The organism is Streptomyces sp. NPDC004266 (assembly GCF_042874095.1).
In the GTDB taxonomy this organism is placed as follows: Bacteria; Actinomycetota; Actinomycetes; order Streptomycetales; family Streptomycetaceae; genus Streptomyces.
On the sequence record NZ_JBIAMM010000001.1, the window covers coordinates 978,062 to 1,020,762 of the forward strand.

The window sequence follows — 42,701 nt, forward strand, 5'->3', positions numbered from 1 at the left end:
ACCCCCCGCCGCCCCCGCCCCCCCCCCGCGCCCCCCCACCCCCCCCCCCCCGGGGGGGGGGGCCCCCCCCGGGGGGGCCCCCCCCCCCGGCCGAGGTGAGGGGAGCGTCAGGCGACGATCAGGTAGATGCCGTACGCGACGGCCGCCAGGCACAGGGCGAAGCAGGCGTAGGCGCCGGTGCGGGCCAGGGCGGCGGAGCCTCCCTGGGCCGCGGCCCGCTCCTGCTTGGAGAGGCCGACGACACCGAGGGTGAAGAGGCCCACGAGGGCGACGGTCGCCGCGAGGCTGACTCCGAAGACGGAGCCGAGGGCTGCCCAGTCGATCTTCATGCTTGGTTCCAGTTCCTTAGACCGCGGCGGGGGCCGGGGGAGCGGCCGGGTCCGTGGGGGCCGGCGCGGGGATGGTGGTCTTCAGGTCCTCGTCCGCGACGGCGGCGACGGAGCCGGCCGGCGGCGGGGTGACGACCGCGATCGCGGTGGTCACGACACCGGCGGGCTCGGCGTCGGTCTCGACGTCGTTGACGTTGGTGTGGTCGACCACCTGGCGGCGGGAGACGAGCCAGATGCCGAGGCAGGAGGCGACCAGGAAGGCGGCGACGACGTAGACGCCCCAGTCGCCCTGGCGGGCGACGTACTCGGCGCCCGCGCCGACCAGGCCGGCGGCCGGCAGGGTCAGGCCCCAGGCGACGAACATGCGGGTGGCGGTCGACCAGCGGACGACACCGCCCTTGCGGCCGAGACCCGCGCCCATGACGCCGCCGGAGACGACGTGGGTGGTGGAGAGCGAGAAGCCGAGGTGGGAGGAGGCCAGGATGGTCGTGGCCGCGCTGGTCTGGGCGGCGAAGCCCTGCTGCGGCTGGAGGTCCGTGAGGCCCTTGCCCATGGTGCGGATGATGCGCCAGCCGCCGAGGTAGGTGCCGAGCGCGATCGCCAGACCGGCGGAGACGATGACCCAGACGGGCGGGTTGGAGCCGGGGGCCAGGGTGCCGCCGGCGACCAGGGCGAGGGTGATGATGCCCATCGTCTTCTGGGCGTCGTTGGTGCCGTGGGCGAGGGAGACGAGACCGGCGGAGGCGATCTGGCCGGCCCGGTAGCCCTTGGCCGTGTCCTTCTCGTCGGTCCTGGCGCCGATCCTGTACGTCAGCTTCGTGGCCAGCATCGAGGCGATGCCCGCGACGATCGGCGCGGCGACGGCCGGGATGAGGACCTTGGTGACGACGACCTCGCCGTTGACACCGCTGACGCCGATCGAGGCGACGGTCGCGCCGATGAGGCCGCCCATCAGGGCGTGGGAGGAGCTGGAGGGCAGACCGACCAGCCAGGTCACCAGGTTCCAGAGGATCGCGCCGACGAGCGCCGCGAGGATCACTTCGGGCTGGATGCCCTCTTCGTTGACCAGTCCCTTGGAGATCGTCTTGGCGACCTCCACGGACAGGAACGCGCCGACGAGGTTCAGCACGGCGGACATGGCCACCGCCGTCTTGGGCTTGAGCGCACCGGTCGAGATGGTCGTGGCCATCGCGTTGGCGGTGTCGTGGAAACCGTTCGTGAAATCGAACACGAGAGCTGTCACGACCACAATGGCGAGCAGCAGCGTGATGTGTTCCATTTACCCAGGCAATCGTTTGACGTCAGTGGCTCGTCGAACGTAAGCAACCTGGGTGAACGGAAGATGAACTGGGGCGGGCGGCGTGGTGTCCCTATCCGGTGTCAAGTGGTTCCGCTTCTCGCCCCGGAGGGCGCGGCGTCCACGATGCGGTCACCGCACGACCCCGGGTAATCCCGTCCTTCACGGGGCACGTACGACCTGCCCCGCTTCCTCCCCTCGCACCCGGTTCCACCCCCTGGACAGGACCGTCCGGCCGGGGGACCCCCCGGAGGAGACCCATGTCACTCCCCCGGGCGACCCCGCCGGTCCACCGCGATCCACCCCGGGCGACCCCGCCGGCCCCGTCGCGATCCACCTCGGGCGCCCCCCGGCCCCGCCGCGGTCCACCCCGGCCGGGTCCGTCCGGTGGCAGTCGCACCCCGCCCTGCCGAGACTGGGAGCGTGCGCCCGGCTACAGCGACGGCAGCGGCCGTCACCACCCTGATCGGTGTCGGCGCGGCCGTGATCGCGGCCGGCCGGTACGCCAGCGACGTCGCCCTCAAGGCGCCGTCCGGACGACCACTGCCCGGAGATCCCGGACTCACCGTGCACGCCACGGGGCCCGAACGGATCACCCTCACCCGCAGCCTCGCCTCGCTGCGCCCCGGCACGTACGGCATGGACGCCCCCGACCTGCACGCCGTCCTCGGTCCCGTGCTCGACCGGGTCCCGCACACCGCCGACACCGTCGTCCGCCGCCTGGAGCGGGTCGAGCTCGGCGTCCTCGGGCCCGGCGCCCGCGTCCGGCTCACCCCCCAGCTCCACCGCGGCACCCCCACCAGTGCCCTCGGCCTCGTCCACGAGGACGTCGAGATCCCCGGCGAGCTCGGCCCCCTGCCCGCCTGGCTCGTGCCCGGCCACCGCGCCACCTGGGTGATCGCCCTGCACGGCCTCGGCACCACCCGCGAACACCCGCTGAACCTCGTCCCCTTCTACGACCGCCGCAAGATCCCCGTCCTCGTCCCCGCCTACCGGGGCGACGAAGGGGCGCCCGCCTCCCCGGACGGCCTGGCCCACCTCGGCGACTCCGAGTGGCGGGACGTCGACGCCGCCATCCGCTACGCCGTCCGCCGAGGGGCCCGGAAGGTCGTCCTGCACGGCTGGGGGACCGGCGCCACGATGGCCCTGCGCGCCGCCGTCGAATCGGGTGTCCGCGACAGGATCAGCGGCCTCGTCCTCGACTCCCCGGTCCTCGACTGGGAGGCCACCCTCCGCAACCTCGCGACGGCCCGCCACGTCCCGGGCCTCCTGCTCCCGCTCGCCGTCCGCGCCGCCCAGGGCAGGACCGGCGCGCACGGCGACCTCCTCCGGACCGTCTCCGAGCCGGGCGCCCTGCGCGCCCCGGCCCTCCTCTTCCACGGTCCCGACGACACCCTCGCCCCCTGGGAGCCCTCCGTCGAACTCGCCGCCCGCCTGCCCGGCCTGGTCGGCCTGCGGACCGTGAAGCAGGCCCCGCACGCCGCGATGTGGAACGCCGACCCGAACCGCTACGAGGAGTCCGTGCGCCGCTTCCTCACCCCGCTGCTCTGACGGCACTTCTGATTCCGATTGGGCTTTCGGGCCGTCAGCGGGAAGACTGCCCCCGTGACGTCTCGAAAGCCCGATGAACCATTGGCGCGCAACTCCAGACTCCGACTCGTCCGCCCGCGGGCGCTGGCCACCGCCCGACGGGCGGTGACGACCCGGCGCACCCGGCCGGCGCCGCGGCCGCCCGAGGGCACTCCGCCCCGCGCGGAGCTCGCCCGCCAGGCCCGGCACGTCCTCGCCGACGCCGTACGGATCGCCCGCTGGGCCGCCGTCGAGCAGGGGGCCGACACGGCACCCCGCACCGGCCCCGCCCAGGAACGGGCCGCGGCCGCACTGGACCTGACGCCCGGGCAGATCCGGGCCGGCTGGGACCGCGCCCGGCTCGCCGGGCTCGTCGAGCTGCACGGCGACACCGCCCGCCCCGGCTGGCGGCTGCACGCCTGGGACCGCGACGACTCCGCCGTCCTGCGCGGCTGGGTCGCCCTCTTCGACGCCTGGTCGCTCGTGCACCCCGCCCCCGAGGGGGTCGCCCCGAGCGCCGTCGCCGAGGTGGTCGAGGCCGTCCCGCAGGTGCTCTCGCTGCTCCAGCTCTCCCAGGGCCCGGTCCTCGTCCCCGCCCTCCTCGACCTCCTCGGCCAGCGCGTCGAGGAGCTCCGCGAGGAGCGCTGCGAGGTCCCCGAGGCCGAGCCGGCGCCCGAGACGGCGGACGCCCCCGCCGCCCCCGCCGGCGACGGGCTGCCCGCCCTCCTCGACTGGGCCCTGGAGGGCCTGGCCGCCGTGGGCGCGCTCACCCTGGAGCCCGGCACCGGCGAGCGCCACGCCACCCTGACCCCGCTCGGCAACTGGGCGGTCTGGGTCAAGCTGGAGCAGATCTGCGTCGCCGCGCAGAGCCCCGCGGGCAACATCGAGCAGTCCGCCGAGGACATGCTCCGCGGCTGCGCCCGGCTCACCCCGGGCCCGGCCCGCGACGAGTACCGCGCCTGGCTCGCGGCCCGCACCCTGTCCAGCGCCGTGGGCGAGCTCCTCGCCGTCGCCCGCGGCGAGGACGCCCTCCTGCGCGGTCTCGCCTTCGAGGCGCTCCGCGTCGTCGGGGCGCCCGCCGAGGCCGAGGTGCGGGCCACCGTCGCCGAGCCCTCGCTCCGCCCGTACGCGCTGCTCTGGCTGGCCGAGTACGAGGGGGCCGACCCCGACGAGGCCCAGGAGGTGCTGACCCGCGAGGAGTCGACCTGGCTCTGGGTCGACACCGCGGCGGCCGTCGCCGACCACGGCGAGAGCGAACTGCTCGTCCGCCACCTCGACTCCGCCGTGCAGGGCACCGTCCCGGCGCTGCTCGACGAGGTCCGTGCCGTCGGTCACCCCCGCACGGTCCAGGTCCTGGTCGCCCTGGCGGCCGCCCACCCGGACCCGGCCCTGGCCAAGGCGGTCCGCCGGGCCGCCTTCCAGGTCCACACCGGCGGGGCCTGACCTCAGGGGACGCTCACCCCGCCGCGCCGGGGGCGTACGTACCGAAGCTCCATACGTTGCCCTCGGCGTCCCGGGCCGTGTAGTCCCGCGCGCCGTACTCCTGGTCCGTCGGCGGCAGCACGATCTCGACGCCCCGCGCCACCGCCCGGGCGTGGTGCTCGTCGACGTCGTCCACGCGCACGTACACCGCGGTGGGCCCGCCGTCGCCCATCAGCTTGTCGAACCCGGTGCCGCTGCCCTTGCTGCCCAGCATCACCATGCCGTTCCCGCAGGAGAGCTCGGCGTGCATCACACGGCCGTCCTCGCCCTCGTACACGGCGTGCTCGGTGAAGCCGAAGCCCTCCGTGAGCTGTTTGATCGCCGCCTTCGCGTCCTCGTACCGCAGCGCCGGACAGATGTCGGGGGTCCCAGCCATCCCGATCACTCCCTCTCGATGTGACCCGGATCTCAGTCTGGCAGCCGCCGCCGACAACTCAGCGGAAGGTGTCGCACCGGGCCATGTCGCCGGTCCGGTAGCCCTCGTGGAACCACCGCTGCCGCTGCGCCGCCGAGCCGTGCGTCCAGCTCTCCGGCGTCACCCGCCCCTGGAACCTCTCCTGGATCCGGTCGTCGCCCACGGCCGCCGCCGCGTCCAGGCCGTCCCGGATGTCCTCGTCGGTGATCCGGGTGAGCAGCGGCCGGCCCGTCTTCTCGTCGGGGGCGGTCGTCGCGTGCCGCGCCCAGACCCCGGCGTAGCAGTCGGCCTGGAGCTCGACCCGCACGGCGTCGGAGTCCGCGCCGGTCCGCCCGTCCTGGGCGCGGGCGAGGGTCCCCATCATGTTCTGGACGTGGTGGCCGTACTCGTGCGCCACGACGTACGCCTGGGCGAAGGGCCCGCCGGTCGCGCCGAACCGGGTCCGCAGCTCCTCGAAGAAGCCCAGGTCCAGATAGACCCGCCGGTCGCCGGGGCAGTAGAAGGGCCCCACCGCCGAGGTCGCCGAGCCGCAGGCGGTGCCGACCCGCTCGGTGAACATCACGGTGGTGGCGGTCCCGTAGGTGCCGCCCCGGCGCCGGTACTCGCTCCGCCAGTAGTCCTGCACGCTGTTGACGACGGCGACGATCCGGCAGTCCTGGCGCGCGTTGGCGTCCGAGCCCTTCCTGCAGCTCTGGTTCACCTGGGCCGCGGACGAAGAGCTCGCGGCCGGCGCGTCACCGCCGGAGGAGAGCCCCAGCTGGTCCGGCCCCACCCCGAAGAGCACGCCCAGGACCAGGGCGATGAGGCCGATGACGCCGCCGCCGACGGTCGCCCTGCCGCCCGGGATGCGGCTGCCGCGGACGTCCCGGACCTCCGAGGTGTCCAGGTCGGCGTCGTCGTCGAACTGCACGGTCCACCACCCTCCGCGTCGCTGTCGCGGCGGTGGCCGCCGCCCTGCGCCGAGTATCGGATGATCTCGACCCGCTCGCCCCTTTTCATGCGCATAGGCGGGAATGTGAGAAAGATTCGATGCCGCCTGCCGCACCCTTATGGCCGAAAACCAGTTGCAGGCGCCCGTTAGACTGGCCGCATGGCCGTTCTCCTCTGGGTGCATTAGCGGCGTCGAAGCCCGCCACCAGCCGTCCTTCCGCCCTTCCCACCGCCCTGGAGTCTGTCCGTGATCACCGCTTCCGGCATCGAGCTGCGCGCCGGCGCCCGAGTCCTCATCGAGTCCGCTTCCTTCCGCGTCGCCAAGGGCGACCGCATCGGCCTCGTCGGCCGCAACGGAGCGGGCAAGACCACCCTCACCAAGTGCCTCGCCGGCGAGGGCCAGCCGGCCGCCGGCAGCATCGCCCGCTCCGGCGAGGTCGGCTACCTCCCGCAGGACCCGCGCACCGGCGACCTCGACGTCCTGGCCCGCGACCGCATCCTCTCCGCCCGCGGCCTGGACACCCTCCTCAAGAAGATGCGGGCGAACGAGGAGCGCATCGCCACCGGCAGCGGCGCCACCCGCGACAAGGCCCTGCGCCAGTACGAGCGCCAGGAGACCGAGTTCCTCACCAAGGGCGGCTACGCGGCCGAGGCCGAGGCCTCCACCATCGCCGCCGCCCTCGGCCTGCCCGACCGGGTCATGGGCCAGCCGCTGCACACCCTCTCCGGCGGTCAGCGCCGCCGCGTCGAGCTCGCCCGGATCCTCTTCTCCGACGCCGACACCCTGCTGCTCGACGAGCCCACGAACCACCTCGACGCCGACTCCATCATCTGGCTGCGGGACTACCTGAAGACCTACCGCGGCGGCTTCATCGTCATCTCCCACGACGTCGACCTCGTCGAGACGGTGGTGAACAAGGTCTTCTACCTGGACGCCAACCGCTCCACGATCGACGTCTACAACATGGGCTGGAAGCTCTACCAGCAGCAGCGCGAGGCCGACGAGAAGCGCCGCAAGCGCGAGCGCCAGAACGCCGAGAAGAAGGCCGCCGCGCTCAACTCGCAGGCCGACAAGATGCGCGCCAAGGCCACCAAGACCGTCGCCGCGCAGAACATGGCCAAGCGCGCCGAGCGGCTGCTCTCGGGCCTGGAGGCGGTGCGGGTCTCCGACAAGGTCGCCAAGCTCCGCTTCCCCGAGCCGGCGCCCTGCGGCAAGACCCCGCTGACGGCCGAGGGGCTCTCCAAGTCCTACGGCTCGCTGGAGATCTTCACCGATGTGAGCCTCGCGATCGACAAGGGCTCGCGCGTCGTCATCCTCGGCCTCAACGGCGCGGGCAAGACGACCCTGCTGCGCCTCCTCGGCGGCGTCGAGAAGCCCGACACCGGCGAGGTCACCCCGGGCCACGGCCTGAAGCTCGGCTACTACGCCCAGGAGCACGAGACGCTCGACCCCGAGCGGACCGTCCTGGAGAACATGCGCTCGGCCGCGCCCGACCTCGACCTCGTCGACGTGCGGAAGACGCTCGGCTCCTTCCTCTTCTCCGGCGACGACGTCGACAAGCCGGCCGGAGTCCTCTCCGGCGGCGAGAAGACCCGGCTCGCGCTCGCGACCCTCGTCGTCTCCTCGGCGAACGTGCTGCTCCTCGACGAGCCCACCAACAACCTGGACCCGGCCAGCCGCGAGGAGATCCTGGGCGCGCTGCGCACGTACAAGGGCGCCGTCGTCCTCGTCACCCACGACGAGGGCGCCGTGGAGGCGCTCGACCCGGAGCGGATCATCCTGCTCCCGGACGGCGTCGAGGACCTGTGGGGCGCGGACTACGCGGACCTGGTGGCCCTCGCCTGACCCTCCGAGGGGCGTCCCGGAGTCTCGTCCGGCCCCGGATGATCATCCCGGGCTGGATCATTCGGCTCATGGGTGATCCGTCATCTGAGTGAGGATCTCTCGTACCTCCCGGCGCGGTGCTCTGCCGAATCCTTCCGGCAGACCCGCGCCGTACGTGTGCTCCCTTTGTGGCGCTGACCTGGCACTTCCCGTACCGAACGGTTCGAAGGCGCGTTTCCCGCTCTGCGGAATACGGGCTTCCGTTCGTGATGACGGCGTACTCGTCCACAAACCCGGCGGCACGGACCTTGTCGAATGGGTGGCCAGGACGGACGGGAGGGGTGATCATGAGAAGTCCAGAGCGCACTTCCCATGAGGAGGCACGGGTGGCCGAGACTCTGAAGAAGGGCAGCCGGGTGACCGGCGCCGCGCGCGACAAGCTCGCGGCAGACCTGAAGAAGAAGTACGACTCCGGTGCGAGCATCCGGGCGCTGGCCGAGGAAACCGGCCGCTCCTACGGGTTCGTCCACCGGATGCTGAGCGAGTCCGGAGTCACGCTGCGCGGACGCGGCGGGGCGACACGGGGCAAGAAGGCGGCCTCGGCCTGACATCGGGGCGGCTCGACCGGTCCACCGGGACCTCCCGGTGGGCACCCGGTCGACCCTGCGGTCGGCCAGGTGGTTACTGTGCAGTCACTTAGCATGTCGCATGCAGTGCTGCACCGGAACCGGAGGCGCCCCATGACTACGCTCGACGACTCTGAGCTCGTGTTCGACAAGGACGGTGTACGGCTCACCGTCGAGGACGCCGTTGCCACGGTGACCCTGACCAATCCGGCGAAGCGCAACGCCCAGTCTCCCGCTCTGTGGCGGGCGTTGACGGAAGCCGGCCGGTCGTTGCCCGGCAGCGTGCGGGTCGTCCTCCTGCGCGGCGAGGGCAAGTCCTTCTCCGCCGGACTCGACCGGCAGGCGTTCACGCCCGAGGGCTTCGACGGCGAGCCGTCCTTCCTCGACCTCGCGCGCGGTTCCGACGAGGACCTCGACGCGGTCATCGCCGAGTACCAGGAGGCGTTCACCTGGTGGCGCCGCAGCGACCTCGTGTCGATCGCGGCCGTCCAGGGCCACGCCATCGGTGCGGGCTTCCAGCTCGCCCTCGCCTGCGACCTGCGGGTCGTCGCCGAGGACGTGCAGTTCGCCATGCGCGAGACCAGCCTGGGCCTCGTCCCGGACCTGACCGGGACGCATCCGCTCGTCTCGCTCGTGGGCTACGCCCGTGCGCTGGAGATCTGCGCCACCGGCCGCTTCGTGCACGCGGAGGAGGCCGAGCGCATCGGTCTCGCCAACCTGTCCGTGCCCGCCGAGGAGCTCGACGCGGCGGTACGGGACCTCAGCGCCGCCCTGCTCGCGGCGCCCCGCGACGCGGTCAACGAGACCAAGGCCCTGCTCCAGGGCGTCTCCGGCCGCTCCTACGAGGAGCAGCGCACCGCCGAGCGCGCCGCCCAGGCCCGCCGCCTGCGCGACCTGGCGGGCCTCGGCGACTGACGCACGCGCGCGAAGGGCGCCGGACGCGCACGCGTCCGACGCGGTGCCCACGCGTCCGACGCGGTGCTCGCGCGCGCTTCGGGCGCTTCGGGCGCAGGACCCCCGCACGCGCGCGTTCAGCGCAGTTCCGACACCAGTACCGTGACCGCGGCCGCCCCGTCGGCGGCCGCTGCCGCGGCGTTCCGGGCGGCGCCGGCCACGTCCAGCGGGCGGTGACCGGCCGTCACGGCCAGCTCCACCCGCACCCCCTCCGGCCCCCGGTGCACCGGCGGCCCCCAGCTGTCCGTCACGCCCGCCACGCCCTCGACCCGCAGGACCGCCAGGGCCACCGGATCGTCCGTCGCCGGGGCCGGCCGCCCCGGCGGGGGAGCGTCCGGGGCCCCCGCGGGCTCCGTGTCGAGCAGCTCCGTCACCCGCAGGTCCACCGCCGTCACGAGCAGCCCGATCCCCTCCCGCGCCGCCCCGAGCAGGGCCGCCCGCAGCTCCTCGGCCAGCTCCGGCAGCGGACGGCCCGCGACCGCCCCGAAGTCCGCGGTGATCCGCAGCACCCCCGGCCCGAGCGCCCCCGGCGGCACCGGGAACGGCTCGGCCCCCGCCGCCCCTTCGTTCTCGGCCTCCAGGTCGGGCCCGACCCGGATCCCGCCCGGCACCACCCCCCGTACAGCCGCGGCGGCCGGGGCGAGGACACCCCGCACCGCCCGCTCGGTGATCCACGCGCCGTCACCGGCGGTCCCGAGCGGCAGCAGCCTGCCCGGCGCGAGCCGCTCCCGTACCGCCGCCGTCCATCCTTCAGCCGTCGTCATTCCCCCAGCCTGCCGCATCCCTCGGGCGAATCGGGGCAAACGCCCTTAATGTGGGCGAGGAACCCCGAAAAATGACAGAAGGGGCTAGATCTGATGACGGACACCACTCACTCCGGAGAGCTCGCGACGGACGAGTCACGCCGCGCCTCCATGACCAAGCGCGGGGGCGGCCTGGCGGGGACCCGGGGCCGGACGACCATCGCCGACGGGGTCGTGGAGAAGATCGCCGGTCTCGCCGCACGCGACGTCGACGGCGTCCACGCCATGGGCAGCGGCCTCTCCCGCACCTTCGGCGCCGTCCGCGACCGGGTCCCCGGCACCGGCGGCGGCAAGTCGAGCGTCACCCGGGGCGTCAAGGCCGAGGTCGGCGAGGTGCAGACCGCCCTCGACCTGGAGATCGTCGTCGACTACGGCGTCTCCATCGCCGACGTCGCCGGAGACGTCAGGGAGAACGTCATCGCCGCCGTGGAGCGGATGACGGGTCTCGAAGTCGTCGAGGTCAACATCGCGGTCAGCGACGTGAAGCTGCCCGAGGACGAGGAAGAGGAGCCGGAGCCCCGGCTCCAGTAGTCGTCGGAACCCCGGCGACAGGGGCCAGGAAGGGACTCGGAATGAGCATGGCGGTGGCCGGCCTGTTGGCCGGCATGGCTCTCGGATTCGCCGGATACTTCGGCGGCTTCGGAGCGTTCGTACTGGTCGCGGCCCTCGGCGCGATCGGCTTCGTGGCCGGGCGGTTCCTCGACGGGGACCTCGAACCCGGAGACTTCTTCCGGGGACGTGAACGCGGCGACCGGCGGCGGTGACCCGAGGTGGTGACGGACCTGGCAGACGATCCGGCACGGGTAAGGGACGGAGTGCGGGACCGGGGGGCGACCACCATCGCCGACCGCGTCGTCGCCAAGATCGCCGCCCAGGCGGCGAGGGAGGCCCTCGACGCCGTACCCGAAGGGGGATCGAAACCGCACGCCTCGGTCGTCGTCCACCGGGACACCGCCCGCGTCTCGGTGAGCCTCGACCTCGACTACCCCTCCGACGTGGGCCGCCAGTGCGGCGCCGTCCGGAGCAGGGTACGCACCCGCGTGGAGGAGCTCGCCGGTCTGGAGGTCCACGAGGTGGCCGTCCACGTCGAGCACCTCCACTCCGCGCACACCCGCCACACCTCGTCGAGGGGCCGCCTCGCATGACCACCACCCCGGACACGGACCCCACGACGAGCGCGGGCCTTCCGGCCGCCCCCGCCGACGGGGCGACGACCGCCCAGGCCGGCGCTCCGGCCCCCCGCGCCCGCCGCTTCTGGTCCGTCCGCCGCATCCCCGCAGCCCTCCTCGCGGCCGTCGTCCTCGGCGCCGCCGGGCTGCTCCTCTACGACGTCGCGGCCGTACGGGCCGACCGCCCCGCGATGTCCTGGCGGCGCCGACTGGCCCACGCCCTCGCGACCAGACCCCTCGACGACGTGGTGATCGTCGCCGGCGCGTCCGTCGCCGTCCTCCTCGGCCTGTGGCTCCTCGTCCTGGCCCTCACCCCCGGGCTGCGAGACGTCCTTCCCATGCGCCGCGAGCACACCGACGTACGGGCGGGACTCGACCGCGAGGCCGCCGCCCTCATCCTGCGGGACCGCGTGATGGAGGTCTCCGGGGTCCAGTCCGTCCGGGTGCGCGCAGGCCGGACCAAGGTCGGCGTCCGGGCGGTCTCCCACTTCCGGGCCCTCGACGAGGTCCGCGCCGACGTGGAGACGGTGCTCGCCGCCGGCGTGGACGAGCTCGGCCTCGCCCGCCCGCCCGCGCCGGCGGTACGGGTGGCCCGGCCGTCGCGGAAGGAAGGGAAGGCCAAGTGACCCGCGTCCTCCGGCGCGTCAACCGCGTCCTGCTCGGTCTCGCCGGGCTGATCCTCGTGGTCCTCGGCGGCGCCGTCCTCGCCGCCGCCGTCGACCTGTCCGTACCGTCCTGGTGGCCCTGGTCGGGCCCCTCCGACGTGCTGCTCTCCACCGCCGACCGGCAGCGCTGGCGGGACGAGAGCTGGTGGTGGCCCGCGGTCATCGCCGCCCTCGGGATCATCGTCCTGCTGGCCCTCTGGTGGCTGATCGTCCAGTTCCGGCGGGCCCGGCTCCGCGAGGTCCTCGTCGACACGCGCGACGGCGAGGCGGCGGTCCTGCGCGGCCGGTCCCTGGAGAGCGTCCTGGAGGCGGACGCCGCCTCGCAGGACGGCGTCGCCCGGGCCAAGATCGCCCTCACCGGCCGCCGAACCGCCCCCCGGTCCCGGATCGCCCTCCTCCTGGAGCCGCACGCCTCCCCGGGCGACGTCCTGTCCGCCCTCAGCGCCCGCACCCTCGCCCACGCCCGTACGTCGACGGGGCTGTCCGCCCTGCCCACGGAAGCGCGCCTGCGCGCGGTGAAGCACCGCGCCCGCCGGGTCGCCTGAGGGCCCCGCCCCGGGGGCCGGGCGCCGCTGCCTGACGGCAGGGCGTCGCCCGGCCCCCGAACGCCGTCCTTCCGACGGCCGGAACGCCGCCCGGGTCTCGCACGCCGCCCTCCGGGGCCCGTGCCCCGCCCCCGGGGTCAGAATCCGGCGCGCGCCCCGCCGTCCACCGGGAGCATCAGCCCCGTCAGGTACGACGCGGCCGGCGAGAGCAGGAAGGCCGCCGTGCGGCCGAACTCCTCCGGGGTGCCGTAGCGCCGCAGCGGGATCGTGAGCTCGTTCGCCGCGCGGGCCGCGTCCGCGTCGCCGGAGAGCGCGTCCAGGGAGCGGACCCGGTCCGTGTCGATCCGGCTCGGCAGCAGACCGATCACCCGGATCCCGCGCGGGCCCAGGTCGTTGGCGAGGGACTTGGCGAAGCCGGCCAGCCCCGGGCGCAGCCCGTTGGAGATGGTCAGGCCGGGGATCGGCTCGTGGACGGAGCCGGACAGGACGAAGCCGATGACCCCGCCCTCGGCGAGCGTCTCGGCGGCCGCGCGGGCCAGCCGCACCGCCCCCAGGAAGACCGTGTCGAAGGCGGCCGCCCACTCCTCGTCGGTGTTGTCCGCCGCGAAGCCCGGCGCCGGGCCGCCGACGCTGATCAGGATGCCGTCGAAGCCGCCGAAGCGGGCCCGCGCCTCGGCGATCAGCCGGGCCGGGGTCCCAGGGTCGGCGTTGTCGGCGGCGATCCCGGCCGCGCCCTCGCCCAGCTCGGCCACCGCGTCGGCGACCGCCTTCTCCTCGCGCCCGGTGACCAGCACCTTCGCGCCCTCGGCGAGCAGCGCCTCGGCGGAGGCCCGGCCGAGCCCCCGCGTCGCCCCGGTCACCACGTACACACGGTCCTTCAGTCCAAGATCCATGCCCCTATCCTGCCGCGTCCTCGGCGGCCAGGGCGAGAGCCGTCCCCACCAGTCCGATGTGGCTGAAGGCCTGCGGGAAGTTCCCCAGCTGGCGTCCCGTCGCCGGGTCGTACTCCTCCGCGAGGAGCCCCACGTCGTTGGTCAGGGTGAGGAGCCGCTCGAAGAGCGCGCGGGCCTCCTCGACGCGCCCGGTCATCCGCAGCGCGTCCGCCAGCCAGAACGAGCAGACCAGGAAGGTCCCCTCCTGCCCCGGGAGGCCGTCCAGGGACGTCGAGTCGGGGCTGTACCGGCGCAGGAAGCCGCCGTGCATCAGCTCCTCGCGCACGGCGTCCACGGTCCCCACCACCCGGGGGTCGTCCGGCGGCAGGAAGCCGACCTGGGGGATGAGGAGGGTGGCGGCGTCCAGCTCGGACGAGCCGTACGCCTGGGTGAAGGTGTTCCGCACGGGGTCGTACGCCCGCGCGCACACCTGGGCGTGGATCTCGTCCCGCAGCGCCCGCCACCGCCCCACGTCCCCCGGCAGCGTGGGGTCGGCCTCCAGGGTGCGGACCGCGCGGTCGGCGGCGACCCAGGCCATCACCTTCGAGTGGGTGAAGTGGCGGCGCGGCCCGCGGACCTCCCACAGGCCCTCGTCGGGCTCCCGCCAGGTGGACTCCAGGAAGCCGAGCAGGCTCAGCTGGAGGTTCCAGGCGTGCCGCTCCGCCGGGATCCCGGCCTCACGCGCGCGGTGGAGGGAGTCCATGACCTCGCCGTACACGTCCAGCTGGAACTGGTCCACCGCCGCGTTCCCGGTCCGGACCGGCGCCGAGTCGGCGTAGCCCCGCAGCCACGGCAGGCTGGTCTCCGGAAGCCGGCGCTCCCCGGCGGGCCCGTACATGATCTGCAGGTCGGCGGGGTCGCCCGCGACCGAGCGGAGCAGCCAGTCCCGCCAGGCGGCGGCCTCCTCCTCGTACCCGGCGGCGAGCAGCGCGCCGAGGGTGAGGGAGGAGTCGCGCAGCCAGCAGGCGCGGTAGTCCCAGTTCCGCACGCCGCCGAGGTCCTCCGGCAGGGAGGTGGTGGGGGCGGCCATGATGCCGCCGGTGGGGGCGTACGTGAGCGCCTTGAGGGTGATCAGGGAGCGCAGCACCGACGACCGGTACGGACCCTCGTAGGTGCAGCGGGCCGTCCACTTCCGCCAGTCCGCGAGGCACTGCTCCAGGGCCTCGAAGGGGTCGACGAGGGCCGGGCGCGGCTCGTGCGAGGGGTGCCAGGTCAGGACGAAGGCCACCTTCTCGCCTGCGGCGACCGTGAAGGAGGACTGGGTGGAGAACTGCTGGCCCCAGGTCTTCACGTGCGGCTCGCTGCGCAGCCAGACCGAGTCCGGCCCGGCGATCGCGACCCGGTGGCCGTCGGCCCTGCGCACCCAGGGCACGATCGAGCCGTAGTCGAAGCGGAGCCGCAGCACGGAGGCCATCTCGACGCTGCCGCTGACGCCCTCCACGATCCGCATCAGGTCGGGGGACGTGTCCCGCTGCGGCATGAAGTCCACGACCTTGACGGTGCCCGTACGGGTCTCCCAGTAGGTCTCCAGGACGAGGGTGTCCTCGGCGTAGCGGCGGGTGGTGCAGCTCGTGGCGCCCTTGGGCGCGAGGGTCCAGTGGCCGTTGTTCTCGTCGCCGAGGATGGCGGCGAAGCAGGCGGCGGAGTCGAAGCGGGGCAGACACAGCCAGTCGACCGACCCGTCACGGCCGACGAGCGCGGCGGTCTGGAGGTCCCCGATGAGGGCGTAGTCGTCGATACGTTGCGTCACGCTTTGGGCTGTTCCCGGAAGCGACGACGGTCAATCAGCGGGACGGAGTGGCCTGCGCCTCCGTCGCGTCCCGCTCGGGGGATCCGGGGACGTCGGCGGCGTCCCCGGTCTGCCGGTCGCGCTTCTCCCGGCGCACCAGGACCACCCAGCCGACGGGCACCCCGGCGGCGAAGAGCCACCACTGCACGGCGTACGCCATGTGGGGACCGATCGACTCGTGGTCCGGCTCGGCGATCGTCTCGGGGGTGTCGCCGGCCGGCTCGGGCGAGGTCAGCTCCAGATAGCCGCCGAGGACCTCGCGTCCCATGAGCTCGGCCTGCTGCCGGCTGCTGATGAGCATGACCTGGCGGTCCGGCAGGCCCTTCAGGTCCTTGATGCCGCTGGCGCCCGTCGTCTCGTCCGCCTTGAGCCGGCCCGTGACGGTGACCTCGCCCTTGGGGGCGGGCGGCACCGGCGGGTAGGCGTGCTGGTCGGCGGCGGCCGGGACCCAGCCGCGGTTGACCAGGACGACCCGGCCGTCGCGGAGGACCAGCGGGGTCAGGACGTGCACGCCCACCTGGTCGTCGGAGGAGGTGCGGCGGCGGACGACCACCTCGTGGGCGGTGTCGAAGGTGCCGGTGGCGGTGACCCGCCGCCAGTAGTCGGCGCGGGGAACGGTGTGACCGGGGGAGGTGAGCTCCTCGACCGGGAGCGGCTCCGCCTTGAGGTTGTCCGCGATCAGGGCGTTCTGGGCGACCCGGTGCTCGTGCCGGTGGAACTGCCAGAATCCCAGCTGGATCATCGTGGGGATGAGGGCGAGGGCGCCGAGGGTGAGGATCACCCACTGCCGGGACAACAGGAAGCGGTACACCCCACGACCGTACAGCGGGGGCCGAGGGGTGCACGCACGGGGGGTTCGGGTCGGGGCGCCCGACCGTCCGGGATCGTTTCCTCACACCCTGTCGACGATGCCCACCTTTCCCTCCGCGCGGGCGCAGTGGCCGCCGCAGTACCAGCTGCCCTCGACCTCGACGCCCTGTCCGATGATCTGGACCCGGCAGTGCTCGCAGATGGGCGCCATGCGGTGGATGGCGCAGGCGAAGCAGTCGAAGACGTGCACCGCGCCCTGCGCGTGCACCTCGAAGGACATGCCGTAATCGTTTCCGCAGACCTCACAACGTGCCATGCGCCACAGGGTGGAGCGCCCGGCGGGCGCGCGCAGCACGGCGCGCCCGCAGGACCGGGGGTGTCACCCGTCTGCCGGGGTCACGTCCCGCAGCAGCTGGGTGTAGGCGGCCTCGTCGACGACCGGGGTGCCGAACGAGCGGGCCTTGAGGGTCTTGGAGGTGGCGGAGTCCGGATCGTTGGTGACCAGGAGGCTGGTCAGCCGGGAGACGCTGGTGGCGACGTGGAGGCCGGCCTCGACGGTGCGGTCCTCCAGGAGCTCGCGGTCGACGGAGGTGTCACCGGAGAACGCCACCCGCATGCCCTGCTTGAGCGGTTTGTCCGACTCGTAACGTCCGGGGTTGGGGTACGGGCACGCCGGGCGCTTCCGCGAGGGCCGCCAGCCGCCCGCCCGGTAGGAGGACGGGTGGCCCGCCCGGGGCTGCGTCGGCGTCGAGGCCCACTCGGTGAGCGGCCGGCACTCGAGCAGCGGCAGGCGGACGTTCCGCTCGGCCGCCGCGTGCAGGCTCGGCCGGAACGCCTCGGCGAGCACCCGCGCGTCGTCGAGCGCGTTGTGCGCGCGCTGCTGCACGACGCCGAAGTGCGCGGCGAGCGACTCCAGCTTGTGGTTGGGCAGCGGCAGCGACAGCTCCTTGGCGAGCGCGATCGTGCACAGCCGCTGGCGCACCGGCGCGGCGGACTTCGCGCGCGCGTACTCCCGGGCGATCATCTGCCAGTCGAACATCGCGTTGTGCGCGACGAGCACCCGCCCGTCGAGCCGCGCGGCGAACTCCGCCGCGATCTCCGGGAAGAGCGGCGCGCCCTCCAGGACGTCGCTGGTCAGCCCGTGGATCCAGACGGGGCCGGGGTCCCGCTCGGGGTTGACCAGGGTGTACCAGTGGTCCTCGACGTTCCCCTGGGCGTCCAGCCGGTAGACGGCAGCCGACACTATCCGGTCGTCGCGGGCGAGGCCGGTGGTCTCCACGTCGACGACCGCGTACCCCTGCGGGTAGGCGGTCGGCCACATCGCTGCTGTCGTACGGTCGTCAAGCACGGTCATTGAGAATACGGGCCTCCACCGACACCCGGGCCCCCGGTTCCGGATTCCGTGGCGGTGATCCGCCACCGTCCTGGCCCGGATCCACCGCCCTCCCCCTCGTGCGCGGGGCACGGACGGCACGCGGGGCGCGCCCTTTCCGGCGGTCCGGCGCGGGGGATCCGGCCGGTGCCGGCCGCTCAGCCGAGCGCGGCGACCAGGTCGCCGGCCGCCGCCGCGTCGAGACCGCAGCCGTCCACGGGACCCGGCAGCAGCCGGTAGACCGTGCCCGTGGCCCCCGCCGGGGCCACGTCGCCGTCGAGCAGCGCGAGGAGGACGTGCCGGCCCGTCGCGGCCTCGGCGGCGGCCGCCGGCCCGTCCTCCGCCGTGCGGCGCCCGTCCGGCGCCCCGCCCGTCCGGATCCGGTCCGCGAAGCGGGGGACGGGCTCGCCGGCGCCGCGCCGGTACGCCCACACCTCGTCCGCCGTCCCCCGGCCGCGCCGGAGCACGGTCACCGTGTCGGTGCGGGCCGCCGCGTGCCAGACCGCCAGGTCCCACAGGGTGGTGCGGCCGGCCGTGAAGTAGCCGTACAGGTCGCGGCCGACCCGCCCCAGGGTGTCGCCGTGCGCGGCGACGCTCTGGAAGCCCTCGGCCGGGGGCAGGTGCAGGTCCGTCCAGAGGAAGGTGCGGTGCTCCAGGTCCACGAGCAGGGGCACGTGGACGCGGGCGTCGCCGACGAGGTCGTAGCGCTGGCGCACCGTCCGGGGGTCGTAGGACGCGTCCCGTCCCGTCCGGGAGGGCAGCGCCATGAAGCCCGCGAAGGCGTCGAGCAGCTCCTCGAAGGGCACGTTGTTGTAGCTGAGGACGATCGGCATCGCGAAGCGGACGCCCGCGTCGGACAGGGCGGTGAGGTCCAGGTCGGCGTACTCGGTCGCGCCCTGCGGCGCGGGCGCCGAGGTGAGGTCGCCGGAGTGGACCACGGCGCGCCGCCCGAAGACCAGGTGGGTGTAGTCGCACAGCCCGGCGAAGGACCAGTCCTCGTGGAAGAGGGCCACGGACAGGTCCAGGTCGACCCGCGTCCGGTCGGGCTGGGTCCAGTGCAGGAACATCCGCAGCACCTCGCCGCGCGGCAGCGGCTGCGTCGAACCGCGCGCCACCGTGACGAGCGCCTTCGCCGCCGAGCCCTCCGCCGAGGGCACCGCCAGCCCCGCGAGGTCCGCGTCGAGCACGGCCGCGTCGAAACGGGGCGCGGCCGCGAGCCGGCGCAGCACCTCCGCCTCCAGGAGCGCGCCCACCTCGGCGGTGAGCGTGGCCGGCAGGGGAGCCCGGGTGTCGTCCAGGGTGTACGCGTGGGTGACCCGGCCGCGCGGGAAGAACACCCGCCGGTCGCCCGGCAGGTGGCGGACGCCCAGCCGGCCCAGCGCGGCCAGCAGCGGACCCGGACCCGCGCCGGCCAGGGACCCGCCGAGCACCTCCGCGAGCCGGGGCGACGCCCGCGCGGCGGGCCGGAGCCGGAGCAGGTGGTCGAGGCGGCGCAGCAGTTCGCCGGGCCGCCGGGCGAGCAGTTCGAGGGCGGCGTCGGCGTCGCGCGCGGCGAGCGCCGCCTCCACCCGGCCGGTCCAGGTGTGCGGCTTGATCCGGTCGCCGTCGATCCGTACGGCGGTGTCGTGGGCGGCGGCGGTGCGGGCGAGGGTCTCGCCCAGGGGGCCGGCGACGGCGTCGAGGGACGTGCCGCGCAGCACCGCGAAGGCGAGCGCGGCCCTGGGGTGCCGCGCGTGCGTCTCGTACGGGTGGAGCACCTCGGCGGCCTTCTTCCACGGGCCGGGCTTGCGCAGCACGTCCTCGACGAGGGAGGTGACGTCGAAGCCGTCGAGGAGGTCGAGCAGCCGGCGGCGCAGGGCGCGCGGCAGGGAGCGGAAGCGGCGGGGTTCGAGGAGGTCGGCCTCGCCGCCGGACCAGACGGCGAGCAGGCGCAGCACGTCGGTGGCGGTGGTGAGCCGGTGGCCGAGCTCGGCCGTCGCGGCGGCCCGGGTGGCCCGCTCGCGCAGCAGGGTGCCGAGCAGCAGCGCCTTCGTCTCGCGCACGGGAACGTCGGCGGGCAGCCAGTCCAGGGTGCGGGGCGCGTGGGCGAGGAGCAGCTTGAGGTCGTCCCGGTCGTCGGGGGAGAGCGGGGTGCGGCGGGCGAGGAGGGTGCGGAGCGCGGTGACCGCGTCGGCGGGCAGGTCACGGCCGAGCGTGAGCAGCCGCAGCGGCCCGGCGGACCCCGCAGCCCCGCCGTCCCCGCCGTCCGTGTCCTTCGTGTCCTCCGTGTCGGTCCGGGGTGCCGCGGGCCTCAGGAAGGGGTCGGCCGGGTCGACGCGCCGGTGGCAGAGCGGGCAGCCGGAGTAGTCGGCGCCGTCCCAGCAGCCGCGGCAGACCAGATGGGCGCAGGGCGCGACCGGGTGGACGCCGCCGGCCGTGCCGCAGAGCACGCACGGCTGCTCGGGGGACTGGAGGAGCAGGGCGAGGACCCGGTCCACGTAGAGGCCGAAGGTGTCGTCGGGCACGGAGGTCGGGAAGGAGCGGAAGAGCGGCATGTGGGGCCGGTCCGCGCCCAGTTCGCGGTCGAGGGCGCCGAGCAGCCGGCGGCCGGCGTCGCCCAGACCGGCCGGCCCCAGCCAGGCGAGCGCGGCGCGCAGTCCGGGGTCGGGGGCGAAGCCGCGGTCGAGGAGCTCGGCCTCCAGGGCGACGAGGCCCTCCGCCGTGGACGGGTCGCCGGGGCGGGGCCCGGCCTGGTCGACGTAGACGGTGCGGAGACGGCGCAGAAGGACGGACGACACGGACGACACCACGGACAAAAAGGGAACTCCTCGCGGAGGGGAAGAGGGAGGGCGGGGGCGGAGAGTGAGCGCGCTACGGGTGTCGGAGAAAAGAGAGAAGGAAGCACGCTTGCGGAGCCGCCCCCGCGCGAGCCCACCGTAGACCGTCGCCCCGCGCGCGTGCCACCGAATTGAAGGCCGGGGCGCGGAGGTTCGGCAGGGACGCCGGGACGCCGGGGCGCGGAGGTCCGGTCCTCTCAGCGCAGCAGCCCCGTCACCAGCGCGCGCACCGTCACCAGGAACACGGCCTCCGTGTCGATCGGGGCGGCGAGGGCGAGGGCGAGTTCCGGGTCGGGGAGGGCGAGCCCGGCCTGCTCCGTGGCCCAGAGGTCCGTCTCGGCCGGCGGCTGGGCGGGGGCGCGTTCGCGGTTGCGCTCGACGAGGACGTGACCGACGACCTGGAACTGGACCGCGTGGACCAGGGCGGCCGCGCGGGAGCCGCGCAGCCCCGCCGCGTGGGCCTCGCGGACCAGGGCGCGCTGGGCCGGCAGGAACATGCGTTCCGTCAGGCCGCGTTCGTGCACCATCGCCACCAGGTGCGGGCGCTCGCGCAGGGCGCGGCGCAGCGCGCGGGCGACCGAGACGATCCGCTCGGCCGGGGTCGTGCCCCGGGGGCGGATCGTGCCGAGGTCGGCGACGGTGCGGGCGACGAGGGCGTCGAGGAGCGATTCGCGGTTGCCGACGTGCCAGTAGATGGAGGTGACCGCGGTGCCGAGCTCGGCGGCGAGCCGACGCATCGTCAGCGCGTCCGGGCCGTGCTCCCTCACCAGGGCGGCCGCCGTGTCCAGGACCTCGTCGCGGGTCAGCGCGGAGCGTGCCATCGATTCCCCCAACTCCTCTGCGTGCGGCCCTCTTTACCCTGCGGGGCGGTCGGTGTAACTGTGTTACAGGCCGATACGTTCCCGAAGGGTGGTACGTCATGGCACGAGTACGGTACGGGGCCCGCGGCGACGCGGAGGCGGCGGCGGCCCGCGAGCGCTCCGCCAGGCTCCCCGACATCTGGTCCACCGGCGTGGTCGCCGTCTGGGAGACCGATCCCGACGTCGTGGCGGCGGTCCTGCCGCCCCCGCTGAAACCCACCGCGCGCCCCCTCGTGCGCGTCAACATCAGCAAGGTCGACCTGCCCGGCTACCCGCTCGGCGCCGGCTCGGTGGCCGTCGCCGCCGCCCACGGCGACCGGGAGGGCTGGTATCCGCTGGTCATGCCGATGACCCACGAGCGGGCCCTGATCGGCGGGCGCGAGGTGTTCGGCGAGCCGAAGAAGCTGGGCGAGGTCACCGTCGAGCGCGACGGGCTCGTCGTGCGCGCCGCCCTCGCCCGGCACGGCATCGCCTTCGTGGAGGTGCGCGGCGCGGTCTCCGGCCCGCTGCCGCTGCCGGAGCCCGTCGAGAAGACCGACTTCTACTTCAAGTTCCTGCCGGGCGTGGAGGGGACCGGCTTCGACGCCGACCCCGTCCTCGTCCACTGCGTCCGCAACGAGAAGGTGCGGAAGCTGGAGCGGATCACGGGCGACGTGGTCCTGCGCGAGTCCATGTACGACCCGGTCGCCGACCTCCCCGTGCGCCGGCTCGTCGAGATCACGATCGGCGAGAAGACCACCGACCAGAAGGGCACGGTCGCCGAGCGCGTCTCCGCCCGGGACCTGCTGCCCTTCGTCCACCAGCGGTACGACGACCCGCTCCAGATCCTCGACGGACCCCCGGAAGGAAGTGCCTGATGGAGCTGCGCGAGGGGCAGGTCGCCGTCGTCACGGGCGCGGCGAGCGGCATCGGGCTCGCGATGGCCCGCCGCTTCGCCGCCGAGGGCCTCGCCGTCGTCCTCGGGGACGTCGAGCGCGGCGCCCTGGAGGAGGCCGCCGACGAGCTGATGGCGAGCGGGGCGCAGGTCCTCGCCCGGACGGTCGACGTCTCGGACGCCGACGAGGTGCGGGCGTTCGCGGACGCCGCGTACGACACCTTCGGAGCCGTCCACGTCCTCTGCAACAACGCGGGCGTGGGCTCCGGCGCCGAGGGCCGCATGTGGGAGCACGAGCCCAACGACTGGAAGTGGGCCTTCTCCGTCAACGTCTGGGGCGTCTTCCACGGCATCCAGGCCTTCGTCCCGCGCATGCTCGCGGGCGGCGAACCCGGCCACGTGGTGAACACCTCCTCGGGCGACGGCGGCATCGCCCCGCTGCCCACCGCCTCCGTGTACGCGGTCACCAAGGCGGCCGTCGTCACCATGACCGAGGCGCTCTACGCCCATCTGCGCGCCGAGCACGCGCGCGTGGGCGCCTCCGTGCTCTTCCCGGGCCCCCACATGCTCCGCACCGGACTGTGGGAGTCGCACCGCAACCGGCCCGAGCGCTACGCCAAGCAGCGGCCGCGCCGGACCCCGTACCGCAGCCTCGACCAGTACGAGGCCGCCATGAAGGAGGCCGGGCACGAGGTGACCTTCACCCCGGTGGAGGACGTCGCCGAGCACGTCGTCGACGGCATCCGCGCCGACCGCTTCTGGATGCTGCCGGCCGGCGAGCACAGCGACCGCCAGATCAAGGCGCGCTCGCGGTCCATGCTCGACCGCGCCAACCCGTCGTACCTGGAGAGCTTCATCCTCGACTGAGGGGCTTCGCCATGAGCAACGAGCGCCATGAGGACCCGTATCTGATCATCTCCTCCGACTGTCACGCCGGGCTGCCCACCGAGGAGTACCGGCCCTATCTCGACCCCCGCTTCCACCGGGACTTCGACGACTTCCTCGCGGGGCGCGAGGCCCGCCGCGAGGCCATGACCCGGCTCGGGGTGCGCAACGAGGCCTTCGCGGACAAGTGGTTCCACGACAACGAGGAGGGCCTGCGCGGCGGCTGGGACCCCGCGCAGCGCATCAAGGAGCTCGACGGCGACGGGGTGGCCGCCGAGGTCGTCTTCCCCGACGCGGACGCCGTCGACAGCCGGACCGCCGCGCCCTTCGGCGTCGGCCTCGGGCTCTCCGGCGACCAGGACCCCGAGCTCGGCATGGCGGGCGCGAAGGCGCACAACCGCTGGCTCGCCGACTTCGTGGGCGGGAACGCCGAAAACGCGGCCCGGCACTGCGGGGTCGCCCTCCTCCCCGTCACCGCCGACGTCCGCGAGGTCGTCGCCGAGATCCACCGCGCCAAGGAGTCCGGCCTCGGCGCGCTCATGATCCCCTCCATGTGGGTGGACAAGGCCCCCTACCACGACCGGCGTTACGACCCGGTGTGGGCGGCGGCCGCCGAGACCGGGATGCCGGTCGTCACCCACTCCGGGGCGGCGCCGCGCGAGGAGTACGGGGACCACCTCGGCATCTACGTCTCCGAGGTCACCTGGTGGCCGGCCAGGCCGCTGTGGTTCCTGCTCTGGTCGGGCGCCTTCGAGCGCCACCCCGGCCTGCGGTTCGGGGTCGCCGAGTCCGGCTGCTGGTGGCTGCCGAACCTGCTCTGGTTCATGGACCGTCTCTACCTGGGTGCGCACGGCGGCAAGAAGCTGTCCCCGTTCGCCGAGCTGAAGCGGCCGCCGAGCGAGTACCTGGACCGGCAGGTCTTCGTCTGCGCCACCAACACCAAGCGCCGCGAGCTCGCGCAGCGTTACGAGATCGGCGTCGACAACATCCTGTGGGGCTCGGACTTCCCGCACCCGGAGGGCACGTGGCCCGACACGCGCGCGTGGCTGCGGAAGACGTTCCACGACATCCCGGTCGAGGAGACGCGGCGGATGCTGGGCCTCGCCGCCGCCGAGGTCTTCGGTTTCGACGTCGGCGCGCTGGACCCGATCGCCCGCCGGATCGGCCCCACCCCCGCCGACCTCGGCCAGCCCGCCGACCAGGCCGCCGTCGAGGCCTCCTGGGCCCGCTCCCGCGAGGTCGGCCGGCACTGGCTCACCGAGCACGACTTCCCGGTCCTGGGGGTGAACCCGTGACCGACCGCTACACCGTGATCTCCGCCGACTGCCACGCCGGCGCCGACCTGCTCGACTACAAGCCGTACCTGGAGAAGAAGCACCACGACGACTTCGACGCCTGGGCGGCCGGCTACGTCAACCCGTACGAGGACCTCCTCGCCGACACCGCCGACCGCAACTGGAACTCGCGGCGCAGGCTGCGCGAGCTGGAGGCGGACGGCATCGTCGCCGAGGTCGTCTTCCCCAACACCATCCCGCCGTTCTTCCCCAAGGCCTCCCTGATGGCCCAGCCGCCCACCCGCGCCGAGTACGAGCAGCGCTGGGCCGGGCTCCAGGCGCACAACCGCTGGCTGGCCGACTTCTGCGCCGACGCCCCGGGGCGCAGGGCGGGGGTGGCGCAGATCCTCCTCAACGACGTGGACGCGGCGGTCGAGGAGATCCGCCGCGCCCGCGAGGCCGGGCTGACCGGCGGCATCCTGCTGCCGGGGGTCCCGCCGGGCTCGCCCGTCCCGGAGCTGCACTCGGCGGCGTACGACCCGATCTGGGCGGTCTGCGCCGAGCTCGACGTCCCGGTCAACCACCACGGCGGCTCCGCCTCGCCACCGCTGGGCGACGAACCGGCCGCCCGCGCGGTGTTCATGGTGGAGACCACCTGGTTCTCCCACCGGGCCCTGTGGCACCTGGTCTTCGGCGGCGCGTTCCGGCGCCATCCGGGGCTCAAGCTGGTCCTGACCGAGCAGGGCTCGGGCTGGATCCCCGGCGTGCTCGACATGCTGGACTACTACCACCGGCGCCTGGTGTCGGCCGCGACGAAGGCCGCCACCGCCGAGTCCAAGTTCGGCGCCGGCCTCGCGGAGTCCATGGGGAAGGGCCCGCGCGAGGTCTGGCGGGACAACTGCTTCGTCGGCGCGAGCTTCATGCGCCCCCACGAGGTGCCGCTGCGCGACCGGATCGGCCTCGACAAGATCATGTGGGGCAGCGACTACCCGCACGACGAGGGCACCACCCCGTACTCCCGCGAAGGCCTCCGCATCGCCTACGCGGGACTGCCCCGGGAGGAGGTCGCCGCCATGGTCGGCGGGAACGCGGCCCGCGTCTACGGCTTCGACCTCGCCCTCCTCGACCGCCTCGCCGCCGTCCACGGCCCGACCGTCGAGGAGATCGCCCGGCCCCTGGAGGAGGTCCCCGCGGGCGCCACCAGCCCGGCCTTCGCCCCGGGCGGGTCGGTCCGCGTGTGGTGAGGCGGCGGATGCGACCCTCCTGGAGTGACTGAAGCCCCCGTACACGAGGACGAGGCCCACGGCGGCGGCCTCGGCACCCGTCTCAACTGGCTCCGGGCGGCCGTGCTCGGAGCCAACGACGGCGTCGTCTCCACCGCCGGCCTCGTCGTCGGCGTCGCCGGCGCCACCGAGTCCCGGGCCGCGCTGCTCACGGCCGGCCTCTCGGGGCTGCTCGCCGGTTCCATGTCGATGGCGGCGGGGGAGTACGTCTCGGTCTCCAGCCAGCGCGACTCCGAGCGGGCCGCGCTCGCCCAGGAGAGGCGCGAACTGCGCGAGCAGCCGGAGGCCGAACTCGCCGAACTGACCGACATGCTCGCCGCCCGGGGCCTCTCCCCGGAGGTGGCCCGCGAGGCCGCCGAACAGCTCACCGCCCGCGACGCCCTGCGCGCCCACGCGCGCGTGGAGCTCGGCATCGACCCCGACGACCTCACCAACCCCTGGCACGCGGCCGGCGCCAGCTTCCTCGCCTTCACCGTCGGCGCCCTGCTCCCGCTCCTCGCGATCGTCCTCCCGCCGGCCTCCGCCCGCCTCTGGATCACGGTCCTCTCCGTCCTCGCCGCCCTCGTCCTCACCGGCTGGTGGAGCGCCCGCCTCGGCGACGCCCCCACGGGGCCCGCGATCCTGCGCAACGTGGGGGGCGGCGCCCTCGCGATGGCGGTCACCTACGCCGCCGGGTCCCTGCTGGGGGCGGCAGGGGTCTGAGGCGCTTGTCGGAAGGTGCCAAAGCTTGCTGACAAGTCGTCTCGCATACTTGTCGGTAACGACGTCTAGCCGCCCCCGGCCGCCGCCCCTACCGTCGACGCCATGCCGAACCTGCCCGACGTCGTGCTCTGGTCCATACCGGCCTTCGTCCTGCTCACCGTCCTGGAGATGGTCAGCCACCGGATCCACCCCGACGAGGACGCCGCCGGCTACGAGGCCAAGGACGCCGCCACCAGCATCGGCATGGGCCTGGGAAGCCTCTTCTTCGACGCCCTGTGGAAGATCCCCGTCGTCGCGGTCTACACCGCCGTGTACGAGCTGACCCCGCTCCGCGTCCCCGTCCTCTGGTGGACGATCCCGCTCATGCTGCTCGCGCAGGACTTCCTCTACTACTGGCAGCACCGCGGACACCACGTCGTCCGCATCCTCTGGGCCTGCCACGTCGTCCACCACAGCAGCCGGAGGTTCAACCTCTCCACCGCCCTGCGCCAGCCCTGGACCGGCGTCACCGGCTGGCCGTTCTACCTGCCGATGATCGCCCTCGGCGTCCACCCGGCGGCCGTCGCCTTCTGCTACTCGGTCAACCTCGTCTACCAGTTCTGGATCCACACCGAGCGCATCGACAAGCTCCCCCGCCCCTTCGAGTACGTCCTCAACACCCCCTCGCACCACCGCGTCCACCACGCCTCCCAGGGCGGCTACCTGGACCGGAACTTCGGCGGCGTCCTCATCCTCTGGGACCGGGCGTTCGGTTCCTGGGCCGGCGAGACCGAGCGGCCCGTCTACGGCCTCACCAAGAACATCGAGACCTACAACCCGCTGCGCGTCGCCACCCACGAGTACGCCGCCATCGCCCGCGACCTGCGCGCCGCGCACGACTGGCGCGAGCGCGCCGGACGGGTCTTCCGGGGGCCGGGCTGGCAGCCGGCCCCGGCCGCCGGGACGAACGCCGGCGCCCCGACGGATCCCGCGCCCGCCCCGCGGACCGGTGCCGCGCCCGGGGCCGCCGCGTGAGCGCCGCCCCCGCGGCCGCCCGCGCCGTCCCGACCGCCGCCTCCCGCGCGCTCCTCGCCGCCTTCGGGCTCGCGACCGCCGTCGACCTGGCCTCCCTGCTCGCCGGCGCCGACCTCGGCCACCAGATCGCCAAACCGCTCCTGATGCCCCTGCTCGCCGCGTACGCCGTCACCCTCGGCGCCCCGAAGCCGCTCACCGCCGCGCTCCTCCTCGGCTGGGGCGGCGACGTCCTCCTGCTCTCCGACGCCGACCGGTCCTTCCTCGTCGGCATGGGCTCCTTCGCCGCCGGACACGTCTGCTACCTGGTCCTCTTCGGACGGAGACGCACGTCCCCGGCGCTCGGCGCCCTGTACGCGGCCGCGCTCGCCGGCACCGTCCTGCTCCTCTGGCCCGACCTCCCCGCCGACCTGAGGATCCCCGTCGCCGGCTACTCGCTGCTCCTCACCGCGACGGCCTACCGCTCCAGCGCCCTCGGGCTCCTCGCCGGCCTCGGCGGCGCCCTGTTCCTGCTGTCCGACACCCTCATCGCCACCGGCGTCGCCGAGTGGCCCCAGCTGCCGGCGCCCGACTTCTGGGTCATGCTGACCTATGTCGCGGCGCAGTACCTGCTGACGGCGGGAGCGCTCCGCGCGATGTACGGTGAACGTCGTACAACCGTCTGACAGCAAGGACCACCCCCCATGCGCGCCACCACCATCCACGCCCCCTTCGACATGCGCGTGGAGGACGTGCCCGACCCGGTGGTCCAGGAGCCCACGGACGTCGTCCTGCGGGTCCTGCGCGCCTGCATCTGCGGCAGCGACCTGTGGGCCTACCGCGGCGAGTCCGCCCGGCAGCCCGGCCAGCGCATCGGCCACGAGTTCCTCGGCATCGTCGAGGCGGCCGGCTCCGAGGTCACCGGCTTCGCCGCCGGCGACCTCGTCGTCGCCCCCTTCGTCTGGTCCGACGGCACCTGCGAGTACTGCGCCGAGGGCCTCCAGACCTCCTGCCCGCGCGGCGGATTCTGGGGCTCGGTCGGCTCCGACGGCGGCCAGGGCGAGGCCGTCCGCGTCCCCTTCGCCGACGGCACCCTCGTCAAGCTCCCCGCCGAAGCCGCCTCCGACGACCGGCTCCTGACCGCGCTGCTCGCCCTCTCCGACGTCCTGGGCACGGGCCACCACGCGGCCCTCGGAGCGGGGGTCACGAAGGGCTCCACGGTCGCCGTCGTCGGCGACGGGGCCGTCGGCCTCTGCGGCGTCCTCGCCGCCAAGCGGCTCGGCGCCGAGCGGATCATCGCGCTCGGCCGGCACACCGCCCGCACCGACATCGCCCGCGCCTTCGGCGCCACCGACGTCGTCGCCGAGCGCGGCGAGGCCGCCGAGGCCGCCGTCCGCGAGCTCACCGGCGGCCAGGGCGCCCACGGCGTCATCGAGGCCGTGGGCACCGAGCAGTCCATGCGCACGGCCGTCGCGATCGCCCGCGACGGCGGCTCCATCGGCTACGTCGGCGTCCCGCACGGCAGCGGCACCGGCCTCGACCTGTCCGTCATGTTCGACCGCAACATCGCGCTGCGCGGCGGCGTCGCCCCGGTCCGCGCGTACATCCCGGAGCTCCTCCCGGACGTCCTGGCCGGCACGATCGACCCGTCCCCGGTCTTCGACCTCACGGTCGGCCTGGACGGCGTCCCGGCCGGCTACAAGGCGATGGACGACCGCACGGCCCTGAAGGTCCTGGTCAAGCCGTAGCGACCGGACCGGAGGGGAGCGGGCACCCGCCGTCGCCGGGTGCCCGCTCCCCCCGTACGTCCTTCCCTCAGCCCCCGAGCCACTCCGCCGCGTCCGCCCCCGCGACCCCCGGCGCCCGGCTCCATCCCGCCGGCCCGCCCTCGTACGACACCGGCGACAGCGCGTACCGCAGCCGTCCCAGCGCCCCCTCCGACTCCGCGAGGTACCGCTCCGGCGAGTACCGCGGCAGCGATCCCGTCAGCCAGTGCCCCGTCTGCGCGAGGGCCAGGCGGACGAGAAGGCTCCCGCCCTCCGCCCGCTGCTCGGTCAGCGAGCGCAGCACCGCCGCCGCGAGCAGATACCCCGTGCCGTGGTCCAGCGCCTGCGCCGGCAGCGCGCCCGGCTCCTCCGCCGAGCCCTCCACGACGGCGATCCCCGTCGCCACCTGCACCAGGGAGTCGAAGCCGCGCCGTCCGCCCCACGGCCCGTAGTCGCCCCAGGCGGAGAGGCGGGCGGTCACCAGGCCCGGCCGCTCCAGGTCGAACCGGTCGAGCGCGCCCGGCCGGTAGCCGGTCACCAGGACGTCGGCCGCGTCGAGGAGTCCGTCGAAGGTGCGCCGGTCCGACGGCCGGTCCAGGTCGAGCGCGGCCGTCCGCTTGCCGACGCCCGTGTCCGCGTGCTGGTCCGGCAGCTCGGGGTTGCCCGGCGGATCGATCCGCAGCACGTCCGCGCCGAGCAGGGCCAGCGTCCGGGTCGCGACGGGCCCGGCGATCACCCGGGTGAGGTCGAGGACCCGCAGCGGGCCGGAGCGCCGCCGGGGCGCGGCCCCGTCGAGCCGCTCCCGGGTCAGCAGCGGCCGCGCCGCCACCTCCCGGCCCTGCTCGCTCGCCGCCCACTCCTCGGGCGTGCGCAGGGCGACGGCCAGGCCCCCGGCCGCGTACACCGCCGCCTCAACCTCGACGGCCCTCCGCTCGCCGATCGCCGCGGCGACGGCCTCGACGGAGTCCGGGACACCCAGGGCCGCGAGCAGAGCCGCCTTGTGGTGCGGGTAGTTGGCGTGCGTGCGGACCCAGCCGTCGGCCGCCCGCCAGAACCGCGACAGCGGCGCGAAGTTCACCGGAGCCCGTCCGTCGACCCGCAGGTGACGTTCGCTCACGAAGGCGGTGGCGACGGCCCCGTCGTCGACCCGCACCGGCCCCGGGAGTCCCGCGTGCTCCACCGCGGCGAGCGAGCAGGCCGCGACCGCCGCGCGCGCCAGGTCCATCACCGGCAGCCGCGCGGGCAACAGTCCGGAGACCCCGCCGTACTCCACGCGGTCGACGAGGGCGGGATCGCCGCCCAGGGCCGACCACAACAACTCCGTACCCGTACGCACCGTGTCGTCCATGATCGTAGTGTGGCACTCAGTGCCACCCCGCGGACACGGAGAGGGCCCCGGTGTGGCGCACCACACCGGGGCCCTTCCGCACGGGGTACCGCTTACTTCACGGCGTCCAGCGCGTCGATCAGACCGGCTCCGTAGAAGCCGTTCTTGTTCACGCCGCCCTCGCAGACGGCGTCGATCTTGCCGTCGCCCTCGATGTCGTACGGGTTGGTGCAGGCGCGGTCGTCGGCCTGCGCGTACAGCAGGGCCTTCAGCGCCGCCGGGCTCGCGTGGGGGTGCGTCGACTTGAGGAGCGCCAGGACGCCGGCCGCGTGCGGCGAGGCCATCGACGTACCGGCCTTGTAGTTGTAGCCGCCGTTGACCGTGGTCGACAGGATGCGGCCGTTGACCGCCGGGGCGTCCGGCGTCTGGTACTCGGTGCGGTCACCGCCGGGGGCGGCGACGTCGATCACGCCGAGACCGTAGTTGGAGTAGGACGCCTTGAGGTCCTTGGCGCCGGTCGCGGAGACCGTCACGACGCCCGGCAGCATGGCCGGGTAGTCGAAGCACTCCTTGGGGTCGATGTCACGCGTGACAGCCGTGGTGTCGTTCGGGCTGCTCGTGTCGGTGATCGTGTCGGCCGCCAGGTCGAACTTGGAGTTGCCGGCGGCGGCGACGTTGACCGTGCCCTTCTTCTCCGCGTACCGGGTGGCGCGGGTGACCGCCTCGATGAGGGCCTTCTGGTCCTCGTCGTTCTTGCAGGCGAACATCCACGGGTCGGTGTAGTAGCTGTTGTTCGTGACGTCGACGCCGTGCTCGGCCGCCCACACGAAGCCACAGACCACGGCCTCGGTGTAGAAGAAGCCGTCCGGGGTGGACACCTTGATGCCGGCGAGCTTGACGCCCGGCGCGACACCGGTGATGCCGATGCCGTTCTTGGCGGCGCCGATGGTGCCCGCGACGTGCGTGCCGTGGTCGCTCTCGCCCGCCATCGGACGCCACGAGCCGGCGGTGGTGTCCGGCTTGCCGGACACGCAGTTGGCGGACGCGGCGGCGTCGAAGTTCGGCGCCAGGTCCGGGTGGGTGTCGTCGACGCCCGTGTCGATGATGCCGACGGTGACCCGGCTGCTGCCGAGGGTCTTCTTGTGCGCCTTGTCGGCCTTGATCGCCGGGAGGTCCCACTGCAGGGGCTCCATCGGGTCCTGACCGTCCGTCGCGGCGGCCGCGGCGGCCTTGATCTCGGCCGGGGTCAGCGCCTGCGCGCCCTCGTCGACGGAGTCGTCGGACTGGACGGAGAGCGGAGCGGTGCGGGTCGCGCCGGCCGACACGACGCCGCGCGCCTGGCGGATCGTCTTCGCGAACTCGGGGTTCTGCGAGTGGACGACGATGACGCCTATCTGGTCGTACGAGATGACCACCTCGCCGCCCGCGGCGGCGATCGCCTTCTTCACCGAGGCGCCGGTCCAGCGACCGCCCTCGATGTTGACGACGTACGAGAGCTTCGGGCCGTTCGTGGCCACGGTGGCCGGAGCGTCGCTCAGTTCCGCGGCGGAGGCGGCGCCGGGGGCGAGGAAGCCGAGCGAGGCCGTGAGCGCGAGACCAACCGGCAGAGCAAGAGCTCGGCCGCGCCTCGATCCCAGATGAGCCATGGGTTCTCCACATCATCCGTATGTACTGTCCGCGCGCGGGTTTACGCGTGGACAGGTGCATGACGAGTGAAGCTATCGCTGATCTTCCCGAAGCTTCAATGAGTTGAGAAGACTTCATGAAGATCTGTTCAAGAAAATCCCGCGGGTGAACCGCTTCGCTTCCGGCTCCGTGCCGTTGGTCAGGGGAGGGGCTCCGCGCGGAGCCCCGCTTTCCGCACCCCCGGCGAGGCCCCCTTGACCGCGCCGCCCGCCCCCGCGTCACGAGGAGATTCCGTGGCTACCGAAGCATCGCCGCCCAGAAGCGGCACGGAGACCCACCACGCACCCGCGTCGCCCACGACGGAGCAGTTCGTCGAGGTGCAGGAAGGCGCGGAGTTCGGCGAACTGCGCCGGACGTACCGCTCCTTCGCCTTCCCCCTCACCCTGGCCTTCATCGCCTGGTACCTGCTGTACGTGCTGCTCTCCAACTACGCGGGCGACTTCATGGGAACCAAGCTGTTCGGCAACGTCAACGTGGCGCTCGTCCTCGGTCTCGGCCAGTTCGCCACCACGTTCCTCATCGCCTGGCTCTACTCCCGGCACGCGGCGAACCGCCTCGACCCCCGGGCCGAGGCCATCAAGCACCGCATGGAGGCCGACGCATGAGCACCCCCGTCCTGCTCGCGGCGGGCAACGCCACCACCGAGCACCGGCCCCTGATCATCGCCCTGTTCGGCGCCTTCGTCGTCGCCACCCTCGTCATCACCGTCTGGGCCGGCCGCCAGACCCGCAGCGCCGCCGACTTCTACGCCGGCGGGCGCCAGTTCACCGGCTTCCAGAACGGCCTCGCGATCTCCGGCGACTACATGTCCGCCGCGTCCTTCCTCGGCATCGCCGGAGCCATCGCCCTCTTCGGATACGACGGCTTCCTCTACTCGATCGGCTTCCTCGTCGCCTGGCTGGTCGCCCTGCTCCTGGTCGCCGAACCGCTGCGCAACTCCGGCCGGTACACCATGGGGGACGTCCTCGCCTACCGGATGCGCCAGCGGCCCGTCCGCACCGCCGCCGGCACCTCGACCATCGTCGTCTCGATCTTCTACCTGCTCGCCCAGATGGCGGGCGCGGGCGTCCTCGTCTCGCTCCTGCTCGGCATCACCAGCGACGGCGGCAAGATCGCGATCGTCGCCCTGGTCGGCCTCCTGATGATCGTGTACGTGACGATCGGCGGCATGAAGGGCACCACCTGGGTGCAGATGGTCAAGGCGGTCCTGCTCATCGCAGGCACCCTGCTGATCACCTTCCTCATCCTCCTCAAGTTCCACTTCAACATCTCGGAGCTGCTCGGCGCCGCCGCCACCAACAGCGGCAAGGGCGAGGCCTTCCTGGAGCCCGGCCTCAAGTACGGCGCCACCGCCACCTCCAAGCTGGACTTCCTCTCGCTCGGCATCGCGCTCGTCCTGGGCACGGCCGGCCTGCCCCACATCCTGATCCGCTTCTACACGGTGCCGACCGCCAAGGCCGCCCGTAAGTCCGTCAACTGGGCCATCGGCATCATCGGCGCCTTCTACCTGATGACGATCGTCCTCGGCTTCGGCGCCGCCGCCCTCCTCAAGAACAGCGACATCGTCGCCTCCAACAAGGCCGGCAACACCGCGGCCCCGCTCGCCGCCCTGGAGATCGGCGGCGGAGCCGACTCCACCGGCGGCGCGATCCTCCTCGCCGTCATCTCCGCCGTCGCCTTCGCGACCATCCTCGCCGTCGTCGCCGGCCTGACCCTGGCCTCCTCCTCGTCCTTCGCGCACGACATCTACGCCAACGTCATCCGGCGCGGGAAGGCCACCGAGCAGGAGGAGGTGCGGGCCGCCCGCTGGGCGACCGTCCTCATCGGCGTCGTCTCCATCGCGCTCGGCGCCCTCGCCCGCGACCTCAACGTCGCCGGCCTGGTCGCCCTCGCCTTCGCGGTCGCCGCCTCGGCCAACCTGCCGACGATCCTCTACTCGCTCTTCTGGAAGCGGTTCACCACCCAGGGGGCCCTGTGGTCGATCTACGGCGGCCTGGTCTCCGCCGTCGTCCTCGTGATCTTCTCGCCGGTCGTCTCCGGCAAGCCCACGTCGATGTTCAAGACGGTGGACTTCTACTGGTTCCCGCTGGAGAACCCCGGCCTCGTCTCCATCCCGCTCGGCTTCCTGCTCGGCTGGCTCGGCTCGATCCTCTCCAAGGAGGAGCCGGACAAGGGCAAGTACGCGGAACTGGAGGTCAAGTCCCTCACCGGAGTCGGAGCGCACTGAACCGCCTACGTTCCGCGACCGCACGACGGCCGCGTCGTAGAGTTCTACGACGCGGCCGCGCCGGTCCTCGTGACAATCTGCCCTGCTCGTTGTCCGTGCGCTCGCGTAGGCTCGAAGAACACGCATCCGGAATCCGGGGAGGGGGCCACAGTGCTCATCGACACCTACGGCCGTGTGGCCACTGACCTGCGCGTCTCACTCACGGACCGGTGCAATCTGCGCTGCACGTACTGCATGCCGGAAGAGGGCCTCCAATGGCTCGCCAAGCCGGACCTCCTCACCGACGACGAGATCGTCCGGCTGATCCGCATCGCGGTCACCGACCTCGGCGTCACCGAGGTCCGCTTCACCGGCGGCGAGCCGCTGCTCCGCCCCGGCCTCGTCGGGATCGTCGAGCGCTGCGCCGCCCTGGAGCCCCGCCCCCGGATGTCCCTGACCACCAACGGCATCGGACTCAAGCGCACCGCAGCCGCCCTCAAGACGGCCGGCCTCGACCGGGTCAACGTCTCCCTCGACACCCTGCGCCCCGACGTCTTCAAGACCCTCACCCGGCGCGACCGCCACCAGGACGTCCTCGACGGCATGGCCGCCGCCCGCGAGGCCGGCCTCACCCCGGTCAAGGTCAACGCCGTCCTGATGCCCGGGCTCAACGCCGACGAGGCCCCCGACCTGCTGGCCTGGGCGATCCAGGAGGGGTACGAGCTCCGCTTCATCGAGCAGATGCCCCTGGACGCCCAGCACGGCTGGAAGCGCGACGGCATGATCACCGCCGGGGACATCCTGGAGTCGCTGCGCACCCGCTTCACCCTCACGCCCGAGGGCTCCGAGGAGCGCGGCTCGGCCCCCGCCGAGCGCTGGGTGGTCGACGGCGGACCGCACACGGTCGGCGTCATCGCCTCCGTCACCCGCCCGTTCTGCCGGGCCTGCGACCGCACCCGCCTCACCGCCGACGGTCAGGTGCGCACCTGTCTCTTCGCGACCGAGGAGACGGACCTGCGGGCCGCGCTCCGCTCGGACGCCCCGGACGAGACGGTCGCGGAGATCTGGAAGAAGGCCATGTGGGGCAAGAAGGCGGGCTCGGGCCTCGACGACCCGAGCTTCCTCCAGCCCGAGCGCCCGATGTCGGCGATCGGCGGCTGACGCCCCGGCCCTAGGGGGTCTCGGACTCGTCGGACTCCCACTCGCCCAGCGGCACGACGTCCTTGAGGAAGCCCCGTACGCCCAGGAACTGGGAGAGGTGCTCGCGGTGCTCCTCGCACGCGAGCCAGGTCTTGCGGCGCTCGGGCGTGTGCAGCTTGGGGTTGTTCCACGCGAGGACCCAGACGGCGTCGGCGCGGCACCCCTTGGCGGAACAGATCGGCTTGTCTTCGCTCACTGGACCATTGATCACCCGATCATTGTCCAGCAACGGCGATGCCGGGCAGCCACGGGGGGAGCTGCCCGGCATCGGTCCGTCGCTCCGACGGGGGATGCGGAGCGCGTAGGCAGTATGTCACGGCACATGGGGTGCGGTGCACCGGATCGTCATGATTGATCTGAGGTTTTCTTGAGGTTCGGGGCGTCGAGTGCGGGCCGCACCGGCGGGGGGACGAAGGTGGAGGGAAGGGACGGAGCCCTCTCGCGTCCCGCGTTGGCGATCACCACGGCGATGTAGGGGAGCAGGAGGCCCAGGCCCAGCGCCACGAAGGCCACGTGCCGCTCGACGTTCCACAGCACCGTCGCGGCGATCACGGAGAGCGTCCGCACCGTCATCGAGATGACGTAGCGCCGCTGTCGCCCCCGCACGTCGTCGGCGAGCCCCTGCCGGGCCCCCGTGATCCGGAAGACCTCGGTCCCGCCATGCTTCGGCATAGCCGCTCACCACCCACCGGTCGTGCCGGACCCTCCCCGGTCCGGTTCTCTCTCCACCGTACGCCCGCCCCCCGGAACCGACGAGGTCGGGGCACGTACGGCGGTGTCCGACATGCGCCGTATGGTCGATGGGCCGAGACTGGGCCCACATGCGCACTAGGAGGCGATGATGAGTTGGTTGTGGGCGATCATCGTGGGATTCGTCCTCGGTCTGATCGCGAAGGCGATCCTGCCCGGGAAGCAGCAGATCCCGCTGTGGCTGACGACCGTGTTCGGCATTCTCGGCAGCGTGCTCGGAAACGCGGTCGCGACCTGGATCGGAGTCAATGACACCAAGGGCATCGACTGGACCCGGCACCTGCTCCAGCTGATCGGCGCCGTCGCCGTGGTCGGTGTGGGCGACATGCTGTGGGCCTCGATCAGGGGCAACAGGCAGCGCGCCTGACGGCGGCGAGAGGCCCGGTACGGCGCACCGCGCGCGTACCGGGCCTCTCCCGTGTCCCCGCTAGCCGGCGAACTCGATCGCCGCCAGGTTCTTCTTGCCGCGCCGCAGCACCAGCCACCGGCCGTGCAGCAGCTCCTCCGCCGACACCTCGGCGTCCTCGGCGGTCACCTTCACGTTGTTCACGTAGGCCCCGCCCTCCTTCACCGTGCGCCGCGCCGCCGACTTGCTCGCCACGAGGCCGACCTCGGCGAACAGGTCCACGACCTGGCCGAGCCCGGTCACGCGCGCGTGCGGCAGCTCGGACAGCGCGGCGGCCAGCGTCGGCTCGTCCAGCTCGGCCAGGTCGCCCTGCCCGAACAGCGCCTTGGAGGCGTTGATGACGGCCGCGCACTGCTCGGCGCCGTGCACCAGGGTGGTGAGCTCCTCGGCGAGCGCCCGCTGGGCGGCGCGCGCCTGCGGCCGCTCGGCGGTCTGCGCCTCCAGCTCCTCCAGCTCCTCGCGGGACTTGAAGGACAGGATCCGCATGTACGTCGAGATGTCCCGGTCGTCCACGTTCAGCCAGAACTGGTAGAACGCGTACGGCGTCGTCATCTCCGGGTCCAGCCAGACGGCCCCGCCCTCGGTCTTGCCGAACTTGGTGCCGTCCGCCTTCACCATCAGCGGGGTCGCGAGCGCGTGCACCTCGGCGCCCGGCTCCAGGCGGTGGATCAGGTCGAGGCCGGCCACCAGGTTGCCCCACTGGTCCGAGCCGCCCTGCTGGAGCGTGCAGCCGTAGCGGCGGTACAGCTCCAGGAAGTCCATGCCCTGGAGCAGCTGGTAGCTGAACTCGGTGTAGCTGATGCCCTGCTCGGACTCCAGACGCCGGGCGACGGAGTCCTTGGTCAGCATCTTGTTGACCCGGAAGTGCTTGCCGATGTCCCGCAGGAACTCGATCGCCGACATCTCGGCGGTCCAGTCCAGGTTGTTCACCATGATCGCCGCGTTCTCCCCCTCGAAGGAGAGGAAGGGCTCGATCTGCGAGCGCAGCCGGGTCACCCAGTTCGCGACCGTCTCGGGGTCGTTCAGGGTGCGCTCGGCCGTCGGACGCGGGTCGCCGATCTGCCCGGTGGCCCCGCCGACCAGCGCCAGCGGCCGGTGCCCCGCCTGCTGGAGCCGGCGGACGGTGAGGACCTGGACCAGGTGGCCGACGTGGAGACTGGCCGCGGTCGGGTCGAAACCGCAATAGAACGTGACGGGACCGTCCGCGAGAGCCTTGCGCAGTGCGTCCTCATCGGTGGACTGGGCGAACAGCCCGCGCCACTTCAGCTCGTCGACGATGTCCGTCACGATCGTCCGTCTCCTCAGAAAGTCGTCAGTGCTACGTCGGCCCAGTCTAGGCGGGTCAGACCCCCTTGCTGACCGAGCTCATGTTGAAGTCCGGCACCCGCAGGGCGGGCATCGCCGCCCGGGTGAACCAGTCGCTCCACTCGCGCGGCAGCGTCTTCTCCGTACGGCCCGCCTCCGTGGCCCGCGACAGCAGGTCCACCGGCGACTCGTTGAACCGGAAGTTGTTCACCTCGCCGACCACCTCGCCGTTCTCCACGAGGTAGACGCCGTCCCGGGTCAGCCCGGTCAGCAGCAGCGTCGCCGGGTCGACCTCGCGGATGTACCAGAGGCAGGTCAGCAGCAGGCCCCGCTCCGTGGCGGCCACCATCTCCTCCAGGGAGCGCTCGCCGCCGCCGTCCAGGATCAGGTTCCCCGCTCCCGGCGCCACGGGCAAGCGAGTAAGCGCCGCCGTGTGCCGGGTGGTGATCAGATGCGCCAGGGCGCCGGCCTTCACCCAGTCGACCGGCCCGACCGGCAGACCGTTGTCGAAGACGGAGGAGTCGTCGCCGGAGGAGTGCGCGATCACGAACGGCGAGGACTCCAGACCCGGCTCGTTCGGGTCGCTGCGCAGCGTCAGCGGCAGCGGGGAGAGCGTCTCGCCGAGCCGGGTGCCGCCGCCGGGCTTGGAGAAGACCGTACGGCCCTCCACCGCGTCCCGGGCCGCCGAGGACCACAGCTGGTAGATCATCAGGTCGGCCACGGCGGTCGGCGGCAGCAGCGTCTCGTACCGGCCGGCGGGCAGCTCGATCCTCCGCTCCGCCCAGCCGAGGCGGGTGGCCAGCTCGGCGTCCAGCGCGGCCGGGTCGACGTCCTTGAAGTCCCGGGTCGAGCGCCCGGCCCAGGCGGAGCGCGAGCGGTCGGGGGACTTGGCGTTGAGCTCCAGGGTCCCGTTGGGCTGGTCGTGCCGCAGCCGCAGCCCCGTGGACGTGCCCAGGTAGGTCGAGGTCAGCTCGTGGTTGGCGAAGCCGTAGAGCTCGCGTCCGCCGGCACGCGCGCGTGCGAAGGCCTCGCCGAGCGCCGGGGCGAAGTCGGTGAAGACGGCGGAGGAGGTCTCCGCCGGGGCGTCCGTGAAGTCGGGCGAGGCGGGCACGCCCTCCACCAGCGGCTGGGCGTCCTCGGCGGGCCCGGCGGCGCGCGCGGCGGCCTCGGCGGCCCGGACCAGGGGCTCCAGGTCGTCGACGGTCACGGCGGACCGCGAGACGACGCCGGAGGCGGTGCCCTGGGCGCCGTCGACGGTCGCGATCACGGTGAGCGTCCGGCCCCGGGTCACCCCGTTCGTGGTGAGCGCGTTCCCGGCCCAGCGCAGATTGGCCGAGGACTCCTCGTCGGCGATGACGACACACCCGTCCGCGCGGGACAGCTCCAGGGCCCGCTCGACGATCTCGTACGGCTTGCTGACGCGGCTCATCGACCGGCCTCCTGCGTGGTGTTGAGGATGTTCACACCCCGGAAGAGGGCGGAGGGGCAGCCGTGCGAGACGGCGGCGACCTGGCCCGGCTGGGCCTTGCCGCAGTTGAAGGCGCCACCGAGGACGTACGTCTGCGGGCCGCCGACCTGCTCCATCGAGCCCCAGAAGTCGGTCGTCGTCGCCTGGTACGCCACGTCCCGCAGCTGCCCGGCGAGGCGGCCGTTCTCGATGCGGAAGAAGCGCTGGCCGGTGAACTGGAAGTTGTAGCGCTGCATGTCGATCGACCAGGACCGGTCGCCGACCACGTAGATGCCGCGCTCCACGCCCCCGATCAGGTCCTCGGTCGACAGGCCGCCCGGGTCCGGCTGGAGCGAGACGTTCGCCATCCGCTGCACCGGGACGTGCGCGGGGGAGTCGGCGAAGGCGCAGCCGTTCGACCGGCCGAGGCCCGTCAGCTTCGCGATCCGCCGGTCCAGCTGGTAGCCGACGAGCGTGCCGTCCTTCACCAGGTCCCAGCTCTGCGCCTCGACGCCCTCGTCGTCGAAGCCGACCGTGGCGAGACCGTGCTCGGCGGTCCGGTCACCCGTCACGTTCATGATCGAGGAGCCGTACGCCAGCTTGCCCAGCTGGTCGAAGGTGGCGAACGAGGTGCCCGCGTACGCCGCCTCGTAGCCCAGCGCCCGGTCCAGCTCGGTGGCGTGCCCGATGGACTCGTGGATCGTCAGCCACAGGTTCGACGGGTCGACGACCAGGTCGTACCGGCCCGCCTCCACGCTCGGCGCCCGCATCTTCTCGGCGAGCAGCCCCGGGATCTCGTCGAGCTCCTTGTCCCAGTCCCAGCCGGTCCCCGTCAGGTACTCCCAGCCCCGTCCGACCGGCGGCGCGATCGTCCGCATCGAGTCGAACTCGCCGGTCGTCTCGTCCACGGCGACCGCCGTGAGCTGCGGGTGCAGCCGGACGCGCTGCTGGGTGGTCACGGTGCCGGCCGTGTCCGCGTAGAACTTGTTCTCGTGGACGGTCAGCAGCGAGGCGTCCACGTGCGCCACGCCCTCCGCCCGGAGCAGCCGCGCGCTCCAGTCGGCGAGCAGCGCGCCCTTCTCCTCGGCGGGGACGGAGAAGGGGTCGATCTCGTACGAGGAGACCCACGTCCGCTCCGCGTGCACCGGCTCCTCGGCCAGCTCCACGCGCTCGTCGGAGCCCGCCGCCGCGATCACCTTCGCCGACAGCTTGGCCATGGCGACCGCCTGCGAGGCGACCCGCGCGGCCCCGTCCATCGTCAGGTCGACGCCCGACGCGAAGCCCCAGGCCCCGCCGTGCACCACCCGCACCGCGTAACCGAGGTCCGTGGTGTCCGAGGACCCCGACGGTTTGGCGTCGCGCAGCCGCCACGAGGCGCTGCGCACCCGCTCCAGGCGGAAGTCCGCGTGCTCGGCACCCAGCGCGCGCGCTCGGGCGAGCGCCGCGTCGGCGAGCGCCCGCAACGGCAGCGCGACGAACGAAGGGTCGATCTGATGGACCACGAGCGGCCTCGCTCTCGGCGATCGGAAGACGGCGGTTGAACTGTCCGGGAAGTCAATCACGGGACGGGCGGCCGAGTCCGCGCATTGGATCGGAGTCCGCCCCCGGGGCGCTCGCGGGCCGCTCCGCACCGGCCCCGAGCTGTAGGGACCCGACAGTGACGCCCGTACGCCACTGTGGGAGGTCGATTCCTCATGTCGGGGGCGATACCGATAGGTTTTCGGCTACCAGACCGCTATCGAAAGGGTGATCCGTTGAGCCGCTCGGTTCTCGTCACCGGAGGAAACCGGGGCATCGGCCTCGCCATCGCCCGCGCGTTCGCCGAGGCCGGCGACAAGGTCGCGATCACGTACCGCTCCGGCGAGCCCCCGGCCGCCCTGGTCGAGCTCGGCTGCCTCCCCGTCAAGTGCGACATCACCGACGCGGAGCAGGTGGAGACGGCCTACAAGGAGATCGAGGAGAAGCACGGCCCGGTGGAGGTCCTCGTGGCCAACGCCGGCGTGACGAAGGACCAGCTCCTCATGCGCATGACCGAGGAGGACTTCACGTCCGTCCTCGACACCAACCTCACCGGCACCTTCCGGGTCGTCAAGCGCGCCAACCGCGGGATGCTGCGGGCCAAGAAGGGCCGTGTCGTCCTGATCTCCTCGGTGGTCGGTCTGCTGGGCTCCGCGGGCCAGGCCAACTACGCCGCCTCCAAGGCCGGCCTGGTCGGTTTCGCCCGTTCCCTCGCGCGTGAGCTCGGCTCGCGCAACATCACCTTCAACGTCGTCGCCCCCGGCTTCGTCGACACCGACATGACCGCGGTGCTCACCGACGAGCAGCGCGCGGGCATCGTGTCCCAGGTGCCGCTGGGCCGTTACGCGCAGCCGGAGGAGATCGCCGCCGCGGTGAAGTTCCTCGCCTCCGACGACGCCTCGTACATCACTGGAGCCGTCATCCCGGTTGACGGCGGATTGGGCATGGGTCACTGATCACCATGAGCGGAATTCTCGAGGGCAAGCGCATCCTCATCACCGGTGTGCTGATGGAGTCCTCCATCGCCTTCCACGCCGCGAAGCTGGCCCAGGAGCAGGGTGCGGAGATCATCCTCACCGCCTGGCCGCGGCCGACGCTGACCGAGCGCATCGCCAAGAAGCTCCCCAAGCCCGAGAACGTCAAGGTCCTGGAGCTCGACGTCTCGAACGACGAGCACCTCGCCCGCCTGGAGGGCCAGGTCCGCGAGCACCTGGGCGACCGGCTCGACGGCATCGTGCACTCCATCGGCTTCGCGCCGCAGGACGCGCTCGGCGGCAACTTCCTGAACACGCCGTTCGAGTCCGTGGCCACCGCCATGCACGTCTCCGCCTTCTCCCTGAAGTCGCTGACCATGGCGCTGCTGCCGCTGATGTCCGAGGGCGGTTCGGTCGTCGGCCTCACCTTCGACGCCAAGTTCGCCTGGCCGCAGTACGACTGGATGGGCCCGGCCAAGGCCGCCCTGGAGGCCACCAGCCGCTACATGGCGCGCGACCTCGGCAAGCAGAACATCCGCTGCAACCTGATCTCGGCGGGCCCGCTCGGCTCCATGGCCGCGAAGTCCATCCCGGGCTTCGGCGAGCTGGCCTCCGTGTGGGACAGCCGTTCCCCGCTGGAGTGGGAGCTCTCGGACCCGGAGCCGGCCGGCCGCGGCATCGTCGCGCTGCTCTCGGACTGGTTCCCGAAGACCACGGGCGAGATCATCCACGTGGACGGCGGTCTGCACGCCATCGGCGCGTAACCGCTCCGTACGGCGCGTACGGCTCCGTACGAGCAGAGAGGGCCGTGGGGGGGGCGCGGGGGGGGCCCCCCCCCCCCCCCCCGCCCCCCCCACCCCACCGGGGGGGCACCCCCCCCCCCCCCCCCCCCGACCCGGCAGGCCGGGGGGGGGGGGGGC

43 protein-coding genes are annotated in these 42,701 nt (G+C 73.3%); 24 read left to right on the forward strand and 19 right to left on the reverse strand.

The window, feature by feature from the left end:
- Positions 1-107: 107 nt before the first annotated feature.
- Both ACFYUZ_RS04360 and ACFYUZ_RS04365 read right to left on the reverse strand, forming a co-directional pair.
- Positions 108-329 (reverse strand): hypothetical protein, encoded by a 222-nt coding sequence (locus ACFYUZ_RS04360; protein WP_389306130.1) that lies wholly within the window; start codon positions 327-329, stop codon positions 108-110.
- 16 nt (positions 330-345) lie between these two features.
- Positions 346-1,608 carry an anion permease gene (locus tag ACFYUZ_RS04365; RefSeq protein ID WP_389306132.1) on the reverse strand — a complete coding sequence of 421 codons (1,263 nt, stop codon included), beginning with the start codon at positions 1,606-1,608 and terminating at the stop codon, positions 346-348.
- Positions 1,609-2,049: 441 nt separating this feature from the next.
- On the opposite strand from ACFYUZ_RS04365, the gene ACFYUZ_RS04370 reads away from it, so the two are divergent.
- Together ACFYUZ_RS04370 and ACFYUZ_RS04375 are read left to right on the forward strand one after the other, a co-directional pair.
- Positions 2,050-3,177, forward strand: a complete 1,128-nt coding sequence (locus ACFYUZ_RS04370; RefSeq protein WP_389306133.1) for an alpha/beta hydrolase — start codon at positions 2,050-2,052, stop codon at positions 3,175-3,177.
- A 54-nt stretch (positions 3,178-3,231) separates the two neighbouring features.
- Positions 3,232-4,638 (forward strand): hypothetical protein, encoded by a 1,407-nt coding sequence (locus tag ACFYUZ_RS04375; RefSeq protein WP_389306134.1) that lies wholly within the window; start codon positions 3,232-3,234, stop codon positions 4,636-4,638.
- 13 nt (positions 4,639-4,651) lie between these two features.
- Here ACFYUZ_RS04375 and ACFYUZ_RS04380 read toward each other — a convergent pair whose 3' ends face one another.
- Both ACFYUZ_RS04380 and ACFYUZ_RS04385 read right to left on the reverse strand, forming a co-directional pair.
- Positions 4,652-5,053: a VOC family protein gene (locus ACFYUZ_RS04380; RefSeq protein WP_389306136.1), complete on the reverse strand. Its 402-nt coding sequence runs from the start codon at positions 5,051-5,053 to the stop codon at positions 4,652-4,654.
- A 58-nt stretch (positions 5,054-5,111) separates the two neighbouring features.
- Entirely contained in the window at positions 5,112-6,002 is an 891-nt protein-coding gene (locus ACFYUZ_RS04385) for a neutral zinc metallopeptidase (protein WP_389306138.1), read from the reverse strand.
- Between the two features lie 267 nt (positions 6,003-6,269).
- Between ACFYUZ_RS04385 and ACFYUZ_RS04390 the strand changes: the two genes are divergently transcribed.
- From ACFYUZ_RS04390 to ACFYUZ_RS04400, 3 genes are all read left to right on the forward strand, one after another.
- Positions 6,270-7,868 carry an ABC-F family ATP-binding cassette domain-containing protein gene (locus ACFYUZ_RS04390; RefSeq protein WP_389306140.1) on the forward strand — a complete coding sequence of 533 codons (1,599 nt, stop codon included), beginning with the start codon at positions 6,270-6,272 and terminating at the stop codon, positions 7,866-7,868.
- A 365-nt stretch (positions 7,869-8,233) separates the two neighbouring features.
- Positions 8,234-8,455, forward strand: coding sequence for a helix-turn-helix domain-containing protein (locus ACFYUZ_RS04395; RefSeq protein WP_006123601.1), 222 nt, complete (start codon positions 8,234-8,236; stop codon positions 8,453-8,455).
- A gap of 132 nt (positions 8,456-8,587) precedes the next feature.
- Positions 8,588-9,388, forward strand: a complete 801-nt coding sequence (locus ACFYUZ_RS04400) for an enoyl-CoA hydratase/isomerase family protein (protein ID WP_389306142.1) — start codon at positions 8,588-8,590, stop codon at positions 9,386-9,388.
- A gap of 116 nt (positions 9,389-9,504) precedes the next feature.
- Here ACFYUZ_RS04400 and ACFYUZ_RS04405 read toward each other — a convergent pair whose 3' ends face one another.
- Positions 9,505-10,191 carry a hypothetical protein gene (locus tag ACFYUZ_RS04405; RefSeq protein ID WP_389306143.1) on the reverse strand — a complete coding sequence of 229 codons (687 nt, stop codon included), beginning with the start codon at positions 10,189-10,191 and terminating at the stop codon, positions 9,505-9,507.
- Positions 10,192-10,284: 93 nt separating this feature from the next.
- Here ACFYUZ_RS04405 and ACFYUZ_RS04410 point away from each other — a divergent pair, with 93 nt between their 5' ends.
- From ACFYUZ_RS04410 to amaP, 5 genes are read left to right on the forward strand one after another with little or no spacing between them, the layout of a single operon-like run.
- Positions 10,285-10,761 (forward strand): Asp23/Gls24 family envelope stress response protein, encoded by a 477-nt coding sequence (locus ACFYUZ_RS04410; protein ID WP_389306145.1) that lies wholly within the window; start codon positions 10,285-10,287, stop codon positions 10,759-10,761.
- Between the two features lie 41 nt (positions 10,762-10,802).
- Positions 10,803-10,994 (forward strand): hypothetical protein, encoded by a 192-nt coding sequence (locus ACFYUZ_RS04415; protein WP_123451009.1) that lies wholly within the window; start codon positions 10,803-10,805, stop codon positions 10,992-10,994.
- A 9-nt stretch (positions 10,995-11,003) separates the two neighbouring features.
- A complete protein-coding gene (locus ACFYUZ_RS04420; RefSeq protein ID WP_389306147.1) occupies positions 11,004-11,375 on the forward strand; it encodes an Asp23/Gls24 family envelope stress response protein in 372 nt (123 codons plus the stop codon).
- Positions 11,372-12,025, forward strand: coding sequence for a DUF6286 domain-containing protein (locus ACFYUZ_RS04425; protein ID WP_389306149.1), 654 nt, complete (start codon positions 11,372-11,374; stop codon positions 12,023-12,025). The genes ACFYUZ_RS04420 and ACFYUZ_RS04425 overlap by 4 nt, the downstream gene beginning before the upstream one ends.
- Positions 12,022-12,609 carry an alkaline shock response membrane anchor protein AmaP gene (gene amaP, locus ACFYUZ_RS04430; RefSeq protein ID WP_389306150.1) on the forward strand — a complete coding sequence of 196 codons (588 nt, stop codon included), beginning with the start codon at positions 12,022-12,024 and terminating at the stop codon, positions 12,607-12,609. Before ACFYUZ_RS04425 ends, amaP begins: the two co-directional genes overlap by 4 nt.
- A gap of 137 nt (positions 12,610-12,746) precedes the next feature.
- On the opposite strand, the gene ACFYUZ_RS04435 is transcribed toward amaP, so the two are convergent.
- From ACFYUZ_RS04435 to ACFYUZ_RS04465, 7 genes are all read right to left on the reverse strand, one after another.
- On the reverse strand, positions 12,747-13,502 hold the full coding sequence (locus tag ACFYUZ_RS04435) for an SDR family oxidoreductase (RefSeq protein ID WP_389306151.1): 756 nt from the start codon (positions 13,500-13,502) through the stop codon (positions 12,747-12,749).
- Between the two features lie 4 nt (positions 13,503-13,506).
- Positions 13,507-15,291: a glycoside hydrolase family 15 protein gene (locus ACFYUZ_RS04440; RefSeq protein ID WP_389306153.1), complete on the reverse strand. Its 1,785-nt coding sequence runs from the start codon at positions 15,289-15,291 to the stop codon at positions 13,507-13,509.
- Positions 15,292-15,325: 34 nt separating this feature from the next.
- Positions 15,326-16,141: an SURF1 family protein gene (locus tag ACFYUZ_RS04445; protein ID WP_389306155.1), complete on the reverse strand. Its 816-nt coding sequence runs from the start codon at positions 16,139-16,141 to the stop codon at positions 15,326-15,328.
- Between the two features lie 81 nt (positions 16,142-16,222).
- Complete coding sequence (locus ACFYUZ_RS04450; protein ID WP_030691654.1) at positions 16,223-16,456, reverse strand: hypothetical protein; 234 nt, start codon at positions 16,454-16,456, stop codon at positions 16,223-16,225.
- Positions 16,457-16,519: 63 nt separating this feature from the next.
- Positions 16,520-17,494, reverse strand: coding sequence for a DEDDh family exonuclease (locus tag ACFYUZ_RS04455; protein WP_389306157.1), 975 nt, complete (start codon positions 17,492-17,494; stop codon positions 16,520-16,522).
- A gap of 176 nt (positions 17,495-17,670) precedes the next feature.
- Positions 17,671-20,298: an MXAN_6230/SCO0854 family RING domain-containing protein gene (locus tag ACFYUZ_RS04460; RefSeq protein ID WP_389306291.1), complete on the reverse strand. Its 2,628-nt coding sequence runs from the start codon at positions 20,296-20,298 to the stop codon at positions 17,671-17,673.
- 227 nt (positions 20,299-20,525) lie between these two features.
- The gene (locus ACFYUZ_RS04465; protein WP_389306159.1) at positions 20,526-21,149 is read right to left on the reverse strand and encodes a TetR/AcrR family transcriptional regulator; all 624 of its coding nucleotides are present in this window, start codon (positions 21,147-21,149) and stop codon (positions 20,526-20,528) included.
- 98 nt (positions 21,150-21,247) lie between these two features.
- Here ACFYUZ_RS04465 and ACFYUZ_RS04470 point away from each other — a divergent pair, with 98 nt between their 5' ends.
- From ACFYUZ_RS04470 to ACFYUZ_RS04505, 8 genes are all read left to right on the forward strand, one after another.
- A complete protein-coding gene (locus tag ACFYUZ_RS04470; protein WP_093876759.1) occupies positions 21,248-22,045 on the forward strand; it encodes an acetoacetate decarboxylase family protein in 798 nt (265 codons plus the stop codon).
- The gene (locus tag ACFYUZ_RS04475) at positions 22,045-22,929 is read left to right on the forward strand and encodes an SDR family NAD(P)-dependent oxidoreductase (protein ID WP_389306161.1); all 885 of its coding nucleotides are present in this window, start codon (positions 22,045-22,047) and stop codon (positions 22,927-22,929) included. Before ACFYUZ_RS04470 ends, ACFYUZ_RS04475 begins: the two co-directional genes overlap by 1 nt.
- A gap of 11 nt (positions 22,930-22,940) precedes the next feature.
- Positions 22,941-24,242, forward strand: coding sequence for an amidohydrolase family protein (locus ACFYUZ_RS04480; RefSeq protein WP_389306162.1), 1,302 nt, complete (start codon positions 22,941-22,943; stop codon positions 24,240-24,242).
- The gene (locus ACFYUZ_RS04485; protein ID WP_389306163.1) at positions 24,239-25,465 is read left to right on the forward strand and encodes an amidohydrolase family protein; all 1,227 of its coding nucleotides are present in this window, start codon (positions 24,239-24,241) and stop codon (positions 25,463-25,465) included. The genes ACFYUZ_RS04480 and ACFYUZ_RS04485 overlap by 4 nt, the downstream gene beginning before the upstream one ends.
- Positions 25,466-25,489: 24 nt before the next feature.
- On the forward strand, positions 25,490-26,206 hold the full coding sequence (locus tag ACFYUZ_RS04490) for a VIT family protein (RefSeq protein ID WP_389306165.1): 717 nt from the start codon (positions 25,490-25,492) through the stop codon (positions 26,204-26,206).
- Positions 26,207-26,308: 102 nt separating this feature from the next.
- Positions 26,309-27,220, forward strand: a complete 912-nt coding sequence (locus ACFYUZ_RS04495) for a sterol desaturase family protein (RefSeq protein ID WP_389306167.1) — start codon at positions 26,309-26,311, stop codon at positions 27,218-27,220.
- Positions 27,217-27,882 carry a lysoplasmalogenase gene (locus tag ACFYUZ_RS04500; RefSeq protein ID WP_389306168.1) on the forward strand — a complete coding sequence of 222 codons (666 nt, stop codon included), beginning with the start codon at positions 27,217-27,219 and terminating at the stop codon, positions 27,880-27,882. Before ACFYUZ_RS04495 ends, ACFYUZ_RS04500 begins: the two co-directional genes overlap by 4 nt.
- Before the next feature lie 18 nt (positions 27,883-27,900).
- Positions 27,901-28,944 (forward strand): zinc-dependent alcohol dehydrogenase family protein, encoded by a 1,044-nt coding sequence (locus ACFYUZ_RS04505; RefSeq protein ID WP_389306170.1) that lies wholly within the window; start codon positions 27,901-27,903, stop codon positions 28,942-28,944.
- A gap of 67 nt (positions 28,945-29,011) precedes the next feature.
- Here the strand turns inward: ACFYUZ_RS04505 and ACFYUZ_RS04510 are convergent, their stop codons facing one another.
- The gene (locus ACFYUZ_RS04510) at positions 29,012-30,310 is read right to left on the reverse strand and encodes a CoA transferase (protein WP_389306171.1); all 1,299 of its coding nucleotides are present in this window, start codon (positions 30,308-30,310) and stop codon (positions 29,012-29,014) included.
- 92 nt (positions 30,311-30,402) lie between these two features.
- A complete protein-coding gene (locus ACFYUZ_RS04515; protein WP_389306173.1) occupies positions 30,403-31,935 on the reverse strand; it encodes a S8 family serine peptidase in 1,533 nt (510 codons plus the stop codon).
- Between the two features lie 273 nt (positions 31,936-32,208).
- Here ACFYUZ_RS04515 and ACFYUZ_RS04520 point away from each other — a divergent pair, with 273 nt between their 5' ends.
- From ACFYUZ_RS04520 to moaA, 3 genes are all read left to right on the forward strand, one after another.
- Positions 32,209-32,580 carry a DUF485 domain-containing protein gene (locus tag ACFYUZ_RS04520; RefSeq protein ID WP_389306175.1) on the forward strand — a complete coding sequence of 124 codons (372 nt, stop codon included), beginning with the start codon at positions 32,209-32,211 and terminating at the stop codon, positions 32,578-32,580.
- A complete protein-coding gene (locus tag ACFYUZ_RS04525; RefSeq protein WP_389306177.1) occupies positions 32,577-34,202 on the forward strand; it encodes a cation acetate symporter in 1,626 nt (541 codons plus the stop codon). The genes ACFYUZ_RS04520 and ACFYUZ_RS04525 overlap by 4 nt, the downstream gene beginning before the upstream one ends.
- A 150-nt stretch (positions 34,203-34,352) precedes the next feature.
- A complete protein-coding gene (gene moaA, locus ACFYUZ_RS04530; protein ID WP_389306178.1) occupies positions 34,353-35,342 on the forward strand; it encodes a GTP 3',8-cyclase MoaA in 990 nt (329 codons plus the stop codon).
- Between the two features lie 10 nt (positions 35,343-35,352).
- On the opposite strand, the gene ACFYUZ_RS04535 is transcribed toward moaA, so the two are convergent.
- Both ACFYUZ_RS04535 and ACFYUZ_RS04540 read right to left on the reverse strand, forming a co-directional pair.
- A complete protein-coding gene (locus ACFYUZ_RS04535) occupies positions 35,353-35,577 on the reverse strand; it encodes a hypothetical protein (protein WP_389306180.1) in 225 nt (74 codons plus the stop codon).
- A gap of 149 nt (positions 35,578-35,726) precedes the next feature.
- A complete protein-coding gene (locus tag ACFYUZ_RS04540; protein ID WP_389306182.1) occupies positions 35,727-36,053 on the reverse strand; it encodes a DUF3099 domain-containing protein in 327 nt (108 codons plus the stop codon).
- 169 nt (positions 36,054-36,222) lie between these two features.
- Here ACFYUZ_RS04540 and ACFYUZ_RS04545 point away from each other — a divergent pair, with 169 nt between their 5' ends.
- Positions 36,223-36,498, forward strand: a complete 276-nt coding sequence (locus ACFYUZ_RS04545; protein ID WP_225802301.1) for a GlsB/YeaQ/YmgE family stress response membrane protein — start codon at positions 36,223-36,225, stop codon at positions 36,496-36,498.
- A gap of 60 nt (positions 36,499-36,558) precedes the next feature.
- Here the strand turns inward: ACFYUZ_RS04545 and tyrS are convergent, their stop codons facing one another.
- The 3 genes from tyrS to ACFYUZ_RS04560 are packed head-to-tail and all read right to left on the reverse strand — an operon-like array spanning position 36,559 to position 40,791.
- Positions 36,559-37,824 carry a tyrosine--tRNA ligase gene (gene tyrS / locus ACFYUZ_RS04550; RefSeq protein ID WP_389306184.1) on the reverse strand — a complete coding sequence of 422 codons (1,266 nt, stop codon included), beginning with the start codon at positions 37,822-37,824 and terminating at the stop codon, positions 36,559-36,561.
- Between the two features lie 55 nt (positions 37,825-37,879).
- Complete coding sequence (locus ACFYUZ_RS04555) at positions 37,880-39,271, reverse strand: metallopeptidase TldD-related protein (protein ID WP_389306185.1); 1,392 nt, start codon at positions 39,269-39,271, stop codon at positions 37,880-37,882.
- Positions 39,268-40,791, reverse strand: a complete 1,524-nt coding sequence (locus ACFYUZ_RS04560; RefSeq protein ID WP_389306187.1) for a TldD/PmbA family protein — start codon at positions 40,789-40,791, stop codon at positions 39,268-39,270. The genes ACFYUZ_RS04555 and ACFYUZ_RS04560 overlap by 4 nt, the downstream gene beginning before the upstream one ends.
- 252 nt (positions 40,792-41,043) lie before the next feature.
- On the opposite strand from ACFYUZ_RS04560, the gene fabG reads away from it, so the two are divergent.
- Both fabG and fabI read left to right on the forward strand, forming a co-directional pair.
- The gene (fabG, locus tag ACFYUZ_RS04565; protein ID WP_030691676.1) at positions 41,044-41,763 is read left to right on the forward strand and encodes a 3-oxoacyl-[acyl-carrier-protein] reductase; all 720 of its coding nucleotides are present in this window, start codon (positions 41,044-41,046) and stop codon (positions 41,761-41,763) included.
- Positions 41,764-41,768: 5 nt separating this feature from the next.
- On the forward strand, positions 41,769-42,545 hold the full coding sequence (gene fabI / locus ACFYUZ_RS04570) for an enoyl-ACP reductase FabI (protein ID WP_030691677.1): 777 nt from the start codon (positions 41,769-41,771) through the stop codon (positions 42,543-42,545).
- Positions 42,546-42,701 lie beyond the last annotated feature (156 nt).

Coding starts and splice junctions, on each gene's coding strand:
- ACFYUZ_RS04360 (WP_389306130.1), bottom strand. CDS start 329: ATGAAGATCGACTGGGCAGCCCTCGGCTCCGTCTTCGGAGTCAGCCTC.
- ACFYUZ_RS04365 (WP_389306132.1), bottom strand. CDS start 1,608: ATGGAACACATCACGCTGCTGCTCGCCATTGTGGTCGTGACAGCTCTC.
- ACFYUZ_RS04380 (WP_389306136.1), bottom strand. CDS start 5,053: ATGGCTGGGACCCCCGACATCTGTCCGGCGCTGCGGTACGAGGACGCG.
- ACFYUZ_RS04400 (WP_389306142.1), top strand. CDS start 8,588: ATGACTACGCTCGACGACTCTGAGCTCGTGTTCGACAAGGACGGTGTA.
- ACFYUZ_RS04405 (WP_389306143.1), bottom strand. CDS start 10,191: ATGACGACGGCTGAAGGATGGACGGCGGCGGTACGGGAGCGGCTCGCG.
- ACFYUZ_RS04410 (WP_389306145.1), top strand. CDS start 10,285: ATGACGGACACCACTCACTCCGGAGAGCTCGCGACGGACGAGTCACGC.
- ACFYUZ_RS04415 (WP_123451009.1), top strand. CDS start 10,803: ATGAGCATGGCGGTGGCCGGCCTGTTGGCCGGCATGGCTCTCGGATTC.
- ACFYUZ_RS04425 (WP_389306149.1), top strand. CDS start 11,372: ATGACCACCACCCCGGACACGGACCCCACGACGAGCGCGGGCCTTCCG.
- ACFYUZ_RS04435 (WP_389306151.1), bottom strand. CDS start 13,502: ATGGATCTTGGACTGAAGGACCGTGTGTACGTGGTGACCGGGGCGACG.
- ACFYUZ_RS04450 (WP_030691654.1), bottom strand. CDS start 16,456: ATGGCACGTTGTGAGGTCTGCGGAAACGATTACGGCATGTCCTTCGAG.
- ACFYUZ_RS04455 (WP_389306157.1), bottom strand. CDS start 17,494: ATGACCGTGCTTGACGACCGTACGACAGCAGCGATGTGGCCGACCGCC.
- ACFYUZ_RS04465 (WP_389306159.1), bottom strand. CDS start 21,149: ATGGCACGCTCCGCGCTGACCCGCGACGAGGTCCTGGACACGGCGGCC.
- ACFYUZ_RS04470 (WP_093876759.1), top strand. CDS start 21,248: ATGGCACGAGTACGGTACGGGGCCCGCGGCGACGCGGAGGCGGCGGCG.
- ACFYUZ_RS04475 (WP_389306161.1), top strand. CDS start 22,045: ATGGAGCTGCGCGAGGGGCAGGTCGCCGTCGTCACGGGCGCGGCGAGC.
- ACFYUZ_RS04480 (WP_389306162.1), top strand. CDS start 22,941: ATGAGCAACGAGCGCCATGAGGACCCGTATCTGATCATCTCCTCCGAC.
- ACFYUZ_RS04495 (WP_389306167.1), top strand. CDS start 26,309: ATGCCGAACCTGCCCGACGTCGTGCTCTGGTCCATACCGGCCTTCGTC.
- ACFYUZ_RS04505 (WP_389306170.1), top strand. CDS start 27,901: ATGCGCGCCACCACCATCCACGCCCCCTTCGACATGCGCGTGGAGGAC.
- ACFYUZ_RS04510 (WP_389306171.1), bottom strand. CDS start 30,310: ATGGACGACACGGTGCGTACGGGTACGGAGTTGTTGTGGTCGGCCCTG.
- ACFYUZ_RS04515 (WP_389306173.1), bottom strand. CDS start 31,935: ATGGCTCATCTGGGATCGAGGCGCGGCCGAGCTCTTGCTCTGCCGGTT.
- ACFYUZ_RS04525 (WP_389306177.1), top strand. CDS start 32,577: ATGAGCACCCCCGTCCTGCTCGCGGCGGGCAACGCCACCACCGAGCAC.
- ACFYUZ_RS04540 (WP_389306182.1), bottom strand. CDS start 36,053: ATGCCGAAGCATGGCGGGACCGAGGTCTTCCGGATCACGGGGGCCCGG.
- ACFYUZ_RS04545 (WP_225802301.1), top strand. CDS start 36,223: ATGAGTTGGTTGTGGGCGATCATCGTGGGATTCGTCCTCGGTCTGATC.
- ACFYUZ_RS04555 (WP_389306185.1), bottom strand. CDS start 39,271: ATGAGCCGCGTCAGCAAGCCGTACGAGATCGTCGAGCGGGCCCTGGAG.
- fabI (WP_030691677.1), top strand. CDS start 41,769: ATGAGCGGAATTCTCGAGGGCAAGCGCATCCTCATCACCGGTGTGCTG.